At 58.0% G+C, this 57,671-nt stretch carries 52 protein-coding genes and 1 pseudogene (2 of these 53 running past the window's edge); 18 read left to right on the forward strand and 35 right to left on the reverse strand.

The features are described 5' to 3' along the window. The 5 genes from fabA to AB5Z02_RS18940 all read right to left on the reverse strand — a co-directional run. Window positions 1-246: the 5' end (the start) of a 3-hydroxyacyl-[acyl-carrier-protein] dehydratase FabA gene (gene fabA / locus AB5Z02_RS18920; RefSeq protein WP_196783564.1), read on the reverse strand. The gene continues 294 nt to the left of window position 1, outside the view; only the first 246 of its 540 coding nucleotides appear in the window; its start codon is at window positions 244-246; its stop codon lies off the left edge, out of view. A gap of 98 nt (window positions 247-344) precedes the next feature. Beyond that, a complete protein-coding gene (locus AB5Z02_RS18925; RefSeq protein WP_005336580.1) occupies window positions 345-2,321 on the reverse strand; it encodes a Lon protease family protein in 1,977 nt (658 codons plus the stop codon). Window positions 2,322-2,480: 159 nt separating this feature from the next. After that, complete coding sequence (locus AB5Z02_RS18930; RefSeq protein ID WP_368216669.1) at window positions 2,481-2,834, reverse strand: hypothetical protein; 354 nt, start codon at window positions 2,832-2,834, stop codon at window positions 2,481-2,483. Window positions 2,835-3,505: 671 nt separating this feature from the next. Beyond that, window positions 3,506-4,786, reverse strand: a complete 1,281-nt coding sequence (locus AB5Z02_RS18935; RefSeq protein ID WP_368216670.1) for a tyrosine-type recombinase/integrase — start codon at window positions 4,784-4,786, stop codon at window positions 3,506-3,508. Between the two features lie 254 nt (window positions 4,787-5,040). Further along, complete coding sequence (locus AB5Z02_RS18940) at window positions 5,041-5,343, reverse strand: YebG family protein (protein ID WP_208736380.1); 303 nt, start codon at window positions 5,341-5,343, stop codon at window positions 5,041-5,043. A gap of 169 nt (window positions 5,344-5,512) precedes the next feature. Between AB5Z02_RS18940 and AB5Z02_RS18945 the strand changes: the two genes are divergently transcribed. After that, window positions 5,513-6,388, forward strand: coding sequence for an esterase/lipase family protein (locus tag AB5Z02_RS18945; RefSeq protein ID WP_368216671.1), 876 nt, complete (start codon window positions 5,513-5,515; stop codon window positions 6,386-6,388). A 90-nt stretch (window positions 6,389-6,478) separates the two neighbouring features. On the opposite strand, the gene AB5Z02_RS18950 is transcribed toward AB5Z02_RS18945, so the two are convergent. Further along, on the reverse strand, window positions 6,479-8,452 hold the full coding sequence (locus AB5Z02_RS18950) for an SDR family oxidoreductase (protein ID WP_110303672.1): 1,974 nt from the start codon (window positions 8,450-8,452) through the stop codon (window positions 6,479-6,481). Window positions 8,453-8,700: 248 nt separating this feature from the next. Between AB5Z02_RS18950 and AB5Z02_RS18955 the strand changes: the two genes are divergently transcribed. From AB5Z02_RS18955 to AB5Z02_RS18970, 4 genes are all read left to right on the forward strand, one after another. Beyond that, window positions 8,701-9,273, forward strand: coding sequence for a phasin family protein (locus AB5Z02_RS18955; RefSeq protein WP_005333118.1), 573 nt, complete (start codon window positions 8,701-8,703; stop codon window positions 9,271-9,273). A gap of 81 nt (window positions 9,274-9,354) precedes the next feature. Beyond that, complete coding sequence (locus AB5Z02_RS18960; protein WP_368216672.1) at window positions 9,355-10,542, forward strand: patatin-like phospholipase family protein; 1,188 nt, start codon at window positions 9,355-9,357, stop codon at window positions 10,540-10,542. A gap of 1 nt (window position 10,543) precedes the next feature. Further along, complete coding sequence (locus AB5Z02_RS18965; RefSeq protein WP_005345492.1) at window positions 10,544-11,185, forward strand: TetR/AcrR family transcriptional regulator; 642 nt, start codon at window positions 10,544-10,546, stop codon at window positions 11,183-11,185. Window positions 11,186-11,210: 25 nt separating this feature from the next. Beyond that, on the forward strand, window positions 11,211-11,999 hold the full coding sequence (locus AB5Z02_RS18970; protein WP_120414266.1) for a hypothetical protein: 789 nt from the start codon (window positions 11,211-11,213) through the stop codon (window positions 11,997-11,999). Window positions 12,000-12,114: 115 nt separating this feature from the next. Here the strand turns inward: AB5Z02_RS18970 and AB5Z02_RS18975 are convergent, their stop codons facing one another. Then, window positions 12,115-13,545, reverse strand: coding sequence for a wax ester/triacylglycerol synthase family O-acyltransferase (locus tag AB5Z02_RS18975; protein WP_368216673.1), 1,431 nt, complete (start codon window positions 13,543-13,545; stop codon window positions 12,115-12,117). 255 nt (window positions 13,546-13,800) lie between these two features. Continuing rightward, the gene (locus AB5Z02_RS18980) at window positions 13,801-14,133 is read right to left on the reverse strand and encodes a polyhydroxyalkanoic acid system family protein (protein ID WP_120414265.1); all 333 of its coding nucleotides are present in this window, start codon (window positions 14,131-14,133) and stop codon (window positions 13,801-13,803) included. Window positions 14,134-14,392: 259 nt separating this feature from the next. On the opposite strand from AB5Z02_RS18980, the gene AB5Z02_RS18985 reads away from it, so the two are divergent. Further along, window positions 14,393-15,121 (forward strand): hypothetical protein, encoded by a 729-nt coding sequence (locus AB5Z02_RS18985; protein ID WP_120414264.1) that lies wholly within the window; start codon window positions 14,393-14,395, stop codon window positions 15,119-15,121. 99 nt (window positions 15,122-15,220) lie between these two features. Here the strand turns inward: AB5Z02_RS18985 and AB5Z02_RS18990 are convergent, their stop codons facing one another. From AB5Z02_RS18990 to prpB, 3 genes are read right to left on the reverse strand one after another with little or no spacing between them, the layout of a single operon-like run. Then, window positions 15,221-16,666 carry a bifunctional 2-methylcitrate dehydratase/aconitate hydratase gene (locus AB5Z02_RS18990; protein WP_368216674.1) on the reverse strand — a complete coding sequence of 482 codons (1,446 nt, stop codon included), beginning with the start codon at window positions 16,664-16,666 and terminating at the stop codon, window positions 15,221-15,223. A 10-nt stretch (window positions 16,667-16,676) separates the two neighbouring features. After that, on the reverse strand, window positions 16,677-17,804 hold the full coding sequence (prpC, locus tag AB5Z02_RS18995; protein WP_368216675.1) for a 2-methylcitrate synthase: 1,128 nt from the start codon (window positions 17,802-17,804) through the stop codon (window positions 16,677-16,679). Between the two features lie 10 nt (window positions 17,805-17,814). Next, window positions 17,815-18,702, reverse strand: coding sequence for a methylisocitrate lyase (gene prpB, locus AB5Z02_RS19000; RefSeq protein ID WP_368216901.1), 888 nt, complete (start codon window positions 18,700-18,702; stop codon window positions 17,815-17,817). Between the two features lie 147 nt (window positions 18,703-18,849). Here prpB and AB5Z02_RS19005 point away from each other — a divergent pair, with 147 nt between their 5' ends. The 4 genes from AB5Z02_RS19005 to rsmF all read left to right on the forward strand — a co-directional run bounded on the left by AB5Z02_RS19005 (window position 18,850) and on the right by rsmF (window position 24,245). After that, window positions 18,850-19,476: a paraquat-inducible protein A gene (locus AB5Z02_RS19005; protein WP_139459396.1), complete on the forward strand. Its 627-nt coding sequence runs from the start codon at window positions 18,850-18,852 to the stop codon at window positions 19,474-19,476. Next, window positions 19,460-20,062, forward strand: coding sequence for a paraquat-inducible protein A (locus AB5Z02_RS19010; protein WP_005333132.1), 603 nt, complete (start codon window positions 19,460-19,462; stop codon window positions 20,060-20,062). Before AB5Z02_RS19005 ends, AB5Z02_RS19010 begins: the two co-directional genes overlap by 17 nt. 55 nt (window positions 20,063-20,117) lie before the next feature. Beyond that, a complete protein-coding gene (locus AB5Z02_RS19015) occupies window positions 20,118-22,670 on the forward strand; it encodes an MlaD family protein (protein ID WP_368216676.1) in 2,553 nt (850 codons plus the stop codon). A gap of 144 nt (window positions 22,671-22,814) precedes the next feature. Then, window positions 22,815-24,245, forward strand: coding sequence for a 16S rRNA (cytosine(1407)-C(5))-methyltransferase RsmF (gene rsmF / locus AB5Z02_RS19020; RefSeq protein ID WP_368216677.1), 1,431 nt, complete (start codon window positions 22,815-22,817; stop codon window positions 24,243-24,245). Between the two features lie 226 nt (window positions 24,246-24,471). Here the strand turns inward: rsmF and AB5Z02_RS19025 are convergent, their stop codons facing one another. The 15 genes from AB5Z02_RS19025 to yceD form a co-directional block, all read right to left on the reverse strand. Further along, entirely contained in the window at window positions 24,472-24,756 is a 285-nt protein-coding gene (locus AB5Z02_RS19025) for a RepB family protein (RefSeq protein ID WP_100653771.1), read from the reverse strand. Between the two features lie 160 nt (window positions 24,757-24,916). Then, entirely contained in the window at window positions 24,917-25,858 is a 942-nt protein-coding gene (locus tag AB5Z02_RS19030; RefSeq protein ID WP_368216678.1) for a site-specific integrase, read from the reverse strand. 374 nt (window positions 25,859-26,232) lie between these two features. After that, window positions 26,233-27,012, reverse strand: a complete 780-nt coding sequence (locus tag AB5Z02_RS19035; RefSeq protein ID WP_139429137.1) for a TatD family hydrolase — start codon at window positions 27,010-27,012, stop codon at window positions 26,233-26,235. Between the two features lie 25 nt (window positions 27,013-27,037). Then, complete coding sequence (gene holB / locus AB5Z02_RS19040) at window positions 27,038-27,985, reverse strand: DNA polymerase III subunit delta' (protein WP_042011462.1); 948 nt, start codon at window positions 27,983-27,985, stop codon at window positions 27,038-27,040. Beyond that, window positions 27,970-28,611, reverse strand: a complete 642-nt coding sequence (tmk, locus tag AB5Z02_RS19045; RefSeq protein WP_231721548.1) for a dTMP kinase — start codon at window positions 28,609-28,611, stop codon at window positions 27,970-27,972. The genes holB and tmk overlap by 16 nt, the downstream gene beginning before the upstream one ends. After that, window positions 28,611-29,612, reverse strand: coding sequence for an endolytic transglycosylase MltG (gene mltG / locus AB5Z02_RS19050; protein WP_368216679.1), 1,002 nt, complete (start codon window positions 29,610-29,612; stop codon window positions 28,611-28,613). Before mltG ends, tmk begins: the two co-directional genes overlap by 1 nt. After that, entirely contained in the window at window positions 29,602-30,408 is an 807-nt protein-coding gene (gene pabC, locus AB5Z02_RS19055) for an aminodeoxychorismate lyase (RefSeq protein WP_158111387.1), read from the reverse strand. The genes mltG and pabC overlap by 11 nt, the downstream gene beginning before the upstream one ends. A gap of 68 nt (window positions 30,409-30,476) precedes the next feature. Further along, on the reverse strand, window positions 30,477-31,718 hold the full coding sequence (gene fabF, locus AB5Z02_RS19060; protein WP_005333158.1) for a beta-ketoacyl-ACP synthase II: 1,242 nt from the start codon (window positions 31,716-31,718) through the stop codon (window positions 30,477-30,479). An 82-nt stretch (window positions 31,719-31,800) separates the two neighbouring features. Then, window positions 31,801-32,037: an acyl carrier protein gene (acpP, locus tag AB5Z02_RS19065; RefSeq protein ID WP_005300909.1), complete on the reverse strand. Its 237-nt coding sequence runs from the start codon at window positions 32,035-32,037 to the stop codon at window positions 31,801-31,803. A gap of 158 nt (window positions 32,038-32,195) precedes the next feature. Further along, entirely contained in the window at window positions 32,196-32,930 is a 735-nt protein-coding gene (gene fabG / locus AB5Z02_RS19070) for a 3-oxoacyl-ACP reductase FabG (protein ID WP_201984048.1), read from the reverse strand. Window positions 32,931-32,943: 13 nt separating this feature from the next. After that, window positions 32,944-33,879, reverse strand: coding sequence for an ACP S-malonyltransferase (gene fabD, locus AB5Z02_RS19075; protein ID WP_005333161.1), 936 nt, complete (start codon window positions 33,877-33,879; stop codon window positions 32,944-32,946). Between the two features lie 70 nt (window positions 33,880-33,949). Further along, window positions 33,950-34,909: a beta-ketoacyl-ACP synthase III gene (locus AB5Z02_RS19080; protein ID WP_201984049.1), complete on the reverse strand. Its 960-nt coding sequence runs from the start codon at window positions 34,907-34,909 to the stop codon at window positions 33,950-33,952. 7 nt (window positions 34,910-34,916) lie between these two features. Further along, window positions 34,917-35,936 carry a phosphate acyltransferase PlsX gene (gene plsX, locus AB5Z02_RS19085; protein ID WP_368216680.1) on the reverse strand — a complete coding sequence of 340 codons (1,020 nt, stop codon included), beginning with the start codon at window positions 35,934-35,936 and terminating at the stop codon, window positions 34,917-34,919. Window positions 35,937-35,945: 9 nt separating this feature from the next. After that, window positions 35,946-36,113, reverse strand: a complete 168-nt coding sequence (rpmF, locus tag AB5Z02_RS19090; RefSeq protein WP_005300935.1) for a 50S ribosomal protein L32 — start codon at window positions 36,111-36,113, stop codon at window positions 35,946-35,948. A gap of 19 nt (window positions 36,114-36,132) precedes the next feature. Then, window positions 36,133-36,654, reverse strand: a complete 522-nt coding sequence (gene yceD / locus AB5Z02_RS19095; protein ID WP_139733195.1) for a 23S rRNA accumulation protein YceD — start codon at window positions 36,652-36,654, stop codon at window positions 36,133-36,135. Window positions 36,655-36,773: 119 nt separating this feature from the next. On the opposite strand from yceD, the gene AB5Z02_RS19100 reads away from it, so the two are divergent. Beyond that, window positions 36,774-37,355: a nucleoside triphosphate pyrophosphatase gene (locus AB5Z02_RS19100; protein WP_231721552.1), complete on the forward strand. Its 582-nt coding sequence runs from the start codon at window positions 36,774-36,776 to the stop codon at window positions 37,353-37,355. A gap of 86 nt (window positions 37,356-37,441) precedes the next feature. On the opposite strand, the gene AB5Z02_RS19105 is transcribed toward AB5Z02_RS19100, so the two are convergent. Both AB5Z02_RS19105 and rluC read right to left on the reverse strand, forming a co-directional pair. Further along, window positions 37,442-38,104 carry an HAD-IA family hydrolase gene (locus AB5Z02_RS19105; protein ID WP_368216681.1) on the reverse strand — a complete coding sequence of 221 codons (663 nt, stop codon included), beginning with the start codon at window positions 38,102-38,104 and terminating at the stop codon, window positions 37,442-37,444. Next, entirely contained in the window at window positions 38,104-39,048 is a 945-nt protein-coding gene (rluC, locus tag AB5Z02_RS19110) for a 23S rRNA pseudouridine(955/2504/2580) synthase RluC (protein WP_231721554.1), read from the reverse strand. The genes AB5Z02_RS19105 and rluC overlap by 1 nt, the downstream gene beginning before the upstream one ends. A 412-nt stretch (window positions 39,049-39,460) precedes the next feature. On the opposite strand from rluC, the gene rne reads away from it, so the two are divergent. Further along, a complete protein-coding gene (gene rne, locus AB5Z02_RS19115; RefSeq protein WP_231721555.1) occupies window positions 39,461-42,544 on the forward strand; it encodes a ribonuclease E in 3,084 nt (1,027 codons plus the stop codon). Between the two features lie 736 nt (window positions 42,545-43,280). On the opposite strand, the gene fruA is transcribed toward rne, so the two are convergent. Genes fruA through fruB form a run of 3 tightly spaced genes read right to left on the reverse strand, consistent with a single transcriptional unit; the run spans window position 43,281 to window position 47,103 of the window. Next, entirely contained in the window at window positions 43,281-45,017 is a 1,737-nt protein-coding gene (fruA, locus tag AB5Z02_RS19120; RefSeq protein WP_368216682.1) for a PTS fructose transporter subunit IIBC, read from the reverse strand. Continuing rightward, on the reverse strand, window positions 45,014-46,003 hold the full coding sequence (gene pfkB / locus AB5Z02_RS19125; protein WP_368216683.1) for a 1-phosphofructokinase: 990 nt from the start codon (window positions 46,001-46,003) through the stop codon (window positions 45,014-45,016). Before pfkB ends, fruA begins: the two co-directional genes overlap by 4 nt. Further along, window positions 46,003-47,103 (reverse strand): fused PTS fructose transporter subunit IIA/HPr protein, encoded by a 1,101-nt coding sequence (gene fruB / locus AB5Z02_RS19130; protein ID WP_368216684.1) that lies wholly within the window; start codon window positions 47,101-47,103, stop codon window positions 46,003-46,005. Before fruB ends, pfkB begins: the two co-directional genes overlap by 1 nt. A 296-nt stretch (window positions 47,104-47,399) precedes the next feature. Between fruB and cra the strand changes: the two genes are divergently transcribed. From cra to AB5Z02_RS19155, 5 genes are all read left to right on the forward strand, one after another. Further along, window positions 47,400-48,386 (forward strand): catabolite repressor/activator, encoded by a 987-nt coding sequence (gene cra, locus AB5Z02_RS19135; RefSeq protein ID WP_368216685.1) that lies wholly within the window; start codon window positions 47,400-47,402, stop codon window positions 48,384-48,386. Window positions 48,387-48,944: 558 nt separating this feature from the next. Beyond that, the gene (locus AB5Z02_RS19140; RefSeq protein ID WP_047435317.1) at window positions 48,945-50,138 is read left to right on the forward strand and encodes an aromatic amino acid transport family protein; all 1,194 of its coding nucleotides are present in this window, start codon (window positions 48,945-48,947) and stop codon (window positions 50,136-50,138) included. Window positions 50,139-50,391: 253 nt separating this feature from the next. After that, window positions 50,392-50,949, forward strand: a complete 558-nt coding sequence (locus AB5Z02_RS19145) for a hypothetical protein (RefSeq protein WP_150998585.1) — start codon at window positions 50,392-50,394, stop codon at window positions 50,947-50,949. Between the two features lie 224 nt (window positions 50,950-51,173). Next, entirely contained in the window at window positions 51,174-51,560 is a 387-nt protein-coding gene (locus AB5Z02_RS19150; RefSeq protein ID WP_368216686.1) for an MAPEG family protein, read from the forward strand. Between the two features lie 116 nt (window positions 51,561-51,676). After that, window positions 51,677-52,327 carry a hypothetical protein gene (locus AB5Z02_RS19155; RefSeq protein WP_368216687.1) on the forward strand — a complete coding sequence of 217 codons (651 nt, stop codon included), beginning with the start codon at window positions 51,677-51,679 and terminating at the stop codon, window positions 52,325-52,327. 90 nt (window positions 52,328-52,417) lie between these two features. On the opposite strand, the pseudogene AB5Z02_RS19160 reads toward AB5Z02_RS19155, so the two are convergent. Beyond that, window positions 52,418-53,596: pseudogene (locus AB5Z02_RS19160) on the reverse strand (IS3 family transposase). A 133-nt stretch (window positions 53,597-53,729) separates the two neighbouring features. Beyond that, window positions 53,730-55,130, reverse strand: a complete 1,401-nt coding sequence (locus tag AB5Z02_RS19165; RefSeq protein WP_368216688.1) for a DEAD/DEAH box helicase — start codon at window positions 55,128-55,130, stop codon at window positions 53,730-53,732. A 348-nt stretch (window positions 55,131-55,478) separates the two neighbouring features. Between AB5Z02_RS19165 and AB5Z02_RS19170 the strand changes: the two genes are divergently transcribed. After that, on the forward strand, window positions 55,479-56,309 hold the full coding sequence (locus AB5Z02_RS19170; protein ID WP_058057659.1) for an ABC transporter substrate-binding protein: 831 nt from the start codon (window positions 55,479-55,481) through the stop codon (window positions 56,307-56,309). Window positions 56,310-56,420: 111 nt separating this feature from the next. On the opposite strand, the gene aroC is transcribed toward AB5Z02_RS19170, so the two are convergent. Continuing rightward, complete coding sequence (aroC, locus tag AB5Z02_RS19175; RefSeq protein WP_021230156.1) at window positions 56,421-57,509, reverse strand: chorismate synthase; 1,089 nt, start codon at window positions 57,507-57,509, stop codon at window positions 56,421-56,423. 12 nt (window positions 57,510-57,521) lie between these two features. Further along, on the reverse strand, window positions 57,522-57,671 hold the 3' portion of the coding sequence (gene prmB / locus AB5Z02_RS19180; RefSeq protein ID WP_058051987.1) for a 50S ribosomal protein L3 N(5)-glutamine methyltransferase. Its footprint extends 786 nt past the window's final position; the window shows 150 of its 936 coding nt (coding positions 787-936); the start codon falls outside the window, past its right edge — the gene reads right to left on this strand; its stop codon occupies window positions 57,522-57,524.

Genomic DNA, 57,671 nt, shown 5'->3' on the forward strand with positions numbered 1-57,671 from the left:
ATCACCCGGGAAGTGGCAATCGAAGAACCAGAGATCCGGAGTAATGTCGAGCTCAGCCAGGATCTCGCCCTTGCCGTGTTCGCCGCCGTTGTCATTGATCTTGACGATGCGATCCATCATCAACATGTTGGGGGCAGGCAGCTGACTGTTACCCTCACCAAACAGTTCGCCACGGCTGCAAGCCAGCAGCTCTTCACGGGTAAAAGAGTTCTTGCCCTGTTCGCACAGGGAAAGGCGGGCTTCCATGGTGGTATTGTCTACGGTCACGCGGTATTTCCTTCAAATGGGTCAAAGCCGGGCCAATTTAGCTTACAGTTGTTCGCTAAACAACTCCGATCACTTCATCAACGGCCAAACAGGCGCCCCAGCAGGGATTGCAGCAGTCCGACTTTGGCAGTGGAGCCGTTCAACTCGTCCAACCGCTCCTGAATACGGCCAAACAGGGTATCGGGCATATCAGGCTCACCGGCGACACAGCCAGTGAGCAACTCGATGGCCTCTTCCACATGATCCACCGGGTGGATGTGGAACTGGCCCGCTTCAACCGCTGCAATCACCTCGTCAGAGAGGTTCAATTGCTGAATGTTGGTGCCCGGCAAAATGATCCCTTGCTTGCCGGTGATGCCGTGGATTTTGCACACCCGGAAGAAGCCTTCAATCTTCTCGTTGACGCCACCAACGGCCTGCACATTGCCAAACTGATCGACCGCACCGGTCACGGCGAAGTGCTGATAGATAGGCTGGCGGGCGAGGGCAGAGAGCAGGGCACACAAGCCGGTCAGGGAGGCACTGTCACCATCAATTTCGTGGTAAGACTGCTCGAACACCAGATTCGCCGACAGGGGGGAGGGGTTCTCTGCACCAAATTTGTTGGAGAGATAGCCGTGGATAATCATCATCGCTTTGGCGTGGATATGACCAGCCAGCTCCGCTTTGCGCTCGATATCCGCCACATCGCCATCACCAAGGTGTACGGTCGCGGTGAGGCGCACCGGCTCACCAAAGTCATAGGGGTGACCGGATACCTGAATGACAGACAGGCCGTTGATCTGGCCAATCTCTTCGCCATCGGTTTGCAGCAGGATCTGGCCGTCGATAACACCCTGATCGGACTGCTCAACCAGATAGTTGAGGCGGTAATCCTGCTCCTCCAGTGCGCCGCGGATATGCTCGTCAGTGACCACATCAGATTCCAGCTCCCGGGCCAGACTGTCAGCCATCCGCATGATGGCGGAGAGTTGCACTTCGGAGAGCGACAGCCACTCCTGATGGTCACAGAGGCGGCTGGCATGACGACAAAGGGCGGCGAGGGCGGCTGGCGTGAAGTCCAGCAGGCTCCAACGCTGGCGCAGCCAAGCCAGGTACTGCAGAAATTCCTGCAGATCCTCTTCAATATTGACCTCGGAAACCAGGTCTGCGCGCAGGAAGATACGTTCGGACATATCCCGATCCAGCATCTGGAACTCGGCCACGTCCAGTCGGTCACCGACCAGGATCAGCTTGAGCTTGATAGGGGTTGCTTCAGGCGCGAAGAAGGGGGTCAGAGTTTTCCCTTCCTGATAGGCGTTCCAGTCCAGCTCGCCTTTTTGCATGGCATTTTTCAGTTTGAACCAGAGGTGTGGCTGATCCAGCAGCTCATCCAGTTGCAAAATGAGGTAACCGCCGTTGGCTTCGCGCAGCAAGCCAGGCTCCAACAGGTGCTGGTTGGCATAGACAGAGCCTTGCTCGGTCTGGTAGTTGATGGAGCCAAACAGGGTATCCCAGTTGAGGTCACGGCCATAAATTACCGGCGCTTCCTGCGCTTCGTGGTGGATCAGCAGGTTGATCAGAATGGGGTGCTGGAACTCCAGACCCAATGCCACGTGAGCCGCCAGATCGGAGAGGAAATCATCGATTTTCGGATCATTGTTCTGCTTGCGCATGATGCGGGTCACGATGCGTTCGGCATCGAGATGGTGGCTCAACAGCTTGAGCAGCTCGCCAACCATTTCGCAAAACTCGACGCCGGTGCCCGGTTGCAGGCGCAGCCAGATAGGCTTGTAGGGGTTGTTCAGATTCTCGGTGTAGCAGAGATCAAACAGGTCACCATCCTTGCCATTGGAGTCGGCAATCAGTGTCTGGCAAACGCCTTCGTAATCTGCGCCGGGAAACCCGTTGAGCAGCATGACCGGACAGTCACCATCAAAACTGGCAAGACGTTTGATGCCGGAAATGGCTCTGGGTTGCAGCGCAGCAAAGGGGATAGGTTCAAGCTCGCTGAGCTTGGGGAACTGTTCAATCGCAAAAGCGGGTTTTAATTGTTCTGATGTTAATTCAGCCACTTAAGACATCCGGTCGAAGATAGGATCAATTGTTGCCATTATACACAGTTCAATAAGTGGTGACAGGAAACAAGATACCTGATTTAACATAATATACATTATGCGCAGTCATGCTTGTAGGCAGAACAAAGGGGCCGGAGGCCCCTAGATGCTTGCGCGTCATGCTTTCACAACGCTCAGTCGGTAGTTATTGGGTTTGTCAGTCGCTAATTCACTCACAACAACATTCAAATCATGAATAGCTGAACCATTATGGGTCAAGCTCAACTGCACAAGAGCCTTGTCACTGATGGCTTTGTGCAAAGCCTGATTGAGATCAGCCGCTGATGGCTCATCTTGTAATGTCAAAACGAAGAATTTGTCAGAGAGTCTTATCCCCTTAGTCACTGAATCTCGACGATAACCAGATGTTGTAACTCGGTTGTACTCGGAAAGGCTAAACGGGCTCGCTTCAATCTTCTCTGGAAACAAAAATGTCAGCTTAAAGTCTTGATGGGTATAGTCGGTAGTCATGGACGCATCCTTGGGATTGTAGGCATTAGGTAGTGGACAGGTTTGCCGCACCAGAAGATCAGAGTAGAGAACGCGATACGTTTCTCTACTCATTACATCCGACACTAACAAGGGGCCACATAGGCCCCTTGATCATTGATGCCGATAACTAGATTTATCGGCATCACAATAGACACCTCAATACTGAATGCTTAAGGCATGACATCCATTATCTATAGAAATGCAACTTCAGTAAGGTATTGTTTGTAAAAGAGTTTTACGCATCCGTCAGTTTATGGAGCAATCAGGTGACAACATCCCTCCCCTGTGGTTTGCGTGGGCATGGTGTCTGGGGATTACTGCTCGGGTGAGATTAGAGATAACAAGGTGATGAAATGGCCATCTAATTTGTGCTGAAGCGCCAAGCCATTTCTCTCGGTTACCACGAAATAGCAATCACCCAACCCCCTCCCCTCAGTCGATATTCTGAAACCACAAATGCCGTATTTTGAGACAAGTATTCACTATCAAAACGCTTGAGCAATATGTGTATTGGGCTCCCCTTTTCGCTGTGGGCTGCCATAGCGCTCGCGCCGATTGACAGGAATATGCCGTAAAAATTACGGCAACATTGGTATTGGTAGTCCTATATCCGATTTTTACTTCTTGTTATCTCTCACCTATCCGGGTCTTTATCGCAACCTGTCGAGCGGCTTTTGCTGGGCGCTCTCATGACGTTCGCTCTGGCTGGTGTGCAGGTATTTGGAGGTGGTGTCGATGCTGTCGTGGCCCGCATCGGCTTGTACGTGGGAAAGTGGTCGACCGTTGAGGTTGATGTCGTGGGTGATCCCGGTATGGCGAATGGCATGAGGTGTCAGTTGCCGCATTTCGGCACCATCCTGATAAAAGCCATCCAGCTCGGCCAGTTCGGCCCCTTTGGTTATCACTGCCTGCACCAGTTCACGCAGCTGACGGATCCCCAGATTGGCATTCAATTCTCCCTGCTCCCGGCCGTGGGCGGCCGCTTTATGACGGATAAAGAGCGGGGTCTGCTCGTTGGGTGCCGGCAAGGGCGAGAGCCCCAGAAACGCACGGTAGCGTTCGAGGGCGTAGAGCAGCGCCTGTGAGACGGCGACGGTGCGGCGTTTTCCCCCCTTGCTGCTCGGTATGTAGTAACCCCAGACGCCGGTTTTGCTGTCGCGACGAAACTGCCCCATCACGGGGGTAAAGCCGGGCCTGGCCGCCACTTCCGAGATCCGCAGATAACAGGCATACATCAGGATGACGAGAAACCGGCTGCGTTCATGTTGCTCAGGGTTGTCTTGAGCGAGTGTTTCAGCAGCCTGCAGCACGTAGGACCATTGCAATTCGCTGAAGGCTTGCACCTGATCGTCAGCCTCCTGTGCAAGGGGCTTTTTCACCCGTTGCAGTAACAGTGCCGGGTTTCTATCCATGTACTCCTCCTGAATGAGGAACTGGAAGAAGGCTGACAGGATAGCGAGCTTGGTCTTCATCGCCTGCTCGCTCAAGCGGTATGGCAGTGGCTGGCCCAGCTCCTTTTTACCGAGAAATGGACGCCATTGGGGATTGGGTAACCGCTCTCCCCACTCTTTGTCCTGTACGAACTGGGCGACGTTGCGATAGGCGATGAGCGGTTCCGGTGGTGACTGGCAGTAGTCGAGGTAGCGCATCATGATGCGCCGGGTCAGCATCTTTGGGCTGATGGCGACTTCGCAAAAGCACCAGTGCAAAAAGGTGGTCAGCTCGCTGCGGTAGGTCTTGTAGTTGTTCTCGCTATGGCGCTGTTCAAGCAGCCAGTCGACAGCCAGCTCATAGACCAGACCTGCATCAGGCACTGTATTGAGGCTGAGATTGGCGAGGTAGTGGTTAACCTGAGCGTTGCCCTCTTCCAGATAGGTGAGATTGTCAAAAAGCGGCATGGCCGGCGGCAAGGGAATGGGTTGATGAGTCATGGTCTTGCTTGGTTAAAAAAGAAGATAAATGGCCGGTGATATCGACCGAAAGACAGGGCTTGGCCCGGTTTGTCAAAGGTGTGATTGGCTGGTTACCAGCCAGAAACAGGATCCTGGTTTTGAATTACCCTATGCAATCAATATGCACCTTTGTTAAAAAATTCTCGGGGTAAATAGCCTGAAAAAATGGTGATAAATGCAATTTTAGTGAATGACACTCAAGCCGTTACCCCGATAGGCCACCAAGAAACTGTTTATGCCACCTGTTTGAGCGCCTTCTCCTTGCGCTTGGCTGCGGACTCTTCCTCCTTGTTGCCAGTTGCCGCGACCTTGCCACCACGCAGCAGGTTTTGCAGCTGATCACGCTGCTCGGCGAGGTAAAATGCTAGGCTCTCCTGCTGCTCCGGGGTCATCTCGACAGGGGCGCCGGCAAGCAGCGCCATCAGCTCATCGGCGGTATCCAGCAGTTTGTCATAGGCATCCGCCTCTTTCTTGCTGGCAAAAGTCATTTTTTCCACTCCTCCACGAACCACAACATATTTTATTTCAACAGCCATGATGGCCTCCTCCTGGTGATGATGAAACAAGTATATGTATGGATATACAGTATTGCAAATATCCTGACACGGTAATCAGGAAGGGCTATGTCGGGGCAAGCGTGACGGGGCCTGCAGGGTAGAAAAGCGTCATTTGACTTCTATGGCTATGTCGCCGGATCATGGGGGCATGACGATCGTACGACACCTGTTTATTCTGCTGATGGTTGAGGTGCTGCTCATTGGGAGCATCGCCCATCTTGTACTGGATTTTTCATGGCTGGTCACTCTGCTGTTCGTGATCCTGGCCCTGCTCACCCTGCGTTGCCTGGTGGTACTCGGTAGCTGGCTATTTACCCGCTTTTACCCCTCCCCGGCCATCGGCATGCCGGCGAGAGTGAAGATGATGGCGCGCGAGATGCTCGCCTATCTCTACACCTTTACCTGGTTGCTCCCCTTCGAGCCGCTGCTGATGGCGCCAGACAGGCTGCCTCCCGGCAGACGGCCGGTACTGCTGGTGCATGGCTATGGTTGCAGCCGCGGCATCTGGCGTACCCAGCGCGCTCGGCTGGAAGCTGCGGGTTATGTGGTCGCGACCATTACCCTAACGCCGCCATTTGGTCATATCGACGAGATGGTGCCGCTGCTGGCCAAGCGAATTGACGATGTGCTCGCAGCAACCGGTGCCAGCCAGCTGGTGCTGATCGGTCACAGCATGGGGGGGCTGGTCTGCCGCGACTATCTGGCTATCCATGGTGGTGACAAGGTAGATCACCTGATCACCCTGGCCACCCCCCATCAGGGCAGTCAGCTAGCCGCCCTTGGGCTTGGGGCCAATGCCCGCGAGATGGAGCCCGGTTCCGGCTGGTTGCAGCGTTTCGCCTCGGTTCCTCTCTGCGTACCCGGCATCTCTGTGCGCACCAGTCACGACAATGTGGTGATGCCACAGGAGCGGCAACGATTGGCGGGAATGGAAGATATCGAGTTGCCTGCCATTGGCCATCTCTCTCTGCTTTACTCCCGTCGCACGACAGATCTGCTGCTTGATCTGCTGTCCAGAGTCTGACCTTCCTTAACCGTTCTTCAACTGCTATTGCAAATAAAACAGGGGCCTGATTGCTCAGGCCCCTGTTGATCTCTTTATCCCATCATCCGGTTAGAAGTGGATCCCCTTGATCAGGGTCGAGACGGCAACCTGATCGGCGGTCGCCTTGGACTTGTCGCCATCCTTGGGATCGGCAAAGGTGCGGAAGCTGGTGTTCATGATCACCTGGGCAACCCGCGGTGCCAGAGCGTGAACCACCTGGCCAAATACCCCGAGGCGTGTGGCCAGTCGCACATGCTTGTTGATGATGGTATCGCACACCAGATCGGCCGCCTCTTCTGGCGTCATCATCGGCACCTGCTCATAGACCTTGGTCGGCGCGACCATCGGCGTTTTCACCAGCGGCATATTGATGATGGAGAAGCTCACCCCTTTATCGGCAAACTCGGAGGCGGCGGTACGCACCCAGGCATCGAGGGCCGACTTGGAGGCAACATAGGCGGAGAAGCGCGGCGCATTGGTCAACACCCCGATGGAGGAGATGTTGATGATGTGCCCTTTTTTCTTCTCGATCATGGTGGGCAGTACCCCCATGATCACCTTGAGCGCCCCGAAGTAGTTGAGCTGCATGGTGCGCTCCAGATCGTGGAAGCGATCGAAGGAGTCCTCGATGGAGCGGCGGATGGAGCGGCCAGCATTATTGACCAGAATGTCGACGCCGCCGTGATCGGCTACGATGCGAGCGGTGATCTCCTCAGCCTGCGCCAGATTGGAGAGATCCCCCTGATAGATCTCGATGGTCAGCCCCAGCTCGGCAAACTCGGCTTTAGTCTCGGCAATCTTCTGCTCGTCGCGGGCGATGGTAACGACGTTGGCCCCCGCCCCCGCCAGCTTGCGCGCGGTTGCACGGCCAATGCCTGAGGTGGCCCCGGTCACCAGCACCACCTTGCCCTCTACCCGACCACGCAGGGAGCGATCGATGAAGAGTTCCGGGTCGAGGTGACGCTCCCAGTAATCCCACAACCGCCAGGCGTAGCTGTGCAGCGGTGGCACTTCGATGCCTGTCCCTTTCAGTACCCGCTGGGTTTCGCGACTGTCGAAACGGGTGGGATAGCTGATAAGGCGGAACACATCCTTGGGCAGACCCAGATCGGCGATGGCGGCATCGCGAATTCGGCGCACTGGCGCCATGGTCATCAGCATGGCGGTCAGGTGGCGGGGAATGAAGTTAAAGAGAGAGGCGTTGATGCGGATCGCAGGCTCCGGCGCATGGGCGGCGCGGGAGAAGGTGCTCAGCATGTCGCCAACCCGCATCGGGTTGGGGTCGGTCAGGTGGAAGGTTTTGTTCTCCTCGCCCTCCTGATGGGCGATATGCTCCATGGCATCGACCACAAAGTTGACCGGCACTATGTTGATGCGTCCGCCCTCAACCCCGATGGCCGGCATCCAGGGCGGCAGCAGACGGCGCAGCTTCTGGATGGTCTTGAAGAAGTAGTAAGGGCCGTCGATCTTGTCCATCTCGCCGGTATTGGAGTCACCGACAACGATGCCCGGGCGGTAGACCCGCCACGGAACTGTGCACTCATTGCGCACAATCCCTTCCGCTTCGTGCTTGGTCTGGAAGTAAGGCATGTCGAGGTGCTCTGCCTCATCGAACATGTCCTCGCGAAACAGACCGTCGAACAGGCCCGCTGCAGCGATGGAGCTGCAGTGGTGGAACTGTCCAGCCCCCAGCCGCTCGGCAAGTTGAACAGCCTGACGGGTCCCTTCGGTGTTGACCTGCTGCTGGATCCCAGCCTTGGCGTTCAGATCATAGATGGCAGCCAGATGGAAGAAGTGGTCTATCTTGCCGATCAACTGCTCCTGCATCTCGACCGATACCCCCAGCAGCGGTTGCGTCATGTCGCCAAAAACCGGGACTGCACGCGATTCATCCACATTCCAGAATGCAAATAACTCCGGCAATTTATCCTGATGAGAGGCGCGCATCAGAAAATAGACGATACAGTCGGGATGCTGTTGGAATAACTTTTTGATCAATCGACGCCCGATAAAACCACTACCGCCAGTAATGAAATAGTTCATAAAGAGAATCCTGCTACTGATTAGGGTGTTACTAGGTTGTTAGATATATCACGATTCATATGGGAATCCGCAATTTGATTGTCGGTTCGTGAGCAAACCCTAATTTCGGTGGTGTGCCTGTTCCGTTATTAGGTAGAACCCTCTATTTTTTCTCCCTAGACTGAAGTTGAAAAATCAGTAATGCCACAACCCGATTGCAGTTTCGTTGTCGCCATTACATTTAACTGTCGTTATTCAAGGAGAAGATCATGGCTAAGAAATTGAAAGCGCTGGCAGGGTCAGTGACCGACAACCAACTCACCTCCACCATCAAGGAGTCCACCCAGCAGATCTGGTTGGCGGGTCTGGGTGCCTATGCCAAGGCGCAGGAAGAGGGTGGCAAGATCTTTGAAGCCCTGGTGCAGGAAGGGGAAGCATTGCAGGCCAAAACCCGTCAGAGCGCAGATGAGAAGATTGCCGCTGTGACCGACAAGACCGCCAATACTTGGGGCCGTCTGGAGCAGGTGTTTGAAGATCGCGTGGCCCGCGCTGTGGCCAGCCTCGGCATTCCGACCCGCAAGGATATCGACAAGCTCTCCAAGCGCATGGCCGAGCTGACCGACGTGGTCCAGCAACTGCTGGATGCACAGGAAGAGGAAGCCCCGGCCGCAGAAGCCAAACCGGCTGCCGCCAAAAAGCCCGCTGCCCGCAAGCCTCCGGTAAAGAAGGCACCGGTAGCCAAGGCTAAAGAGGCCGTGGTCGAGCAGGCCGCCGATCTCCTCTCCGCCGCTGAAGATGCGGTGAAAGAGGTGAAGGCCAAGGCCGAGAGCGTTCTGCCGTAATCCGTCTCGATGGCAAAGAGTGAGCATCACCGGCCCATGCCCAGCGCTGGGCCGGTTTTCTATGGATAGGGAGGAGGCTCTATGAGTACGGTAGCAATCGCCCTTGCCGGTGGCGGGCCGCTCGGTGGCATCTACGAGATCGGTGCCTGCGCCGCCCTCTCCGATAGCATCAGCGGCCTGCGCCTTGACCATGCCGATATCTATGTCGGCGTCAGTTCGGGGGCCGTGGTGGCGTCGGCGCTGGCCAACGGCATCTCGCCGGCGAAGCTGGTGCGGATCCTGCTCAGCGATGATTCGGGGGAGATGTTTGACCCGGCCACCTTGCTGCGCCCCGCCTTTCGTGAATACGCCGACCGTCTGACCTCGATCCCGCCACTGGCGTGGCAGAGCCTGACCTACTATCTGGCGGCGCCCTGGAAGCGCAGCCTGTTTGAATCGCTGCAGGGACTCTCCAAGGCCATTCCGACCGGACTGTTCGACAACCGCGGGGTGGATCGCACCCTGACCCAGTTTTTTTCTCGTCCCGGCCGCAGCAACGATTTCCGCCAGCTGCGCAGCCGACTGTTTGTGGTCGCTACCGAACTCGACACCGGCCATCCGGTCGCCTTCGGTAGTCCGGGGCTCGATGACGTGCCCATCTCGGCGGCGGTACAGGCGTCAGCCGCCCTGCCCGGCCTCTTTCCCCCTTCATTGATTAACGGGCGTTACTATGTGGACGGGGCGCTGATCAAGACTCTGCACGCTTCGGTAGCGCTGGAAGAGGGGGCGGATCTGGTGTTCTGCATCAATCCGCTGGTGCCCTATGATGCGGACATGGCCGCCGGCACCCCGACCAATCTGGTGGACAGCGGTCTGCCGGTGGTGCTGGCCCAGACTTTTCGCGCCATCATCCACTCCCGCATGCATGTGGGGATGGATCGCTACAAACACCAATATCCCGACGCCGACGCCTTGCTGTTTGAGCCCTCTTCTGCCGATGGCGAGATGTTCTTCACCAATGTGTTCAGTTATCGGGATCGCCGCCGCCTCTGCGAGCACGCTTACCAGCATACCCGCCGCGATCTCTGGCAGCGCCGTGACGAGTTGGCGCCGGTGCTGGCCAAGCATGGCCTCGAGCTCAATCTGGCCGCGCTGGCCGATGAAGATCGCACCCTGCTGGCCCCCGGCATTGGCTCGGTCGCCGCCCTCGACAAGTCGCTGGAGCAGTTGCAGCACTGGCTTGCCAAACGCTATCGCCACGGCGTGCGCCGTTCATCACCAAAGGAGTAGCATGGATCGCAAACCCAAACGTCGTACCCGGGAGCGGATCCTGACCACTGCCCTCGCCTGCTTCAATCGACAAGGGGAACCCAGCGTCACCACCTCGGCCATTGCGGCCGAGATGGAGATCAGCCAGGGCAATCTCTACTACCACTTCCACAACAAGGAGGAGATCGTCAACGCCCTGTTCTGCGAATTTGAACAGCAGATGGATCGCCTGCTGGAGGCGGTCAGCACCCCGTCCGATGAGCCAGAAGATATCTGGCTCTTTCTCCACCTGATGTTTGAAGCCATCTGGCAGTACCGTTTCCTCTACTATGATATCGCGACCCTGATGAGTGGTTATCATCAGGTGGAACAGCGCTTTTCCGCCCTGCTGCGCCGCAAGGAGCAGACCGCCATCGCCATTTGCAACCATCTGCAAACGGTCGGGCTGATGGAGGGCACGGCGCAACAGATGCGCACGCTGGCGGCCAATGTGGCGCTTGTTGGCACATTCTGGATCTCTTATCAGCGGGCACTGCACCCCAAGGCGGACGCCGATATTGCCCTCGGCGTCTTTCAGGTGATGCAGCTGGTCGCACCCTATTTGCGGGCCGATGCCCGCGCTCATCTGGGCGCCCTCGCCCACCACTACACCGACAAGGTTTGATTCACATGCTACAGGGAGAACAAGCATGACCACTTCACAACTCGAATTTGTCCCCTTCCCCTACGCGGATGCGGCCTATGACTATGCTGGCCAGAAGCTGGCGGACAACTGGGATCGTCTCCATCAGGGGGATGCCGAACCCTGGCCTGAAGATGAACAGGTACAGGATGCCTGGCGGGCCTATCATGCCGGGGATTTTGCCCGGGCAGTCGCCCTTGGCGAAGCGGCCGGTGAGGAGGGCCTCAATGTGGCGAACAAAGCGCTGGTGATCCATGCCAGCTATCTGCTGGAAGACAAGTATGCCAAGCGCGCCGCCTTCGAGCGGGCGGCCAGCCATGCCGAGAAGCTGCAAAAGCGTCAGCCCAAGAACGCTAATGCCTGGTATTTCCACGCGCTGGCACTCGGGCGCTACAGCCAGGTCATTTCCATCTCCAAGGCCCTCTCGCAAGGAATTGGCGACAAGATCAAGGCAAGCCTTGAGAAGGCGCTGGAGCTGGCGCCAGATCACGCCGAGGCCCATATTGCCTTTGGCGCCTGGCACGCGGAGATCGTCGACAAGCTGGGGGCCATGATCGGCGGCCTCACCTATGGCGCCAAGAAGGAGGAGTCCGAGCGTCACTTCAAGGAAGCGCTGGCGCTGATCCCCGACTCCGCTATCGCCCGCATGGAGTACGCCAACGCTCAGGTAATGCTGCACGGCAAGAGCCGACTGAAAGCGGCCGAAGCCCTCTATGCCGAAGCGGCCGAGTGCGAACCGATGGATGCGATGGAGCGCCTCGATGTGGAGGCGGCGCGGGAAGAGTTGGAGGATTAACCGCCACTCTTGTCACGGATAGACAACAAAACAAGAGGCCAACCCGCGGGTTGGCCTCTTTTATGATGGGTGCTGATCGGTTGGCTACGCCGCCATCGGTCTTTCAAATGCTCGCTCAACCGAGCAGCGCATCCAGTCCGTTGGGGTCAAACAACAGCTCCGGCTCCATCAGCACCAGCAACAGCAGCTGCTCGAACTCCACCGCAAACCGCTCGACCACCTGATCCGGGTCCGGTACCAGCTTCTTGTCGGTGATTAGGCCCAGTTGCACCTTGTGATCGTAAGAGAGGATGGAGACGCCGACGCCGATATCCCCCGATTGCGGCACCCAGAACAGCGGCTGACGCAATTTTGCTCCAGCCAGATAGAGGGTCTGCTGCGGACCGGGCACATTGGTGATCACCGCGCTGGCCTTTGCCGTGAGCAGCTCGACGGCCTGCTGTTGCACCGCATTGGGGGCCATGCCAAGGGCATGTAACAGGTTGAGCACCACCACGGGTTGCAGCGAAGTGCGCAGCGCCTGCATCCGGTCACGCACGGTATAGAGCCGCTGCAACGGGTGTTCAACATCCAGTGGCAAGTCCAGGGCCACCAGCCCGAAGCGGTTGCCAAGTGCCCCCTCATCATCCGGTGCTCGCATATTGACCGGCACCAGGGCGCGGATCTTGACCTTGTTGGCATCATCCCCCTTCTCCTGCAGGTAGTGGCGAAACGCCCCTGCGGTGGCGGCGATCAGCAGATCGTTGACCGAGCAGCCCAGTACCTTGCCCACTGCCTTGATATCCGGCAGATCAATTTGCTCCGACCAGGCCACCCTCTTGGTGCTGGTGGTCTTGCCACGCAGGCGGCAGGGGGAGTCATCACCGAGGGTGGCGATATTGCACAGCTCGCTCGCCAGATCGCGCACGGTCTTGAGGTAATCCACCGCCTTGGTGGGATGGGTGACCACTTCGACATATTTTGACCAGAGGCTACCGGTCAGCTTGAGACCGGCCCGAACCAGACGGCTGCCCTGGTGGCAATCCTCCTCATCCTCGTCATCGCTGTCATCCAGTGGCTCCAGTGTCGGTAGTCGCGGCGCCCCTTCCGGGGTGTTATCCATCATGGTCAGCATGGCCCGCACCAGCGAGAAGCCGTCGCCCATGGCGTGGTGAATGCGTACCACCAGCGCTTGTCCACCCAGCGAAGTGTCGGTCAGGTGCATATCCCACAGGGGGCGCTGGTGGTTGAGCGGCGTCGAGGCGAGATCGGCCACCAGCTTCTCCAGCTCCAGCTTGCCTGCTTCACCCGGCAGGATCACTCGCTTGAGGTGCTGATCGAGATCGAAATCGGGATCATGACGCCAGTAGTAGGAGCCCCCCTCCAGCACGGCCCGCTGGTGAAAGCGGGGTTGCACCGAAATGGTGTGGCGCAATCCGGCCCGCAGACGCGTTTCATCAAGCTCCCCTTCAAACATCAGGACACCGATGATCTGCATCAGGTTGTTGGGTCTGTCCATGCGTAACCAGGCGGTATCGACGCAGGAGATAAATTCACTCAGTGGCATGGTTGTTTCCCTACAAAATGAATTTACCGAGGCGGCAAATTGCTCCTGTCCTCATATCCGGATGAAGACTTGATGCAATCAGAATGACATTAATGAGTGCCGACTCGAAATATGAAATAAAGATGAAAGATTACTTAAAAAATAGAATCGAGACCTCGCCGAATAATAAATCTGACAAACTATATGGCTTGCCAACTTATTTCAAACAGCCATCGTTTACAGCTGGTTTATTTAAAGCCAGTGCAACGAAGAGTTTCAAACACGTTTGGGGCAAGGTAAGCGATTGTCGACATAATCGAGGATCTCTTGCTCCAGTACGCTGCGTACCGGCAACAGCATCAAACCAAGATGCACTTCCAGTTCCAGGTTCTCATCGTCCAGGGTGAGAGTGCCATGTACCCCTGAGCCGCGAAAGTGTAGCTCGGTCTCTTCTTCATCTGCCCATTCGCAATCGAGTTGATAGCTCTCGCTCATGTCCGCAGCGATGGCTTCGGCCGCGAGCCGGGCGGCGGCCAGTCCCAGCGGATGCTGACGGCTGATCTGGATGGTAGAGAGTGCGCTGCTGCCAGCGAGCGAGTTGAAGAACATGGTCGTTACTCTGGGTCATAAGTTAGTTATTGATATTAAACACATGTTCACAACAAATGAAAGGATGGTTCACATAAATGGGACTCACTTAACAGAGTCGAGAGGGATGAAGGCTATCAGCGGGGCATGGCATTTATTCCCTCCCCCGTGCGCGCTACACTTGTCACGGAACGGTCAGCAAAAGCTGCTTGTTTTTCATTCACTTGTATCTTCGTATCACCGAATCCCCATCAATGGGCCCAAGGCCAGAGAGCTGTAGATGACGCATCAAGAACATGCCCACGACGACGATAGCACCCTGGGTCGGCTATACCGCCAGCTCAAGCGGGTTGCAGCCTTGCGCGAGCAGATGCGTGCCCACCCGGAAGATCAGCAGGATCGGGATCGGCTACGCCAGTGGCAGGCCGACCGGTTGGGGCGAACCCATCGAGATCTGCTGGAGAGTGACCGCTACGGCCCCGCCGCCGAGTTTTTCCTGACCGATCTCTATGGCCCGGGGGATTGCGCCCGTCGCGATGCGGACGTGATGCGGGTGATGCCGACCGCCGAGCGGCTGTTGCCGGAGTCCGGCCTCAAGGTGCTGGCGCAGGCGATCGAGCTTGATGCCCTCTCCGAGGAGCTGGACTATCTGATGGTGGTGGCGCTGCGGCGCATTGATGGCATTGATCCCATCACGTCGGACCATTACACCATCGCCTATCGTGCCGTAGGTGAACAGGCGCGCCGGGAACATCAGATTGCGCTGGTGAGCGAGCTTGGCATGACGCTGGACAGGCTGGCGAGAAAACCGCTGGTGGGGGCGACCCTCAAGCTGGTGTCAGGGCCCGCCCATTTGGCGGGGCTTGGCGAGCTTTTCTCCTTTGTCGAGCGTGGTTATCAGGTGTGTCATCAGATGGGGCGTGCCAACGAGTTCCTCGAGACCATCGCCAGTCGCGAGATGGCCATTATGACGGCGCTCTTTAACGGCGACAGCAGTGCGCTGGGGTAAGGCTTATCGAGGGATAAGCCGCCAGAATAACAAAGCGGGCCGATGGGCCCGCTTTTCGTTTATCGCTGTTTGCCGATATGTTGGCCAATGCAAGAGCGATCAGATCACCAGCAGATCCATAAAGGCGTGCACCGGGGTGGCGGCAAGGCGCGGCCCATCCTGACAGAGGGCCAGAATGTCGTTGACCCGTTTGGCTGGGAAGCGGGTGGCCAGATTGTGCTGGAATTTATCCACCAGCAGCGGGATCCCCTCCTCCCGACGGCGACGATGGCCGACCGGGTACTCCACCTCCACCTTGGCAGTGTGAGTGCCGTCCTTGAAGAAGATCTGGATGGCGTTGGCAATGGAGCGCTTGTCCGCCTCCAGATATTCGCGGCTGTAGCGTTTGTCCTCCTGCACCACCATCTTGCCGCGCAGCGCGTCGATGCGGGGATCGGCGGCAACATCGTCCTCGTAATCCTCGGCAATCAGGCGACCGAAGATGAGCGGCACCGCCACCATGTACTGCAGGCAGTGATCCCGATCGGCCGGGTTGTTGAGGGCGCCGACCTTGCTGATGATGCGAATGGCCGACTCGTGGGTGGTGAGCTCGATACGGTCTATCTCATCGAGCCGCCCCTTCACCTGCCCATGCAGCTTCATGGCGCACTCTACTGCGGTCTGGGCATGGAACTCGGCGGGATAGGAGATCTTGAACAGCACGTTCTCCATCACATAGCTGCCGTACCCCTGATGCAGGGCGAACTGATTGCCCTTGAACAGCACATCGTAGAAGCCCCATTTTGGCGCGCTCAGTACGCCGGGGTAGCCCATCTCGCCGCTCATGGTGATAAGGGCGAGGCGCACTGCGCGGGAGGTGGCATCCCCCGCCGCCCAGCTCTTGCGGGAACCCGCATTGGGGGCATGACGGTAGGTCCGCAGGCTCTGGCCATCGACCCAGGCCTGGGATACCGCATCGATCACCTGATCGCGGGTTCCCCCCAGCATATGAGTCACCACGGCGGTACTGGCGACCTTGACCAGTACCACGTGATCGAGACCGACCCGGTTGAAAGAGTTCTCCAGCGCCAGCACCCCCTGAATTTCGTGGGCTTTGACCATGGCCACCAGCACATCGCTCATGGTGAGCGGTGATTTCCCCTCTGCCACGCGAGTACGGGAGAGCCAGTCGGCAGTGGCGAGAATACCGCCCAGATTGTCGGATGGGTGACCCCACTCGGCGGCTAGCCAGGTGTCGTTGTAATCGAGCCAGCGGATGATGGCACCGATGTCCCAGGCTGCCTTGACCGGATCGAGGCAGAGTTGGGTTCCGGGCACCCGGGCACCGTGGGGCACGACAGTACCGGGTACGATGGGGCCAAGGTGCTTGGTGCACTCGGGGAAGCGCAGGGCAAGCAGGCCACAGCCGAGCGTATCCATCAGGCAGTAGCGGGCGGTGTCGAGGGCCGCCTGGCTGGTAATGGGGTGGTTGCAGACATAATCGGCAATATCGACCAGCACCTGATCGGGCTCGGGTCTGTGGTTGACGTCGACGTTGGCGGACATCGTGATTTCCTTATCGTTGTTGTAGAGAGACAAAGTGACGAGGGGCCGGGCCGACATAATCGGCGCTCGGGCGGATGATCCGGTTGTGCTCGCGCTGCTCCATCACGTGGGCGCACCAGCCGGTGACCCGCGAGCAGACGAAGATAGGCGTGAACAGCTTGGTCGGGATCCCCATGTAGTGATAGGCGCTGGCGTGGAAGAAGTCGGCGTTGGGAAAGAGCTCTTTCTCTTCCCACATCACCTTCTCCGCCTCGCAGGAGACGCGATAGAGGCGATCATCACCCACCGCCTCGGCAAGCTTGGCCGACCACTCCTTGATGATGACGTTGCGCGGATCAGAAGTGCGGTAGATGGCGTGGCCAAAGCCCATGATCTTCTCCTTGGCCGCCAGCTTGGCCAGCAGTTCGCGCCTTGCCTGCGCCTCGTCTTGCCAATCTTCAATCATCGCCATGGCCGCCTCGTTGGCACCGCCGTGGAGCGGGCCACGCAAGGTGCCGATGGCGGCGGTGATACAGGAGAACATGTCAGAGAGCGTCGAGGCGCAAACCCGCGCCGCAAAGGTAGAGGCGTTGAACTCATGCTCGGCGTAGAGGATGAGGGAGACATGCATCACCCGCCGCTCCAGCTCGCTCGGCGCTTTCTGGTGCAGCAGCGCGAGGAAATGGCCACCGATACACTCTTCATCGGTATCGAGGGCGATGCGAACTCCCTCGTGACTGAACTTGTACCAGTAGATCAGAATGCCCGGAAAGGCGGCCAGCAGCCGATCCGCCACTTCATGCTCATGCTCGAAACCATCTTCCGGCTCCAGATCGCCGAGCATGGAGCAGCCGGTGCGCAGCACATCCATCGGATGAGCATCGGCGGGAATGCGCTCCAGTACCTCCAACAGCGGCTGGGGCAAGGTGCGCAGGCGACGCAGCTCGCGCTTGTAGGCGTCAAGCTGCTGCTCACCGGGCAACTCCCCCTTGAGCAGCAGATAGGCGACCTCTTCGAACTGGGCGCTGTCGGCCAGCTCCTTGATGTCATAGCCGCGATAAGTAAGACCGGTGCCACTCTTGCCCACGGTGCAGATACTGGTCTCCCCTGCGCTTTGACCGCGCAGACCGGCCCCGCCCAACGGTTTTTGCTGTCCCATAAGCTGCCTCCTATTCCTTGGCTGTAAACAGACGATCCAGTGTCTGCTCGTAGTGGTGATATCCGAGGAAGTCGTAGAGTGACTCCCGGGTCTGCATGGTCTCCACGACAGCGCGCTGATGGCCATCCTGGCGAATATGTTGATAGACGTTGAGGGCGGCCTGATTGGCGGCCCGGTTGGCACTCAAGGGGTAGAGCACCATTTCGACCCCGTGGGCGGCCAGTTGCTCTTTGTCAAACAGTTCGGTTTTGCCGAACTCGGTCATGTTGGCGAGGATCGGCACTTTGGCCGCCTGCTTGAACTGGTCGTACTGGGCAAGCTCGGTCACCGCCTCGGCGAAGATCATGTCGGCCCCAGCGGCCACATAGGCGGCGGTGCGCTCAAGAGCAGATTCCATCCCCTCTACCGCCAGCGCATCGGTGCGTGCCATGATGACGAACTCGCCATTCTCGCGAGCATCCACTGCTGCTTTTATCCGATCACACATCTCCTCCAGCGACACCACCGCCTTGTTGGGGCGATGACCGCAGCGCTTCTGGGCAACCTGATCTTCCATATGGACAGCGGCAACCCCGGCTCGCTCGAATGCGCGAATGGTGCGGGCGATATTGAACGCCCCGCCCCAGCCGGTGTCGATATCGACCAGTAGCGGCACTCGGGTCGCTGCAGTGATCCGTTCGGCATCGATCAGCACGTCGTTGAGGGAGGTCATGCCGAGATCCGGCAAGCCATAGGAGGCATTGGCCACTCCGGCGCCGGAGAGATAAAGAGCTTGAAAGCCGCTGCGTTCGGCCATCAGCGCCATATAGGCATTGATGGTACCGACGATCTGCAGGGGATGTTCATTGGCAAGGGCGGTGCGAAAGCGCAAGCCTGCCGAGGGGGACAAACTGGACATCATGACTCCTTTCACCTGTCTAGTCTGGCTATCTAATATCACGTTTACGTTAACGTCAATTATACTTTCGTAACATTCCGGCCGCAGGCAAGACAGGAAACCGGTTTTAGGGTAAATTTCACCAATTCCTTCAACAGGTTGAATTGTATGATGGAGCCCGGTTCCGTAATTGTCTGTCCGGCGTGCGACTTGCTGATCCAGCGCAAAGCACTGCCGCTGCGTCGCCATGCCCACTGCCCGCGTTGTCACCAACATCTCTATGGCCGTTATGCCTTTCGTCCCTCCCAGTTGATGGCCCTGACCATCACCGGATTTCTGCTGCTGCCCTCCGCCTTTTTTGAGCCGCTGATCTATCTGCGGCTGGCGGGGGTCAACTCCGATGCCGACCTGCTGCGCGGTATCCTGGTGCTGTTTGGCGAGGGCGAATGGTGGGTAGCCAGCCTGGTGCTCTGGTGCGCCGTGTTGGCGCCGGTGGGATTATTGGCGGGGATCTTTGTGCTGGCTTCGGGTCTGGCCAAACGTTGGCACATTCTTCCCGTCACCTTGAAGCTGGTCGAGGTGTTTCGCCACTGGGCCATGCTGGAGGTCTATATCGTCAGCCTGCTGGTTGCCCTGTTCAAACTGATCGACATCGCCGATGTGCGCCTCGGTGGCGGCTTGCTCAGCCTCGGTATTCTGATGCTGCTCAACATGACCCTGCTGATCCTGTTTGACCCCGCCCCCTACTGGGCGCGGATCCCGTTAAAGGAGCCGGAACATGACCAGCGCCCGTGAGATGGGGCTCTGCCGCTGCCATACCTGCGGTCTGCTGGTACGTTATCAAGCCGGGGCAGTCTGCCCCCGTTGCAGCAGCAAATTGCAGGTGCGCATCCCCCGCTCGCTTGCCTGGTCGTGGGGCTTGCTGGCGCTCGCCACCTTCATGTTGTTGCCTGCCAATCTGTTGCCCATAACCCATTTCTACAACAAGGGGTTACTGCAGTCAGATACCATCTTCAGCGGTATCATGATGCTCTATCGCAGCAAAATGAGCGGGATTGCCACCATAGTCCTCACCGCCAGCATACTGGTGCCGGTGGGCAAAATATTGGGTCTGGGCTGGATCTGCTGGCAGTTGCAGCGGGCCAAGCCGGTGCGGCGCAAGCGCCAGCTGGTGATGTATCGGGTGATCGATTTTATTGGTCGCTGGTCAATGCTGGACTTGTTCGTGATTTCGCTGATGGTGGCACTGGTCGATCGGGGTGTGCTGCTGAGTGTCCGCGCAGGCCCGGGGGCCACCGCCTTTGCCGGTGTGGTAGTGCTGACCATGATGTCGGCCCGCATGCTTGATACCCGTTTACTGTGGGACAAGGCGGCCCGTTGATGATTTCTCTGTTTTTGTCTGATGTGCTGTTTAATCCAGCCAATAAGGAGTCACTATGATCGGGGCTGAACCCGTCATCGAAAAGCGCCGCTGGTTATCGCCGGTCTGGCTGTTACCCCTGATAGCCCTGCTGCTGGCAGGTGGTTTTCTCTATCAGCAGGTATTGAGCCGTGGCCAGCTTATCCAGATCAACTTCGCCCAGGGCAACGGCATCTTGCCGGGTAAAACCCAGGTTCGTTATCAGGGGGTGGCTATCGGTGTGGTGCAAGAGCTGGAGCTGGCTGAAGATGGCCGCAAGATTGCGGTGATGGCCAAGATTGACAGCCGTGCCAGACCGCTGATCCGCAAGGGATCCGACTTCTGGCTGGTGAGCCCCAAGGCGTCGCTCACCGAGATCTCCGGCCTCGATACCCTGGTCTCCGGCAACTACATCAACCTGCAACCGGGGCGTGAAAGCAATCCGCTGGAGGAGACCTTTGATGCACTGGAGGGCCCTCCCCCCGGCTATCAGGCTCAGGGGCGGATGCTGCACCTGACCGCCGATTCGCTGGGTTCGGTGGGGATTGGCGCCAAGCTCTATTTCCGCGGTATCGAGGTTGGCAGCGTCATCAATACCCGCCTGGGTCAGGACAACCAGAACGTCATTCTGGATCTGGTGATCGAGCCGCGTTTCGAACATCTGGTCAAAGCCGATACCCGCTTCTGGAATATCAGCGGTATCAAGGGTTCCTTCAGTCTGGCCGGGGTGAGCGTGGAGGCTGGCAGCCTCACCTCCATCCTGAGCGGCGGCATTGCCTTTGACTCGCCCAAAGATTCACCAGAGCCTGAGAAGGGACAGACCTTCGTCCTCTATAAAGGGCTGGCGGAAGCGGCGCGCGGTGCGCGTATCGACATTGCGGCTGGCGATCTCCCGGTCAAGGAGGGGATGCCCATCCTCTATGAGGGGATCGAGATTGGTCGTATCGATCCCATTCGCCTTACCGATAAAGGCCGAGTGGTCACAGCGCTGATCAACCCGGAGCAGGCTTATCGCATTACCGACAAGAGTCAACTGGTGTGGGAGAGTGTCTCCCTCTCTGCGACCGGTGTGCAGCATGCAGATCGCCTGCTCTCCGGCCCGGCCATTCGCCTCGACTATGTGGCGGGCAAACCGGTAGAGAAGATGACACTTACCGATCGCGCCCCCCAGAGCGGCACCAAGGTGACGCTGCAGGCTGACGATCTGGCGGGGCTCAATCAGGATGCCCCTGTCTGGTACAAGGGGTTGCAGGTGGGCCGCATCAGCCAGCTCACCCTGGATGCGCGCGGCAATGCCAGCGTCGAGCTGGTGATGGCGCCGAACTATGGCCATCTGCTCAACCGTGCCCGCTTCTATCGCGCCGCCCCGTTGCAGATCGATGCCGATCTGAGCGGCATCAAAGTAGAAACCAGTCCGGCCAGTGCCTGGTTGGGGGGCGGGATCAAGCTGATACAAGCCAGTAGTGGCGAGCGGATTAACCGTCTCTACCCGAGTCTGGAGCTGGCACTGCTGGGGACCCGTGATGCCAAGCCGCAGCGCTGGTTGCTCAAGGCAGATCAGGCCGATGGCATTGGCATTGGCTCGCCTGTGCTCTATCTGGGGTTGGAAGCGGGCAAAGTCAAACAGCTGCGCGCCGCTAAAGAGGGGGTCGAGATCGAACTCGAGATTGATGGGGTCTATGCTCCCCTCCTCGTCCAGCAACCCCAGTTCTGGAAAAAACCGGCCATCGACACCAAGGTGCGGGTCGATGGGGTGCAGGTCAAGGTGGGCAACCTCGGTACCCTGCTGCGCGGCGCCATCGAGTTCGATCGGCTGGCCAATGGTCGCAGCAGTCATCAACTGTTCGATTCCAGGGAGCAAGCCAAGGCCAAGGTGCGCCAGCTGTCACTGGTAGCAGAGAGTAATCCGGGGCTCGGGATTGGCAGCCCGATCCGCTATCGTGGGGTCGATATCGGCAAAATTGAAGAGATCGAGCTGGAGCCGTCTCTGGGTCAGGTGATCTTCAAGGCCGAACTCGATGGCCACTATGCCGAGCGTTTCCTGCAGTCCGGCGCCCGCTTTACTCTGGTGCAGGCCAAGCTGGGGCTGGGCGGTGTCGCTCACCTCGATACCCTGATCAAGGGGGCGTTTGTAGAAGCACAACCCGGTAAAGGCGCTGGCAAAGATCGCTTCCCCTTGAGTCAGGTCGGCCCGGTGGGTCTGGCCCTGACCCTCAAGAGCCCCTCCGTCAATGGCCTGAGCGTCGGCAGCCCGCTGCTGTTTCGCAAAATGGTGGTGGGCAGTGTCACCAAGGTGGCGCTGGCTCGGGATGGTAGCGAGGTGGTGATCGATGTCAACGTGGATCAGGAGTATGCCCATTTGGTGCGGGCCAACTCCCGTTTCTGGAATGTCTCCGGGGTCAAGGCGGATATCGGCCTGACTGGCGGCACCATCGAAGTGGAGACGGTGCAGAGCCTGCTGGCCGGCGGCATTGCTTTTAATACGCCGGAGAAAGAGATGGGGCCAACCGTCAAAGCGGGCCATAGCTATGCGCTCTACGGCAAGGCCGAGAAAGAGTGGCTGGAGTGGAGTCCGCGTATCCAGCCCTGATCTCTTCCCTTTGTATCTCATCCAAGCCCGGCACAGTGCCGGGCTTTTTTATATTCCGGTGCCTGTTGATAGGGTTCAGATTCAGAATATTCTTAGCCTTGTGATAGGATATCGCCCCTCTTTTTCGGTCAACGAGACGGCACAGTGCACGACAACACCTTCCTTCCCGATTACTTTTTACGCCACATTGCGGCCATCATGCCGGCTCATCTCTCGATGGATGAGTTTGTGGCCAGTTGTCGACGTCCGCTGCGCCGCAGCATTCGGGTCAATACCTTGAAGATCGCCGTCTCGGATTTCGTCGCCCTGATGGAGCCACTGGGTTGGCAGCTTGACCCTGTCCCTTGGTGTGATACCGGCTTCTGGCTGACCCGCAGCGATGAAACCGTCCCCCTTGGCAACACCGCCGAGCACTTGAGCGGGCTCTTCTACATTCAGGAAGCGAGCTCCATGCTGCCGGTGACGGCGCTCTTTGCCAGCGACAGGATCAAAGCGGATGGTATGTTGCTGGATGCAGCGGCGGCCCCCGGCTCCAAGACCACCCAGATAGCGGCCCTGATGAACAATCAGGGAATGTTGGTGGCCAACGAGTTTTCCAGCAGCCGGTTGAAAGTGCTTAGCGCCAATATCCAGCGCTGTGGCGTGACCAATGTGGGCATGACCCATTTTGATGCCAAGGTATTTGGCCAGTGGCTGCCGGATACCTTCGATGCCATCCTGCTCGATGCCCCCTGCTCCGGTGAAGGTACGGTGCGTAAGGATGAAGATGCATTGCGCAACTGGAGCATCGAGAGCATCGACGAGATTGCGACGGTGCAACAAGGGTTGCTGGAGAGCGCCTTCCATGCCCTGAAACCGGGTGGTGTGCTGGTCTACTCCACCTGTACCTTGAGTGAGCAGGAGAATCAGGCGGTCTGCCAATCCCTGCTGGACAAGTTTGGCGATGCCTTGAGTTTTGATTCGTTGGCAGACCTGTTCCCCCATGCAGAGCAGGCCTGTACATCCGAAGGATACCTGCACGTTTGGCCCCAGATCTTCGATAGTGAAGGATTTTTCGTCGCCAGATTACGCAAGCATCACTCGGTGCCCAACACCATGTTCAAGCCGGGCAAGCTGGGCAAATTCCCCTTCCTGCCACTGGCAGCGAAAGAGTCAGAGCCCATGCTGCGCGAGATTGAAGCCAACTTCGGGGTGGCACCGCAGGGTCAGCTGTTTGGCCGCAATGACGAGATCTGGCTCTTCCCTCAGCGGTTTGATCAGGTGCAGGGCAAGTTGCGTTTCGATCGCATCGGCATCAAATTGGCCGAAACCTTCAAGAAAGGTTATCGCCTCACTCATGAGTGGGCATTGGCCTATGGCGATAAAGCGAGCAAGGGCGTGGTCGAGCTGGATAGCGCCAATGCGCGGGAATTCATGATGGGGCGGGATGTCTGGCCAGAACAGGTTGATGGTACTGGCGAGGTGATCGTCCGCTATCAGGGGCATACCCTGGGGATGGGGAAATGGGTGGGGAGTCGGGTCAAGAATGCCCTCCCCCGCGAGCTGGTGCGTGACAACAATCTGTTCAATGTGTAGTGGGCCGTTCGGTGCATAAGCACTTGAACGAGTCTGAAATACCCACACTCTGGTTGAACTTTTCTTCGGATCTTGAAAAGCCTTGAGCCTTGTCTAAGCTTAAGGCAATCCGAACACCAGTTAGCGCACGGCTCTGCAAGGAGCCAATTCCCCTATGCCAGGTACAAGGAATTCGTACCTGGCTTTTTTTATCTCTTCACGTATCGCTGTTACTTCACTCTTGTGTCTATTCAACGGTCTCTTCGACCTGTGTGGCGACTCTGTTCTCAAACGGAGGTTCTCTACCCAGCTCATGTTGGTAGAGCAGATCGATCGCCTGCTCGATGAGTGATGCCTGACTGTCTTCGAGATGAAGACCCAGTGCGGCCAATCGTTCGGCGTGGCGATTGCTGATCCAGCATTGCAGCCGGGTATGGGTCTCCTGCTTGCGTTTTACATGTTGGCGCTGCCGCTCGGCATTGTTTTGGGGCACCGCCTCTTGCTCTTCACGCACTGTCATTTCTTGGCTCATATGTCCTTGCGATATTACGTTTCCGAGTTTGTTATCTCTCATCACATGCCATTATCCATTGGAAGATGCCCTTCCCCTTTGGGCTGCTGGCTGAGCGACAAATATATCATTAGATCAACAGGATATCATTTAACATAAAAAACAAAGTGACGCAGTAGTGTCAAAGCAAACCATCAAGGGCATGATCGGAGAATTTATGGGCATCATCGAAGTACTCCTGCAGGGTTCGCATATCCTTGTGGCGAGTAACTTCAATGATCTTGTTCATCGGCTTGCCGGCAGTCACCGCCGAGGTGATAAATCCACGCCGCAAGCTATGGCCACTGACGTAGAGATCATCGATGGTTTGGCCAGTTCGCCGCTTGATCATCAGATTGATGCCCTGGGGGCCGAGTGGTTCGGCCATCAGTTGCCCCCAACGATTCATGCGTCGAAACAGTGGCCCCTCGCTGAGCCGGCTTTTGTGTAGCCAGTTTTGCAGAGCCGACACAGGACAATAGTGCTTGCCCGGGATCAGGGCGATCTCGGTTTCATGCAGCTGATGTTTGCTCGGTTTGAGGCGAAGGCGGATCCCCTGCCCCACAAAATCGAGATCGCTCACCTCAATTCGGGCCGCTTCCGAACGGCGCAAGGCGCCACTGAACATCAAGAGCAGCAGGGTGTGATCACGCAAGCCAGCCAGATCACTGGTGTCGATGCCATCCAGCACCTGGGTCAATGGTTGCAGCGTCAGGGCGCCGGTTTTGCGTTTACGGTTATCCCCCAACCTGACAATACCGCGCATCATCTCCTTGATTTCGGGATGTTCGGTGGGCATGGGATGAATGCCTTTCTGCTTGAAGGCATAACGGATCCCGGCAAGCCGTCTCACCAGGGTTGCCGGTTTACGAGGTTCACCATTGCGCAGCTCCCCTTTTCCCTCCTCTTTATCCAGCCATACCCAGTCGGCTAATACGCCGTCGGCCTGATCAGCGAGAAAATTCATGATGTCGTGATGGGTCGTTTGCAGCGGATCAAGCCCGTGTAACTGGCACCAGAAGACAAAAATACGGGTATCCGCCTGATAGGCATTGAGGGTGGAATCCGCTTTTGCACTTCGCAAAAAGCGGCGTGCCCGACTATTTAGCTGCGCATCGAAAACAGTCTGCAGTGACTGATGAGCCGGATTGGATAAGGATGGATATGCCACGGAACACTATGATTCATATGAAGTTTGAGAGGATCTTACAGGATCCTTTCCATACATCAAGTATCGATAATGAATATTATCGATACTTAGGACATCTTATTTCAATACCCTTTGACCACGCTGAACAAAAGAAACATCGGAATATCATTCAACCCGGTTTAGCAGAAACGAAAAAGTAAAATTGGTAGGAAAACGTGAGAGATAACACAGCTCGGTGTTTATATTCAGGTGGGTAATCAGCTTGGTATTTGAAAAATATAAAAGCCCCGAGCAACGGGGCTTTGGGATTATTTTTTCGCCAGTTTGAATAGTGCAAAGAAATTCCGGCTGGTGGCTTCTGCCAATTCATTAAGCGGAATCTGACGCAGATCGGCAATAAACTGCGCAACGTCTCGCACAAAGGCGGGTTCGTTCTCCCTCCCCCGATGCGGCACGGGGGCAAGATAGGGCGAGTCGGTTTCGACCAGCAATCTGTCGAGGGGAAGTGCCTTGACCACCTCTTGCAGTGCAGACGCATTTTTGAAGGTGGCGATCCCGGAGATGGAGATATAGAACCCCATTGCCATCGCCGCTTGCGCCATCTCGAGAGACTCGGTGAAGCAGTGCAGCACACCGCCGACCTGATCTGCTCCCTCTTCACGCATGATCTGCAAGGTATCCTGTTGGGCATCGCGGGTATGGATGATCAGCGGCTTGTTCAGCGCGCGGGCAACCCGGATATGTTCACGGAAAGAGGCTTGCTGCACTTCCTTGTTCTCGGGGGAGTAAAAGTAATCGAGACCGGTCTCACCGATGGCCACCACACGTGGATCGGCAGCTTGCTTGAGCAGCAACTCGGCATCGACACCGGGTTCCTGATTGAGCGGATGTACCCCGCAAGAGGCAAATACCTGGGGATAGGGAGCGATCGCCTCGAGCATGGTCGGGAACTGTGCCTGAGTCACACTGACACAGAGAAAATATCCCACGTCCAGTTTCGCGGCCTTGGCAAGTACATCGGCCATGCTGGTCTGCTTGCTGCCATAGCTGAGGCGATCGAGATGACAGTGGGAATCAACGAGTAACATATACAACCTTTCTGCTTGTCGGTACTTATAACCAGCGACTTAGCCAGTTCATCAGATGGATGGTGGGATTGGAGAGCTGACCCGGCTGACATGCCGCTTTCAGGGCAACCAGATCTTGTTCTGCCTCCAGCAGTTTTTCGCTGGAGTGCTGCTCCGCCAACCGTTGACTCAAGATGGCCAGATCAGGCATTGCCAGCTGATGGTGACCACATCCGGCCTGGGTTTTCAGGGCATCGCACAAGAAGAGCTGCAACCAGTGCAACCTGACCTGCGTCTCCTGACCAAGCTGGCTGCACAAAGCCGTCGCCTTGACCGGACTTTGACTCAGGGCGACAAACTGTTCCAGCAGTTCGCGGCGAGTACCGTCCTGTTGCTGCTCGATATAGTCGAGTACCCGCAGCGGGGCCCCCTGACAGATCCGCACCTGAGCCAGAGTGGCCTGATGACCCTGCTCGGCCAACCAGCGTACTGTCTCCCCTTCTGCCGGCAACTGACAGACATGTTTGTGACAGCGACTGAGAATGGTGGGAAGCAACCGGGAAACCTGGGAGGCAATCAGCAACAGCAAGCTGTCGCCGGCCGGCTCTTCAAGGGTTTTCAGCAGGGCATTTGCCGCCGATTCGGTCATCCGCTCCGCATCAGGAATGATCACCACCTTGCCACGGCCGAGCTGGGCAGAGCCCTGCAGCCGGGTGCAGATCTCGCGAATGGCCTCGACCCCGATGGTCTTGCTGTCGCGAGTTATGGTGCCGAGATCCGGGTGGTTTCCCTTGTCAAATAGCTGGCAGGAGTGGCAGTGGCCGCACGGTTCTCCACGATCCGGTTGCTGGCAAAGGTGTAAACGCGCCAGTCGCTCGGCCAGTTGCTCCTTGCCAAGCCCGGGATCGCCGAGCAACAACCAGGCGTGGCCGAGACGACCGGACTGGGCTGTCTGGCTCAGGGCATGCCAGTCGGGGATCAGCCAGGGATACATAGCGGCTCGTTCGACAGATAGTGATCCAATGCACGCTCGATGGCAGCTTTGACCTGTTCCGGCGTTTGCGCCGCATCGATCACCACAATGGAATCATCCGTGGCGGCCAGTTCGAGATAACGAGTTCGGGTACGCTCGAAGAAGCTCAGTTGCTCCAGTTCGATGCGATCCAGCTCGCCGCGATGGCGAGCACGCTGCAAGCCAAGGGCAGGATCGATATCGAGATAGAGGGTGAGATCCGGCTTGAAATTGCCAAGCACCGCCTGCTTGATGGCACCGATAAGCTGGGCATCGATACCACGGCCGCCACCCTGATAGGCCTGGGAGGAGAGATCGTGGCGATCCCCCACCACCCAGACACCGTCGGCCAGTGCGGGTTTGATGCGGGTCTCCACCAGTTGTACCCGGGAGGCATACATCAGCAGCAATTCCGCCTCGATGGTGAGGCGCTCGTCGTGCACCTCTTTGACGATGGCACGCATCCGCTCGGCCAGCGGCGTACCACCCGGCTCGCGGGTGCACTCGATCCGGTCGATGCTGTGGCGCTGCAGATAGTCGGTCACATAACGCACGGCCGAGCTCTTCCCTGCCCCTTCCAATCCTTCGATCACAATAAATTTAGACATTAGGGTTTCTTCAATATGTATTCGCGAACCGCCCGATTGTGTTCATCGAGGGTCTTGGAGAAATAGTGGGCACCGCCCCCCTTGGCGACAAAGTAGAGATAATCGGTCGACTTGGGGTTAAGCGCAGCTTCGATGGAGGCCTTGCCCGGCATGGCGATAGGCGTGGGCGGCAGACCGTCGATCACATAGGTGTTGTAGGGATTCTTGTCGGTCAGATCGCTGCGGCGAATATTGCCATCGTAGCGATCTTTCACCCCGTAAATGACGGTGGGATCGGTTTGCAACTTCATGCCCAGACGCAGACGATTGACAAACACCGAGGCGATCTGCGCCCGCTCGTCCGGCTGGCCGGTCTCTTTCTCGATAATAGAGGCCATGATCAACGCCTCATAGGGCGTTTTGTAAGGTAGGTTGGCCTGACGTTTATCCCAGCTCTGCTGCAGGAAGGTCTCCATATCTTGATGGGCGCGGCGCAAGATCGAGAGATCGCTGGCATGGGTGGTATAGGCGTAAGTTTCCGGCAGGAACCACCCCTCCAGCTTGCCATTCTCGATGCCGAGCTCCTGTGCCAAGTCGGCTTCGGATTGCTCGACGGTCAACCGCTCAAGATATGGGGCGCTGGAGAGTTGCTTCTGCCAATCCTCGAAACGGGAACCTTCGACGAAGGTTAGGCTGAAGTGAAACTCCTTGCCCGATGCGAACAGGGAAAGGGTCTCCTTGAGAGGGGCCCCTTCCTTGATTTCGTAGGTGCCCGATTTGATGGCCACCAGTTCGGGATGGCTGCGCAGCCAGAGCCGCACCGCCCAGGGGCTGGCTTCCCCCTCCCCCAGTTCGGCGATGAGGCGCGCCGCATGGGCGCCCTTCTCCACCGTAAAGAGCCGGGTCGGCCCCTTGTTGGTGAGCGTTTCTATCTGTTGCCATTTGTAATGTACATAGCCCCCGGCAGCGGCTACCGTCAGTGCCGCCCCCGCGAGCAGGGTGTAAAGCCGATTAAACTTCAATGACCAAACGCTCCTGTAAACGGCGACTCAATACCGCTGGGGGATAATGGATATCCTCGATGCCATTGACCGGCACGATCCCCATCAGGGTATTGGTGAGCCACACCTCTTCCGCCTGCCATAGTGACTCCAGCGGAGCCTCTACCACACGCAACTCAATACTCATCTGTTTCAACATCGCCATCACCTGGCGACGCATGATGCCATCGACACCACCGCGGGCGAGATCGGGCGTAAACACCGTCTTGCCCCGACGCCAAAACAGATTGGCACTGACCCCTTCAATCAGAAAACCACGACTGTTCAGCACTATCCCTTCGACTGCATTCCGGCTGACAAGTTCGCTTTTCAGCAATACCTGCTCCAGACGATTCAAGGTTTTAAGCCCGGCCAGCATAGGCGCATCACCGATCCGCTGGTGGCACACCACCATCTCGATCCCCTCCTGTTGCCACTGGCCATAGTGAGTGGGAAATGGCGCCAGACTAACTATCCGGGTCGTGTGCTGACATCCGCTGCCGTCATAGCCCCGCCCCCCCTCGCCGCGGGTCAGGATCACCTTGGCCACGCATTGTGGCTGGTCGGCCACCATCTCTTCAACCTCCCGAGTCAGGAGATCCCAGTCCGGTTCAACCAATCCCAGCCGGTTGTTGGCCAGCTGCAACCGTGCCAGATGGGCAGGCCACTGCAACACGCGACCCTCCCTGACCGCCATGGTGGTGAAATGACCGTCACCATAAGCCAGCCCCCGATCATGGGCCGAGATGGTATCAAGCTTCATGCCATTGATAAGCAAAGGGATCCCTCCGATAAAAAAGGCCCGATACCGGCAGTATCGGGCCTGTGTCTTTGCCCTGCGGCAAATTATACGCGTTTGAAGATCAGTGAGCCATTGGTGCCGCCAAAACCAAATGAGTTGGAAAGGGCGTACTCAAAGCTACCTGGCTTGGCCACATGAGGCACCAGATCCAGGTCGCACTCTTCATCCGGGTTGTCCAGGTTGATGGTGGGCGGAGCCACCTGATCACGCAGGGCCAACACAGTGATGATCGCCTCGATGGCACCGGCGGCACCCAGCAGGTGACCGGTCATGGACTTGGTGGAGCTCACCATCAGGGATTTGGCGTGCTCACCAAAAACCGACTTCATGCCACGCAGCTCGGCTACATCACCCAGCGGGGTGGAGGTTCCGTGTGCGTTGATGTAACCAATCTGCTCGGGGGCAATGCCGGCATCCTTGATAGCATTTTTCATGGCGCGAGCACCACCGTTGCCATCTGCAGGAGGCGCGGTCATGTGGTACGCGTCACCACTCATGCCAAAACCGACCAGCTCGGCGTAAATCTTGGCACCACGGGCCTTGGCGTGTTCGTACTCTTCCAGTACAAGTACACCGGCACCGTCACCCAGCACAAAACCGTCGCGATCTTTATCCCACGGACGGCTCGCTTTTTGCGGCTCGTCGTTGCGGTTGGAGAGTGCCTTGGCTGCTGCGAAGCCACCCATCCCCATCGCGGTGGAGGCTTTCTCGGCACCGCCAGCGACCATCACGTCGGCATCGCCGTAAGCGATCATCCGGCCAGCCATGCCGATGGCATGGGTACCCGTGGTACAGGCAGTCGTCACGGCGATGTTCGGCCCTTGCAGACCTTTCATGATGGAGAGATGACCGGACACCATATTGATGATGGTGGACGGAACGAAGAAGGGACTGATCTTGCGCGGGCCGCCGTTGACCAAGCTTTCGTGGTTCTGTTCAATCAGACCCAGACCGCCGATACCGGAGCCAATCGCCACGCCGACACGCTCGGCATTCTCTTCATTAATGGTCAGGCCGGAATCATCGAGCGCCTGCATACCGGCCGCGATGCCGTATTGAATGAAGAGATCCATCTTGCGAGCGTCTTTACGATTGATACCGTACTGCTCGGGATCGAAATCCTTGACCAGACCTGCGAAGCGGGTTGCAAACTCGCTGGCATCAAAGTGTTCGATAAGAGAAATGCCGCTCTGCCCGTTGAGCAGTGCTTGCCAGCTGGATTCGGCAGTGTTACCCACCGGGGAAAGCATCCCCAAGCCGGTCACCACGACTCTGCGTTTTGACACTGAGGTAGTCTCCGAGAGGTGTTTTGAAAAGGAACAAATACAAAAGAAGCGGCCCTTGGGCCGCTTCTTTCAGAACAGGAACTTATTCCTGATTAGCGGTGATGTAGTCGATAGCCGCTTGAACAGTGGTGATCTTCTCGGCTTCTTCATCAGGAATTTCGGTATCGAATTCTTCTTCCAGCGCCATTACCAGTTCAACGGTATCCAAAGAGTCAGCGCCCAGGTCGTCGACGAAGGAGGCAGCGTTCTTAACGTCTTCCTCTTTAACACCCAGTTGTTCGATGATGATTTTCTTTACGCGTTCTTCGATGTTGCTCATGACCTGAATTTTCCTTTAAAAATACGCTATTTGCGTCTGGTTGGGGTAGTTTATTCAATTGACGTGAGTTTGCAAGTAGCTTGCCGCTGGTCAAACCACGAAATGTGCCAAACTTCGGCGTACTATCGCAAATTTGAACAGATCTTACGACAAATTGATTACACCATGTACATCCCGCCATTAACATGCAGGGTTTCGCCGGTGATATAGGCTGCTTCATCAGAAGCCAAGAATACCACAGCTGCGGCAATTTCTTTTGGATCACCCAAACGGGCGGCAGGCACCTGACTCATGATGCCGGCACGTTGATCGTCATTCAGGGCACGGGTCATGTCGGTTTCGATGAAACCGGGGGCAACCGCGTTCACTGTGATACCACGGGATGCCACTTCCCGCGCCAACGATTTGGTAAAACCAACCAGACCGGCCTTGGCGGCAGCATAGTTGACCTGACCGGCATTGCCCATGGTTCCCACCACGGAGCCAATGCTGATGATGCGACCGTGACGTTTCTTCATCATGGCACGCAACACCGGTTTGCTCAGACGGTAAAGCGAGGTCAGATTGGTATCGATGATCTCGTTCCACTCGTCATCTTTCATCCGCATCAACAGGTTGTCACGGGTGATCCCCGCGTTGTTGATCAGGATGTCGATGTCGCCAAAGCGCGCCTTGATGGCGGCGAAGACGGCTTCGATGGATTCCTGGCTGGTCACGTTCAGTGCCATGCCGCAACCATTGTCGCCCAGATAGGCGCTGATCGCCTCGGCACCACTCTCGCTGGTCGCCGTACCGACCACTTTTGCACCACGGGCCACGAATGCTTCGGCAATCGCACGACCGATACCACGACTGGCACCGGTCACCAACACAACCTTATCGGTAAAGCTCATCACTTGCTCCTGTTTACTTGATCTGGGCCAGCGCCTGCTCGAAAGAGGCGGCATCGTTGGCGTGAATACCTTCCACGCGCTTGTCGATGCGCTTGGCGAGCCCGGTCAGCACTTTGCCCGGTCCCATCTCGATCTCGAGGGTAACCCCCTCATTGGCCATCCGCTCGACAGTCTCGGTCCAACGAACCGGGCTGAACAGCTGACGTACCAGCGCTTGCTTGATGGCGGCCGGATCCTGTTCACAGGATACGTCGACATTATTGATGACCGCGATGGTTGGAACCTTGATCTCGATCCCGTCCAGCGCAGCTGCCAGTTTTTCTGCGGCAGGTTTCATTAACGCGCAGTGAGACGGTACGGAGACTGGCAGCGGCAGCGCACGTTTGGCGCCCGACTCTTTCATCAGCACGTTGGCGCGCTCAACAGCCTCTTTGTGACCGGCGATAACCACCTGGCCCGGGGAGTTGAAGTTGACCGGAGAGACCACCTGCCCTTGTGCCGCTTTTTCGCAGTTGGCGGCGATGGATTCGTTATCCAGGCCGATGATGGCCGCCATGGCGCCGGTGCCTTCCGGTACCGCTTCCTGCATGGCCAGACCACGCAACTCGACCAGTTTGACCGCATCGGCAAAATCGAGTGCGCCGCTGCAAACCAGCGCGGAGTACTCACCCAGGCTGTGACCCGCCATCATGGCAGGAGTTGCCCCACCCTGCTGTTGCCACAGGCGCCACAGGGCGACAGAGGCAGTTAGCAGCGCAGGCTGGGTACGCCAGGTTTTGTTCAGATCTTCAACCGGACCATCCATCACCAGGGCAAACAGGTCATAACCCAGCACCTGACTCGCCTCGGCGAAGGTCTCCTTGATCACGGCATGTTGTTCGGCCAGCTCGGCCAGCATGCCAACGGACTGGGAACCTTGTCCCGGGAAGGCAATGGCAAATTGGGTCATCATTGATTCCTTTTAGATAAGACAAAATGAAATCGGTGACGGGATGATGGGCGCACCATCCCGCCGAAGATCAGAGGCGAACCAGCGCCGAGCCCCAGGCAAAACCGCCGCCAAAGGCTTCCAGCAGAACCAGCTGACCCGGTTTGATCCGGCCATCCCGCACCCCTTCGTCGAAAGCGACCGGAACGGAAGCGGCAGAGGTATTGCCGTGTTTGTCGAGGGTCAGCACCACCTTATCGAGGCTCATACCCAGCTTCTTGGCGGTGGCACTGATAATGCGGAAGTTGGCTTGATGGGGCACCAGCCAATCCAGCTCGCTCGGCTCGATGCCAGCAGCGGCCAACGTCTCGGTCACGATCTCGCTCAGACGGGTGACCGCCACCTTGAAGACATCGTTGCCCTTCATATACATATAGGCTTCAAGCTCGGCACCCGGCATTCCGCGACGGGGCTGCGGCAGCTTGAGCAGCTCGCCATAACGGCCATCGGCATGAAGATGGGTAGATAGGATGCCCGGCGTCTCACTGGCACCGATAATCACAGCCCCTGCCCCATCACCAAAAATGATGATGGTACCGCGATCTTGCGGATCGCACATGCGGGAGAGCACATCGGCCCCGACGACCAGCACATGGCGGGCGGCGCCGGATTTGACGAACTGATCGGCAATGGAGAGTGCATAGGTGAAGCCTGCGCAGGCCGCTGCCACGTCAAAGGCAGGAATGCCCGGTACGCCGAGCAGACCCTGCAGCTCGCAGGCTGCAGCCGGGAAGGCATTTTCAGCACTGGTGGTGGCCAGCACTATCATATCGAGATCGGCAGCGGTCAGACCGGCTGCCTCCAGGGCGCGCAGGGCGGCCTGGTAAGAGAGGGTGGCAACGGTTTCGTCAGCCCCGGCAATACGGCGCTCACGGATACCGGTGCGTTCCACGATCCACTCATCACTGGTCTCAACCATCTGCTCGAGATCGGCGTTGGTACGCACTGAACTCGGCAGGTAGCTGCCAGTACCCAGAATTTTGCTATGCATAGAGTTCTTATAGATCCCTGTCAGAGAAGACAGCTTCAAGGCGATCTGCTATTTGCAGTGGAAGTTGATGTTTGGCCTCTTGTGCGGCCAGCAGGATCGCATTACACAGAGCGCGCCGTTCGGCCCGCCCATGACTTTTTACCACAATGCCGCGCAATCCTAACAGACTTGCCCCGTTATACTGGTCGGGGTTCAGGTAAGAAAAACGCCGTTTGAACATAAATCCGGCGATCCGGCCAAGAAAAGTGCGTTTCTTGTGGGGATATCCGGCCAGCTGGGCCATCATCCGCACCACCCCCTCGGCCGTCTTGAGGGCGACATTGCCGATAAAACCGTCGCAGACGATCACATCGCTGTCGCCGCTGAAGATGCGATCCCCTTCGACGAACCCGACATAATTGAGTGCAGGACATTGACGCAACAATTCGGCGCTGTGGCGTACCAGATCGTTACCCTTGATCTCCTCCTCGCCGATGTTGAGCAAGGCAACACGAGGTGACGCAATGCCTTCGACCTTTTCGGCCACGACAGAGCCCATCACCGCAAACTGCAGCAAGGTGTCCGCATCGCAACTGACGTTGGCGCCGAGATCCAGCATCACGGTGCGTTTGCCACTCAATGTTGGCAACGCCTTTATGAGGGCGGGTCTGTCTACCCCGGGTAGGGATTTGAGCACGCACTTGGCCATCGCCATCAACGCACCTGTATTGCCGGCACTGACGCAGGCATCGGCCTCACCGGCTTTCACCAGATTGAGTACCACCCGCATGGAGGAGTCTTTCAGAGTACGCAGCGCCACGATCGGTTTATCGCCCATGCCAACCACTTGGGATGCATGTACGAAACGAACTCGGGGATGATTCAGCAAACCATGTTGCTGCAGCAGAGAGGAGGTCTGGTGCTGGTCGCCGACCAGGACCAGTTTTAACTGGGGTAAAAGAGACAGTGCCTGCACGGCGGCAGGCACTGTTTCCGAGGGGCCAATATCTCCCCCCATGATGTCTAGCGCGACAGTTTGCGTAGACAAAGGCAATCCTTAAGCGATTACCTTTTTACCGCGGTAGAAACCATCGGCAGTCACGTGGTGACGACGATGAATTTCGCCACTGGTCTGATCAACAGTCAGGGCAGCAGTGGTCAGCGCATCGTGGGAACGACGCATGCCACGCTTGGCACGGGTTTTACGGTTCTGTTGTACGGCCATTGTAGGCTAACTCCTAAATTCACTTACGTTTAAGCTCTTCAAGAACTGCAAAGGGATTCGGCCGCTCATCAGCAGGTTCGATTTCACCCCAAGTCATCTCCATGTTTCCTCTCGGGCATGCATCCAGAGAATGCATTGCGACTTGAGGCAACGAGAGGATGAGTTCATCCTCCAGGATTTGATGAAGATCTATCTCGCCGTTTTCGTCCAACTCAATGGGCTCATAAGCTTCCGGCAGTTCTTCCTCGTTTGTTCTTTCGAACAGCGGAGTGTAGATAAATTCAGCTTCACAGAGGTGTTCGAATGTCTCTCCGCAACGTTGGCAAACCAGGTCAACCTTGGCATGGGCAGTGCCTTTCATAACGGTCAACTTCTGGACATCTTTGCCAAAGTGCAGTGATACCTCGATATGACTCTGCAAGCCAGCGGTTGATTCCTCCAGCCTGGGCATCTGCGACTTTTCCACTATCCCGATGTAATCGAGCAGCTTCAAGGCACTACGGACTGGATCAACCTTAACGGGCAACTTCACCTTTTGCATAGGGCGCGAATAATATAGGTCCAACAACTGATAGTCAAAGGAAAAAGTCCTTACCGCCGATGATTTTAACGTCACAAGTCCCTAGAATGCCGGTACCTGCTTTCATCGGTAACTCGATTATGCCACAGAATCTGATCCTCGCCTCAACTTCTCGCTATCGCAAAGCCCTGCTGGAGAAGCTCGGTCTCCCCTTTGAATGTGCAGCCCCCGATGTGGATGAGCAACCACTGGCTGGCGAATCCGCCGAGGCGCTGGTGGCCAGACTGGCTCGTGCCAAGGCTGATGCCATCGCCGGGCAACGTGATCACGGCTTGATCATCGGATCTGATCAGGTGTGTGTCTGCGATAATCACATCCTCGGCAAACCGGGCACCATCGACAATGCCATCGCCCAGTTGATGGCGGCTCAAGGTCGCAGCGTCGCCTTCTACACCGGCCTGTGCGTGGTAAATGCCGCAACCGGTGAGGCTCATCAACTGGTGGAACCTTTCACCGTTCATTTTCGCAACCTCGATGAAGCCGCCATTCGCCGCTATGTAGAGGCTGAACTGCCCCTCGATTGTGCTGGCAGTTTCAAATGCGAAGGGATGGGGATCGTGCTGTTCAAGGGGCTGGAAGGGCGCGATCCTAACGCATTGATCGGTCTGCCGCTGATCGGCCTGATCGAACTGCTGGAGCGCCACGGCATCGCCCTGCCCTGATTGTGGGCAAATGGATGAGCTAGAAGATATATAAAAGGCCCGGTCAATTGACCGGCCTTTTATCTGTCACTCAAGGCGAGAGACGTTTACAACAACGTGCGAAGAGCCGTCATAGAGTCAACCACTGCTACTGGCTCGTAACGACTGAGGGCATCGCAGCTATCCACCCCCCAGGTGACGCCAATGCGCGGCATGGCGATTGCCTCGGCCATCGCCATATCGTGAACAGAGTCGCCGACCATCACCGCCTGCCGGGGTGACAGCCCCAGCTCGGCTAGGATCTGCTCAAGCATCAGCGGATCAGGCTTGGAGCGGGCCTCATCGGCGCCACGACTGGTAACAAACAACGCACGCAGCCCGGTCTCATCCAATACCCGATCCAGCCCACGGCGTGATTTGCCGGTCGCGACGGCCAGTTGCAACCCCTGTGACCGCCAGTCATGCAGCAGCTCCTCTGCCCCGGCAAACAGCGGACTGGGGGTAGCATCGTGCAGATAGTGATGGCGATAACGATCGATGAGCATGCCAATCTGGCGCTCATCAATGGCGGTGCCACTGTCGCTACACAAAGGGAACAGGCGGGACATGGCAACATCAAGGCTCAATCCGATGATCTGCCGGATCTGGGCTGGTGCAGGTACCGCCAGCTCACAATCTCTGGCGGCCCCCTGCACACAGGCAGCAATCCGGCCCACCGAATCCATCAGGGTACCGTCCCAATCGAAAATGGCGAGCCGGATATCCTGCATCAGCGTGGCAAGCCGTTGAGGAAGTTGTCGAGTTCAGGTGCCAGCGGCGCTTCTACCTGCATCTCGCGACCATCGGCCGGATGGGTGAAGCTGAGCTTCCAGGCATGCAAAAAGAGCCGTTTCAGCCCTTGGCTGCGCATTTTCTCGTCAAACGCCGCTTCACCGTACTTATCGTCACAGGCGATCGGGTGACCGGCATGCAGGGTGTGCACCCGGATCTGGTGAGTACGACCGGTGATAGGGCAGCACTCGACCAGGGTCGCTTCGGCAAATTGACGCACGATACGGAATCGGGTTTCCGATGGCTTGCCATCGGCGCTGACTCGCACTACCCGTTCGCCAGACTGCAGGTCGTTTTTGCGCAGCGGGGCATTGACCACCTTGACGTGAGCCTGCCACTTGCCACGAACCAGCGCGAGATACTGCTTGCGCATGGTTTTGACGCGCAACTGCTCATGCAGGCTGCGCAGGGCGCTGCGTTTTTTAGCAACCAGCAGTACGCCAGAGGTATCGCGATCCAGTCGATGAACCAGCTCGAGGAAACGGGCTTCCGGCCGCAGGGCTCGCAGCCCTTCTATCACGCCAAAGCTCAGGCCGCTGCCGCCATGTACGGCCATGCCGGAGGGCTTGTTCAGCACGATCATGGCATCGTCTTCAAACAGGATCTGGCTCTCCAGACGCTGGATAACACTCAGGTTGGCGGATGGCAGCTCATTTTTTTCAGCGACGCGAACGGGAGGAACCCGCACCTCATCGCCTGCGCAGAGTTTGTACTCCGGTTTGATGCGCTTTTTGTTTACTCGCACTTCACCTTTGCGAAGGATGCGATAGATCAGGCTCTTGGGGACGCCCTTTAGCTGAGTCTTGAGAAAATTGTCGATGCGCTGCCCGTCATGCTCAGCTTCGATGGTGAGCAGCTGCACTTGTTGATGTATCTGTGTCATGGCGCGGATTTTACCACTGCCAGCGCCCCTTGGCTGCTGGTTTGTTGAAAAATGGCGCCTTGCTATAAAAGAGGTTTAAATGGGATAATAAACAAGGTTTTGTCATTGTGTTCAAGCCTTGTACTAAGTGGCCAAAAAGTATGCCACCCAATCCCGATACACCGTGTCTAGAAGAACATGACGGTTCCCGGGTGCGAGGTACAACGCATGGAGAACACAAACATCACCGTTTATTTGTCTCCATTTCGGCATCCTTATTCATCTCTTCTCGAGAAAAGATGACCAGAACGCCCTTAGTTTGCGCCTCATGCATACCCCAACCGGGAGGTTGCCCCAGTATGCTGAAGACCCGAGGCCGGCGCTGGCAGGACCCAGATGGAGGAAATCAAAATGACACAATAATGAGAACTCAATGAAAAGAATGCTTATCAACGCAACTCAAGAAGAGGAGTTGCGCGTAGCGCTGGTTGACGGACAACAGCTCTACGATTTGGATATTGAAAGTCCGGGACACGAGCAGAAGAAAGCGAACATTTACAAGGGTAAGATCACCCGCGTAGAACCCAGCCTTGAAGCTGCTTTTGTTGATTACGGCGCCGAGCGCCACGGTTTCCTGCCGTTGAAGGAGATCGCCCGCAATTACTTCCCCTCCGGTTACTCCTATCAGGGTCGTCCCAACATCAAAGAAGTGGTCCGCGAAGGTCAGGAAGTTATCGTCCAGATCGACAAGGAAGAGCGTGGCACCAAGGGTGCAGCCCTCACCACCTTTATCAGCCTGGCAGGTAGCTACCTGGTACTGATGCCCAACAACCCCCGTGCCGGTGGTATCTCCCGCCGCATCGAGGGTGATGAGCGGACTGAACTGAAAGAAGCCCTGAGCGGACTGACCGTGCCGGAAGGCATGGGCCTGATCGTGCGCACTGCCGGTGTAGGCAAGTCGCCAGAAGAGCTGGAGTGGGATTTGAACGTCCTGCTCAACCACTGGGACTCCATCCACAAGGCCTCCCAGGAGCGCGCTGCGCCGGTACTGATCCACCAGGAAAGTAACGTCATCGTGCGTGCCATCCGTGACTATCTGCGTCGCGATGTGGGCGAGATCCTGATCGACAATCCGGTGATTTTCGAACGCGCCAAGGCCCATATCGAGCTGGTGCGTCCGGATTTCCTCAACCGTGTGAAGCTGTACAAGGGTGAAGTTGCCCTGTTCAACCACTTCCAGATTGAGAGCCAGATCGAATCTGCCTTCCAGCGTGAAGTGCGCCTCCCCTCCGGCGGCAGCATCGTTATCGATCCGACCGAAGCACTGACCTCCATCGATATCAACTCCTCCCGCGCCACCAAGGGCGGCGATATCGAAGAGACTGCGTTGCAAACCAACCTGGAAGCCGCCGACGAAATTGCCCGTCAATTGCGTCTGCGCGACCTGGGTGGCCTGATCGTTATCGACTTCATCGACATGACGCCAGTTCGTCATCAGCGCGAAGTGGAAAACCGTCTGCGTGAAGCGGTGCATCAGGATCGCGCCCGCATCCAGCTGGGCCGGATCTCCCGTTTCGGTCTGCTGGAGATGTCTCGCCAGCGTCTGCGCCCCTCCCTCAACGAGTCCAGCAGCCATATCTGCCCCCGTTGCCAGGGTCAAGGCGTGATCCGTGACAACGAATCCCTCGCCCTGTCCATCCTGCGTCTCATCGAAGAAGAGGCCATGAAGGACAACACCGAGCAGGTTCACGGCCAAGTGCCGGTGGATGTTGCCGCCTATCTGCTTAACGAGAAGCGTGCCGCCATCGCCAGTCTGGAACAGCGCAATGATGTGCGTGTTTACATCATTCCGAACCAGCATCTGGAAACCCCGCACTACGAAGTAACCCGCATTCGTCAGAACGAGATCCCGGAAGCGGCCAGCTACGAGCTGAAAACCGAGATTGCCAAGCCGGTCTACCAACCGAAGCAAGCTCAGGTGATCGAGCGTGAGCAACCGCTGCTGCAAGGCTTTGCCCAACCGGCACAACCGGCCCCTGTTGCACCGCAACAGCCGGCGGCTCCCGTCGCTGCGGCCCCTGCCGAAGCTGGCTTCTTCAGCAAGCTGATCAAAGGCATTACCGGCCTGTTCAGCAGCGATGCAGCCCCTGCCGACGTAAAAGCGCCCGCCGAGAAACCTGCAGCTCGTGAAGCACGCAAGGATGAAGGTCAACGTCACCAGCGCGAAGAAGGCCGTGGCCGTGGTCAGCGTCCTCGTCGTGACGACAATCGTGGCAACCGCAACAATGCGGAAGCAGGCGAGAAGCGTGAAGGTGGCAACCGCGAAGCCGGTGAAAACCGCAATCGCCGTCCACGTAAAGAGCGCGAGCCTCGTCAGGAGCGTGAAGCTCGTGGCGAAGTGCGCAGCGAACAGCGCATGGAACGTGAACCCCGTCAGGAGCGCGAACCGCGCCAGGAACGTGCACCACGTCCGGCCCGTGAACCTCGTGCGCCCCGTGAGCCGCGCGCCGAAGTCGTTGTTGAAGCGGTAGATACCGTCGATACAACTGCCGCCCAGCCACGTCAGGAAAAAGAGCAGAAAGTGGCCGAGCGCCGCGAACGTCGCCAACTGCGCAAGCAGATCCGCGTCGATGTCGCCGCTGCTGACACCCCTGCCCTGCCGGTTGACGAAGTACCAACGCAAGCTGAAGTGATCGATGCTACCGTGGGTAACGAGCAGGAAGAGCAGAGTGAAGGCCAGCGCCGTTCACGCCGTACTCCGCGCAGCCAGCGCATCGAAGGCCAACGTCGCAAGCGTATTAATGAAGAAGCACGTAGCCAGCGTGATGAAGAGCAACAAGCCGAGCCTACTCTGACTACCGCCGCCCAAGCAGATATTGCCAAAGCGCAGGTTGAAGAGCCGGTAGTGCCTGTTGTTACCATCCCGAGCGCTGAAGCCGTCGCTGCTGCCCTGCAAGCCTCTGCGGCACTGACCGAGCATGTGGTTGTCGAAGCCGTTGCTGAAGAAGCTGCCGAACAGGCTGCTGCCCAGGTCGAAGCAACTCAAGCCGATGTGATCGCTAGCCCGGTTGTTGCAGCTGTCGCAGACGTCGTGGTTGCAGCAGAGCCAGAAGTTGCCGTTGTCGCCGCTCCTGCTGTCGACGTGGCTGCCGCTACCGTGGTTGAAACCGCTCCGGTTGTTGAAGAAGCCCCGGCTGTCAGCACTCCTGTCGTGGAAGCTGCACCGGCTGCAGTCGAAATGCCAGTTGCTGTTGTCGAAGCCCCGGCTCCTGTCGCTGCGGTTGCGGTGGAAGAGACGCAGGTCGTGACCAAACAGGTAGCTCACGGTGCCGGCCTGCTGGCTCGTGCCCGCAAAGCATCCGCGCCGATGGCAACCCCTGCCGAAGCCCCTGCCCTGCCTGCTCGTGAGCCGGTTAACTACCCTCCGCTGGTACGCAACGAAGTGAGCACATCAGGTCGTCATGGTGGCAGCACTGCCGCCGTCAACGTGGCCACCTGCCCGGCCGGTCGCCCCTAAGCAACCCGGGTTGACCCCCTAAACAAAAGCCACACCAACCGGTGTGGCTTTTTTTATTTCTCTTTTCCCCTGTGCACTCACAGACACATTAATACCCATGTTCTGCAAAGCCGCTTTGTCTGTTATCTCTCTATCATTGAACACTGCGCTAACTCGTGTTTACTTTTTGACGTAACAGAGAAAGTCCATTTTCTACTTCTATGTTCAGCATGATGCGAATTGAGTTTGTCTGTGTAAAATCTTGTTTGTTGGCATACAAAAAGTTGTATTTATGACGATCTACAATGGTCTGGTGTGGGGTTCAAGATCTATTTGATATGGAACCCTCTGGTTCAATGCATACTTGCCAACCAGGGCATTCGGTTGTACCGAGACCTGAATCCTCCTTTCGCAGAAATGAGGAGGTTCGACATAAAGCAAACCTGCCTCAGGTCTTGTTTAACTGATGATCAACTCAGGTTGCATCTACACAGATGCACATAAAGGTAACATATAGATTTGCTTCCCGGGAACAAGCCAGCTCCCCTATCCTAGCGGCAACACAATCAATGCACGAGATATTGGTTACGGCCCTTCCCCACACAATTAAGTGTTGAAACTGAGCAAGACGCTGGCCCCAATACGCGAAACCTCAGTAACCGCTGCTCAACGATTCTGTTTAAAAGGCATATAAAAATGCCGCCCGGCTTTGCAACCGGGCGGCATTGAACTGCTCGCTTTGAAAGTGGAATGACTATCAGGCTGTTGCCAGCTTGGCCTGCTCTTCACCGCGCTTGAGCATGGCGTAGGAGACACCGGTCAGCAGCGAGCCTGCCGCAATCGCCACGATATACATCATGACGTTGCTGATAGCGTGCGGGATAAAGAGCACGAACAGGCCGCCGTGGGGTGCCATCAGCTCGCAGCCGAACAGCATGGAGAGCGCACCGGTCAGGGCGCCGCCAACCATACAGGCCGGGATGACCCGCATCGGATCCTTGGCGGCAAACGGGATGGCCCCCTCGGAGATAAAGCACAGACCCAGCACGAAGGAGGCCTTGCCCGCTTCCTGCTCCGCCTTGATGAACTTGGTGCGGGCCAGGAAGGTGGCGATCCCCATCCCCAATGCCGGCACCATGCCGGCGGCCATTACCGCTGCCATCGGGGCGTAGGTTTTGGAGGCCAGCAGGCCGACCCCGAAGGCGTAGGCCGCCTTGTTGACAGGGCCGCCCATGTCGAAGCACATCATGGCGCCGATGATGACACCCAGCAGCACGGCGTTGGCAGAACCCATGTTGTTGAGGAACTCGGTCATGGCATTCATGATGCCAGCCACCGGACCACCCACTACGTAGATCATCACCAGACCGGTAAAGAGGCTGGCCACCAACGGAATGATCAGGATGGGCTTGAGCGCTTCCAGGGTGGTCGGCAAGCGCACCTTGTCGCTCAGGTACTTGGCGCTGTAACCGGCCAGGAAACCGGCCACGATGCCACCGAGGAAACCGGCACCCAGCGAGCTTGCCAGCATACCGCCGATCATGCCGGGAGCGAGACCCGGGCGGTCAGCGATGGAGTAGGCAATGTAACCGGCCAGCACCGGGATCATCAGGGCAAAGGCGGAGCCACCACCGATCTTCATCAGAGCGGCGGCCAGAGTGCCTTCCACCTTGAACGCTTCGATACCGAACACAAACGAGAGCGCGATGATAAGGCCGCCCGCCACCACCATGGGCAGCATGAAGGAGACGCCGGTCAACAGGTGCTTGTAGGGGCCGGCTTTTTCCTCTTTCTTGGGTTGGCTGGCACCGCTGTGGCGATAGAGTGTCGCCTCGTTCCACGCCTTGTCGAGCTCGGCGCGGGTTTTCTTCAGCGCAGCGCCCGTGCTGGTGCGATAAACCGGCTTACCATCGAAACGGGCCATGTCCACCTCGATATCGGTGGCGAGGAACACCAGATCGGCAGATGCAATCTCCTCGGCAGTCAGGGCGTTCTGGGCACCGACCGAGCCTTGGGTCTCGACACGGATCTGATAACCCAGCTGTTTGGCCATGGTCTCCAGCGCTTCTGCCGACATAAAGGTGTGGGCAACGCCAGTCGGGCACGCTGTCACTGCCACGATGCGCTTGCCAGCGGCGGCCGGTTTGGCGGCAGCATTGGCAACGGCGGAGACGGCTTGATGACGATAGACACTGGCGCCGCTGGCGGCTGCCTCCAGCAAGGCGGCCGGATCCTGCAGGGCGAGATCCATGCTGCCCTGATAGACCTGCTTGCCATCATAGGCAGCGAGATCCACCGGAGCACTGGCGACAACCAGCACCAGGTCGGCCGCGGCAATCTGCTCTTTTGAGGGGATCTGGCGCGGTTGCACACTGGAGCCGACGTCGAGGGTGAGTTCCCAGCCAGCCAGTTTGGCCTGCTGTTCTATCCGTTTTGCAGCGAGAAAGCTGGTGGCAATGCCCGCCGGGCAAGCCGTAACCAAGATTGCTTTCATTGGGCATCTCCTGAGTTTTCCATTGAGGGGGTATGGCATTGAACCGGTGCCAGCGCATCCAGACGCTCTACGCGCACCTGTTCAAGTAAAGGGTTGAGCACATTGATATCGTCAAAGCCGACTGCGACCTGACTGACCGCCAAGGCCGAGACGGCGGTGGCCAGCCGCAGGGTCTGCTCCGGCGCCCAGCCAAGGCTGAGACCATGGGCGAGACCTGCCACCAGAGAATCGCCAGCACCAACCGTGCTGACCACCTGCATCCGCGGCGGAATGGCTTGCCAAACGGCATCCGGGGCAAACCAGATGAGGCCATCGGCGCCGTTGGAGATCACCACGTTGGGGATCCCGCTTGCCTGCAGCGCGCGGGCACACTCGGCCTGCTCGCTCAGGGTCTTGATGGGGCGACCCGCCCACTGGCCGAGCTCCTCCAGATTGGGCTTGACCAGGGTCGGCGCCGCCTTGATCCCTTCGCTTAAGGCCGCACCGCTGCAATCGAAGATCACCTGCTTGCCCTTGGCCTTGAGCAAGCGGATCAGATGGGCGCAGTAATCGGGAGCCACCCCTTTGGGCAGGCTGCCCGCCAGCACGAACCACTCAGCATGTGCAGCCAATTGGTCGATGGCCTGCTCCAGCGCGCTCACCTCCCCTTGCTGGATGGTGAGCCCCGGCAGGTTGAGATCGGTGACCCGACCAGACTGCTCGGAGATCTTGACGTTGATGCGGGTGCTGCCCGCTACGCGCACAAAGTGATCATCCAACGCCCGCTCTGCAAACAGGGAGGCAAAACTCTGTTCATTGTCAGCGCCCAGCCAGCCGGTGACGCCTACGTCGCGGCCCAGATCCTTGAGCACCATGGCGACGTTGATCCCCTTGCCTGCGGCACGCAGGTTGGCCTCGTTCACCAGATTGACCTCGCCAAGGCTCATTGCCTCAAGGCGAGTAGTGAGATCAAGGGCGGGGTTGAGGGTAATGGTGACAATCTTCATCAATGCGCCCCCTCGCCCAGACCAGCGGCGATCGCCTCACCGATCCCCTTGAGGGCCGCTTCGGCATCTGCCCCTTCGGCGCGAAATGCCAAACGATGCCCACACTTGACCCCAAGGCCGATCACCTTCATCAGGCTCTTGGCGGAGACCGCTTCGCCGCTACCATCCAGATTGGCAACCCGGATATCTGATTCAAACTCTTTGGCCACCTTGACCAGCATGGCGCCCGGGCGGGCGTGCAGACCGTGGGGGTTGATGATGGTGAAGGTTTCGGAAAGACCGCTCGCGGGGCCCGCTTGCAGCATGGCCAGTCCCTCGCCGCCCGCCAGCGTAGCGAGTTGGCCGACAGCCGCCAGTTTGGCCAGATTCTCCAGTTGCGGCAGATGGCTGCTATCTGCGGCGCACAGCAGCAGCATGGCGCTGACCGGCTGCTCCCCTGCCGTGAGGGCGCTACTCGGGGTGGCCAGCACCCAACCGGTCTGGGCCGCTTGTGCTCGAGCGAGCCAGACGCCCTCGCCCAGATAGGCAGGTTCGCTTGCCAGCAGGGCGCTCACCATGGCGGCATCGCCCCAGCCCGCCGATTTGGCGCGGGCGGCCGCCCCCAGCAGCAGCTGGTCGCGATCATCGGCCGGGAAGTCGGCCAGGGTCAGGTATTGCACCTCTTTGGCGGCAGTGGCGCCGGTCAGGATATTGATGATGGTGTCGGCATCGGTGGCCTCTTTGAGCTGGGCTGCCGCCTGCTCGTCACCCAGCACATGAGTGAGCTGGCGCAAGATGCCCAGATGCTCGTCGGACTTGGCGGCGATGCCGATGGCGACGTAGGCGATCTGCCCCTCGTCCCACTCGATGCCATGAGGGAATTGGGCCACCATGACGCCGGTGCTCTTCACCAGATGACGGGTATCGGTGGTGCCGTGGGGAATGGCGATGCCGCTGCCAAGATAGGTGGCATGCTGCGCTTCACGGGCCAGCATCCCATCCACATAGCCCGCTTCCACCAGACCGGCTTCGGTCAGTTTGCCTGCCAGCAGGGCAATGGCGTCCGACTTGGTCGCCACCGACTGCCCCAGCAAGATCTGCTCTCGCGCCAACTTCAACATAGAGACTCTCCATCAGGTTCCGGCCACGCCGGTACGTCACAATTGAACATTCGGGTAACTCGCCAACTGACAATAGACCCGAACACGGTTCACTGTGATCGGGGCCCGATTTTCAGGCCACTGGGTCTCTTCGCTGCTGACAGGCTGAATCGTTTCACTTACACTCAGACTGAATCGTTTCAGCGAATTGATCAAGTACCCACAAAGAGTGCTTTTCAATGATATGATCCCGCGCACACTTTTCGGTGCCCTCACCCGGCAGTGACCGTGGGCCTTGCAACTCAAACAGAGCCAATATGATGAAACTGGATGAAATCGCCGCCCTCGCCGGTGTCTCGCGCACCACGGCAAGCTATGTGATCAATGGCAAGGCCGACCAATACCGCATCAGCCAGGCCACCCGCGACAAGGTGATGGCCGTGGTCACCGCCCATAACTACCAGCCGGACAGCCGCGCCGCCTCCCTGCGCGGCGGCCAGACCAAGACTCTGGGCTTTATCCTGCCCGACCTTGAGAACGCCAGTTACGCCAAGCTGGCCAAACGGCTGGAACAGGGGGCCCGGGCGCAGGGCTATCAGCTGCTCATCGTCTGCTCGGAGGATGATCCTGCCACCGAAAAAGAGCTGGCCCAGATGCTGGTGAGCCGCCATGTGGACGCCCTGCTGGTGGCCAGTTGCCTGCCGCCAGACGACCCCTTCTACGGCAAATTGCAGGCGCAAGGCAGCCAAATCCTCGCCATCGACCGGGCGATGGCAGCCGACAAGTTCGTCACCGTCGCCAGTGAAAACGAGAAAGCGAGCTTTGATCTCACCAGCTCCCTGCTCACCCCGACTATGCGCCATATCGCCTTGATCACCGCGCTGCCGGCACTCACGATCAGTCAGGAGCGCAAAGCCGGTTTCGAGCAGGCGGTCGCCAGTCACAGCGAGGCTCGCCACCTGTGCGAGGGGGATCACTTCTCTCGCCTTGAGGGGTATCGCCTGATCAAAGATCTGCACCAGCAGCTGGGTCAACTGCCCGAAGCGCTAATCACTACCTCCTATATCCTGATGGAGGGGGTACTCGACTACCTGTTGGAGCAAGAGATCGATATGAGCCAGCTCGCCATGGCCACCTTCGGGGACGATCGGCTGCTTGACTTTCTCCCCTTTGGCATCAACTCTCTGCCCCAGCAGCACGATGCCCTGGCGAGCCAGGCGCTGGAGCTAGCGCTCAAGGCGGTGAACGGCGACTACCAGAGCGGGCTGCACTATGTGAGCCGCACCCTCAAGCGCCGTCGCTAACCTGACCGCAGCAGACCCGATTTGCTGTCAATGGGTGGGTAAAGCGAACAGATGACAATAAGGCTGCCAGCATCGGCAGCCTTATTGTTTTCCCCCACTACCCTACCCGCCCGCTTTACTTTCTCTACCGTCTGGCCGACTAAACAACCGGCCTCCACACTCCTTTCACCCAGCAACTAAACGCCAATGCCACGACAAGGCACTCCCCCATCCGTGCAGCAACCACTTGGCTGACCTGTATCAATGAGCCCCTGCCAGTCATGTTTTCGGTGCTTTTTTCTGCAATTAGCTATCACTGTCATCATTTATTTCCACTTGTTGCCACAAGCCAGCACAAGATTCGTATAAAAGGGGTTGTTTCCGCTATTTTGATCCGCTAACGTGGCAACCATCTTTTACAACTGACAGGTTTTAGGTACAGATGTTCCCGTTCCGATATTGCTAGCCTCCGGCCCTATCACCGGAGGCTCCTTCTGATAACGCCAATCGGCCCCTCTTGTTGACGTCACTGCTGACATCGCCTGTTTGCACTGACACCGCTACGTTCGGATGGATAACATGAATACCAAAACCCTGGGTTGTACCCTGTTGATTGCCGGCACCACCATAGGCGCCGGCATGCTGGCCCTGCCGCTGGCCTCCTCCTCCCTCGGCGGCCCCGCCACCCTGATGTTGATGGTCGGCCTCTGGGCCCTGATGGCCTTCACCGCCATGCTGCAAGTAGAGGCAAGCCTCAACACCGGCAAATGGTACCTGCACCAGCTGGCGGACCATCTGCTCGGCCCCTGGGGCAAGCGCATCGCCTCCTTCTGTATCCTGATGCTGTTCTACTCGCTCGCCTCCGCCTACATCAGCGGTGGCAGCAGCCTGCTGGCACAGGCGCTGGCCGATGCGGGCATGACCCTGAGCCAGGAGCAGGCCGCCTGGGCCTTTACCCTGCTGTTTGGCGGCATGGTCTGTGTTGGCACCCGCTCGGTGGATTACCTCAACCGGCTGATGTTCACTGTCAAACTGGTGATCATGGTGGTGGTGCTGGCGTTGCTGCTGCCCCGCACTGAAGGGCAGCATCTGCTCTCGATGCCGCTGGGTCAGGGCCTGTTGCTGGCGGGCCTGCCGGTGATCTTCACCTCGTTCGGCTTTCACGGCTCCATTCCGAGCGTGATGCTCTACCTCGGTGACTGCCCCAAGCAGTTGCGCCGAGTCTTTGTCTGGGGCTCAGCCCTGCCGCTGATCCTCTATGTGCTGTGGCAGGTAGCAATCCTAGGTCTGCTCGGCCAGCAAGCCCTGCTGCAAACCGGCGGCGCGCTGGACAGCCTGCTGGCCAACGTCGGCAAGCTGGTGAGCTGGCCTGCGTTTAATCAGGCGATGCACCTGTTTGCCGATCTGGCGCTCGCCACCTCCTTCCTCGGGGTGACGCTGGGGCTGTTCGACTTTATGGCCAAGGTGACCCGCCGCAAGGACAACTGGCAGGGCCGCACCCAGACCGGCCTCATCACCTTTGTGCCGCCATTGCTGTTTGCCCTCTACTTCCCGCAGGGCTTTATCATGGCGCTCGGCTACGCCGCGATTGCGCTGGCGATCCTCGCGGTACTGCTGCCGGTGGCGCTGGTGTGGCAGAGCCGCAAGCAAGCCCCCGCCCACCACTACCGCGCCCCGGGTGGCGTGGTGGCGCTGGGAGTGGCCGCCGCCATGGGCGTGCTGATTGTTGGCGTACAGATCAGCGTCAGCCTTGGAATGCTGCCAGCGCTGTAATCCCCGATACTGATGCCCCCAAATAGCAAAGCCCCGCCAATCTGATTGGCGGGGCTTTTTGTTGGACAAGAAATCAAGTTGGATACAGGCATCCGCCATTAATTAAGACTGCGACCCTTACCAAACAAACACCCAAACCTTCAGCTATATACCGACCTTTTTACTACCCAACCCTGAATAATCAGTTCAAAAACCGTTCATGCTCCTTCGCTACACTGCCCGCTCGTTTATCGCTATCAGGAGTTTGAAAACAATGATGTTGCACCTCAAGAAGAGCACCCTTGCCCTCGTCCTGCTTGCCGCCAGCGGCGCACTCAGCGCAGCCGAAATCGCCAACAACAATATTACCGAGGCGGAGATCAAGGCCGCGCAGGATGGTTGGGGCGCGGCGCTCATCAAGATCAGCGATGACTATCGCGCCGGTGGGATTGAGCGCGCCAAGGCGACTGCCGAGTCGGTGCTCGACAGCGCTTATGGCTACCAGCAGGGGCCGGTGCTGTTCAAACCCACCCTTGCCGGTGGCGAGCAGACCTTTCGCACCAACCGCGAGGGGGCGCTGGCCTACTTTGTCGGCAACAACAGCGCCTACCCCGCCGACAAAGGGTTCGCCCTGAAAAACTGGCAGAGCTATCGCTATGACAACGCCGCCGTCTATATCAACGGCGACATGGCGCTGACCATGGGCAAGGTGCATCTGGTGGATCGCGACAACAAGGAAACTACAGTCGACAAGACCTGGGGTTTCAAGAAAGGAGATGATGGCAAGGTGCGCATCGTGCTGCACCACTCCTCCCTCCCTTATGAGGGGTAATGACAGGGCCCTGCTCTGCCCACCATCAATATGATCAAAAAACAGCCCTGCCACCTCGGCAGGGCTGTTTTTTTGCGCCTGCGCTTGGCAGATGGCAAGTGAATAGATGACGGTCGTGCTAACGCAGTTTGCTGCTACCCTCAAGGCAAATCATTGAGATGCCGAGCAATGTCGAGTCTCTCAACTCCAGCCCCTCGTTATCATCACACAAGGAGCCAGATACCATGACCATACTGCCTGTTTACGCGGCCCTGCTCGCGCTGCTGTTTGTGTTGCTGAGCATTCGAACCATTCGCACCCGCCATAGCCGCAAGGTGGCGCTGGGGCATGGGGATGACCCCGCCATGTTGCGTGCCATGCGGGTGCATGCCAACTTTGCCGAGTATGTCCCCCTCGCCCTGCTGCTCATCTATTTCGTTGAAACCGGCAGCCATGCCCCCTGGCTTATCCATCTGCTGGGGAGCACCTTGCTCCTTGGCCGTCTCTGCCACGCCTTTGGCATGAGCCGCACGCCGGAGAACTTCCGTTATCGGGTGGCGGGAATGGGGCTGACCTTCACGGTGATCCTGGTGAGCGCTGCCCATATCCTGATCACGGCGCAGCTCCCCTGACCCGGCCGTCACGAATAGCTGGCGAAGCGGTCTGCCAGCCATCCCCATCGGCTATTCTTTACTGCACAGATAGTCGCAACAGTTCTGCTTGAACAAGCCCGATTCAGGAGTGCGATATGAAGTGGATTGGCTGGTTACTGCTTGTCGGGCTGACTCACGTTGCCCACGCAACCCCGCTAAAGCTGGCGGCAGCGGTCGAGCACACTGCGATATTGCGCCCTTTTATTCATGACTGGTTTGGCCGGGCCGGCATCGACTTTCAGTTGATCCCCTGCACCTATGCCCGCTGCGAAAAGTTGATTGAAGCAAACCATGCCGTCGATGGCGATATGGCCCGGATCAAGGGCTTTGATCAGACCTATCCCCACTTGCTGCAGATCGGTGCTCCCATCTCGGAGGCGGCGATTTATGGTCAGCCAAGGGATAACCCGAACTGGCCCCCTGCCAAGGGAACCGTGATTGGCTGCCTGCGTGGCATCCAGTGGTGCGAGCGCTTCCTCGGCAACTATCAGGTCATCTGGTTGAACGATGAGAAGCAGGGGCTTGCCCAACTGCATCGAGGCAAAGTGGATTGGCTCATCAAGATGCGCCCCGCCTCTCAACCCGCACTGGCGTCCCCCTGGCAGAAGCTCACCAAAGAACAGGTCTTTCTCTACCTCGATAAAAAGCACCGCGCGGAAATTGCGGCCCTGCTCAAGGTACAGCTGGCGTTTATCAATAACGGCCGCTGGCTGGCGATGCAAAAGCAATACCTCTCCGCCATCTAGCGCGGTTCTCGCAGCACCACACAGTGCCGATTACATGGCTGTGTCTAGTCCTGAAATAGGTTTACACATTTTCAACTAGCATTTCTCTACTCAGAACCCCCTATGTACCGCATCGGGGGTTCTGTATTTCAACGCATGATGCGGCCGCTCCGCGTTGTAAATATCCACTGCTTCACGCACCATTTCCCGCGCTTGCGTCAAATCCTGCGGGCTTTGCAACAATAACTCTCCTTTCAAAATCCCGTTCACCCGCTCCGCGAACGCATTCTGGTAACAGTCATACCCATCCGTCATCGAGCATTTCACCTCGTACCGTTCATGTAATGACTGATACAGCACCGAGCAATACTGCACGCCGCGGTCCGAGTGATGGATGAGTTCACCGCCGCCACGCCGTTGCTTCAGTGCTTTCTTGAACGCCATCGCCACCGACTCCGCGTGCATTCCTTCGTGTACGTGGTGGCCCACTATCTTGCGTGAGTACGCATCCGTCACCAGGCTCAGGTATAGCGGCCTGCTCCGGGGCCACCGGTGTGACCTGCTCTGGCCCCGCCTTGAGCAAGTTGGGATGACGGTAGAAACGGTGAAAACTGTGGGTGGTCTTGTGATACGCCCGTCTGGGCTGCACCAGCAGGCGGTGCTCGGCCAATATCTGAAACAGCCTGTCCCGCCCGACTATGAGCCCGTCATCATCCTGACCCTGCAGCAGATAATGCAGCTTGCGGATGCCGACCCGCGGTTGTCGCAGTCGAACCTGACGCACAAAACGCACCACCTGCAATCCCAGTGCATGGCGCTCGTCGGCGACCCGATTGCGCTTGTAGTAAGCCTGCCGGCTTATCCCCAGAAACAGGCAAGCCCTGACGATGGTCAGCCTCTCGACTTGCCGCTGCGAGAGGACTTGCCGGGTCGCTTTTTTACGATGGAGACGCCGTAGTCATTCTTCAGTACATCGACGACGGCCTCAAAGAACTGGGCCTTCTGGCTCATCAGCGCCAGCTGCTGCTCGAGTTCCTTGATGCGCTGTTCGGGCGTCTGGTTGTCGGGGTCAGGCATGGTGATGCTCCTGCCGGCGCGCACAGAAGCCCCCTGGCTCCAATCTTGCCGACCATGTTTACGCAACCATACCAGAACAGTGGAGCGGCCCTGAATGCCATAACGCACCTGAGCCTGTTTGTAGGTGAGCTCGCCTTTTTCAATCTGCTCGACCAGTGCCAGTTTAAAAGTCAGCGAGTAATCGCGCTGTGTCCGTTTCACACCTTGTCCCATCGGGTTCTCCATTTATTGGGGGGAAAGGTGTAAACCATATTCAGGACGGGACACTGAAAAAACAAAAAGCCCTGCCAGATTGGCAGGGCTTTTCAGTCAACCGCATAGCTGGGGAGTCAAGCTCCCGAGCCGCTTACTGGTTGTGGGTAGAGCGACGTGGACGACGGGCCTGAGCCGGTTTGCCAGCGCCATCAGCCGGACGCTGACCACCTTGCGGCTTGGGCTTGCCACCGTTACCGGTACGGGCACCACCCGCATTGCCATTGGCGGCCGAACGACCGGCCCCCTGACGCTGGCCTTGCCCTTGCGGACGCGGCGCACGGCGCTGCTCGCTCGGATCACGGGGCTCTTTGCGCAGCGGCGCGCCAATACCACGGGCGATGTTGTCCAAGGTCTCGCGGGAGGCTTCAAAACCAGCCACCTGCTCGCACGGGATGTTCTGCTTGGTCAGTCGCTCGATGGCCTTGATGAGCTTGCCTTCATCGGCAGCAACCAGGGAGATGGCATGACCGGCGGCGCCAGCACGGCCGGTACGACCGATGCGGTGAACGTAATCTTCCGCCACGTTCGGCAACTCGAAGTTGACCACTTGCGGCAGCTTGTCGATGTCCAGACCACGGGCGGCGATGTCGGTCGCCACCAGCACCTTGACGCTACCATCCTTGAAGCCGGCCAGCGCACGAGTACGGGCACCCTGGCTCTTGTTGCCGTGGATGGCGGCGGCGCTGACGCCGTTCTTGTCGAGAGTCTCGGCAACACGGTTGGCCATGTGCTTAGTACGGGTGAACACCAGTACCTGCTGCCAGTTGTTGCTGGTGACCAGATGACTCAGCAGCGCGATCTTGTTGGCCTTGTCGCACGGATGCACCAGCTGCTCGATACGCTCGGCAGTACTGTTACGCGGGGCCACTTCGATCACCGCCGGGTTATCCAGCAGACCGGTGGCCAGTTCGCGGATCTCGTCGGCAAAGGTGGCGGAGAAGAGCAGGTTCTGACGCTTCTTCGGCATCAGAGCCAGGATACGGCGGATGTCGCGGATAAAGCCCATGTCGAGCATGCGATCCGCTTCGTCCAGTACCAGGATCTCCACTTCGTCGAACTTGACGGCGTTCTGGTTGTAAAGATCCATCAGACGGCCGGGACAGGCCACCAGCACGTCCAGACCACGGCGAGTCGCCATCATCTGCGGATTGATGCTGACGCCGCCGAACACGACGTGGCTGCGCATCGGCAGGTGTTTGCCGTAGTTACGCACGCTCTCGCCCACCTGGGCGGCCAGCTCGCGAGTCGGGGTCAGCACCAGCGCACGAATGCGGTTCGGAGAAACCTTGCGCTTGCTCTCCATCAGACGTTGCAGCATCGGCAGGGTAAAGCCTGCGGTCTTGCCGGTCCCTGTTTGGGCCGCCGCCATCAGATCGCGGCCAGCCAGAACGGCGGGGATCGCTTGCTGCTGAATGGGAGACGGGGTGTCGTAGCCTTGTTCGGCAACGGCACGCAACAAGGGTTCGGCCAGACCGAGGGAAGTAAAACTCATAATTACCTGCTAGAGATAGGGGCGCCGGGGATTTGTGGTGGGGCTCCTCTGCTGAGCCGATGCCATCTCACAAGATCTGGGCCTATTGAGAAAACAACGATTTCCCCGGGGAGCAGAGCAAAGGGGAAAGAATAGAGGCGCAGTCTAACGGAGTTGTCCGGGATAAACGAGAAAAATGTGATGCTCCTCCCAGCACGAACAGAAAATCCCCTTCCTGCCCCCCGAATAATCCCGTTGATTGATGTCGCACGCACCACACTATTAACTGGCAACACAATATCTGCTCTCGCAGGCATGACTCGCGGGGCAAAAGCACGGGATAGAAGAACACAATAACGAGGTTTAGCTATGACCACGCCATATCGTCCCCGCGGCAGCTGGCAGGCAAGGATTGGCCTGCTGCTTCTGCTGCTAAGCCCTGCACTGCAGGCCAGTCAGACCCTGACCGTGGCCTGGAGTCACTGGCCCCCCTTTAGCCAAATCAACAACCGGGGTGAGCTGGATGGGCTGGATGTCAGCCTGACCCGCCAGATCCTCACCCAGGCTGGCTTTGCCCCCAAGTTTCGCGAACTTCCCTGGGCGCGGGCACTGCATCTGGTAGAACACGATCAGCTGGATGTGGCGATGGCCGCACTCCCCCTGCCGGAGCGCCAGAGCTATGCCCGCTTCTCGACCCCCTACCGTCAGAGTGCCTATGTGCTGCTGAGCAATGACCCTATCCCGGGCCATCAGGATCGTTGGGCGCAGCTCGATAATCTGTCCGCGTTGTGCAACGAGAAAGGGCTCAAGATAGGCAAGTTGCGCGGCACCCGCCCCATGCATCAGATGGATAGCTGCCCGGCACTTAAAATGGCGACTGAATACAACGCCGATGAGCGGATGATCGATCTGCTGCTGGCTCGCCGCCTCGATGGCATCATCATGGAGTGGCAATATGCTCGCTACCGGCTGGCCCAGCTGGGGGCCGAAGAGTTTATCAGCTGCCAACTGTTGCTACACCACCAGCCGGTCAGCTTGATGTTTGCCAAAAACAGCGTGAGCGAAGAACAGATCCTCAAAGTCAACGAGGCCATTCATGCCTTGCCCAAACCCCACAACAAGTTCTCGCCCCCCAGGTGTCGCCTCAATGCCGATCCGGGCGCCGCGGATCTGCTGACCCGCACCCTCCGCAAGCATTGACGGGATAAGCCGCCACCTGAAATAGCAAAGGCGACCCGAAGGTCGCCTTTTTGGTATTGTCGAACTTGTTCCCCGAACAGGGTGCGATCAGTCGATGTGCAGCAACAGCGATCAGCGCAGCTGCGGGGTATGGGTCAACACCCCCTGGTTCTGGGCGCGATGGCGCAGCAGGTGATCCATCAACACCAGCGCCAGCATGGCTTCGGCGATGGGCACAGCGCGAATGCCGACACAAGGATCGTGACGACCCTTGGTGATCATCTCGATAGCCTCGCCTTCGGTATTGATGGTCTTGCCTGGCACAGTGATGCTGGAGGTGGGCTTGAGCGCCATGCTCACCACGATATCCTGACCCGACGAGATCCCACCCAGAATGCCGCCCGCATGGTTGCTGGCAAAGCCCGCCGGGGTCATCTCGTCGCGATGCTCGGAGCCTTTTTGCTCCACTACCGCAAAGCCGTCACCGATCTCCACCCCTTTCACCGCATTGATGCCCATCATGGCATGGGCAATGTCGGCGTCGAGACGATCAAACACCGGCTCACCCAGGCCCACCGGCACATTGCGCGCAATGACCTGCACCTTGGCACCAATACTGTTGCCCTCTTTTTTCAGGTCACGCATGTATTGATCGAGCTCTTCCAGCTTGCCCGCATCGGGGAAGAAGAAGGGATTCTGCTCAATCTGCGCCGCGTCGAATGCCTCGGCCTTGATGGGGCCGAGTTGGGAGAGAAAACCGGTGATCTCGATGCCATGCACCTGTTTCAGGTACTTCTTGGCGATCGCCCCCGCCGCTACCCGCATCGCAGTCTCACGGGCAGAGGAGCGACCACCACCGCGATAGTCCCGCTGACCATACTTCTGGTGGTAGGTGTAGTCAGCGTGACCCGGCCGGAACAGATCCTTGATGTCGGAGTAATCCTTGGAGCGCTGATCGGTGTTCTCGATGAGCAGCCCGATGGAAGTGCCGGTGGTCTTGCCTTCAAACACCCCGGAGAGGATCTTCACCTCGTCCGGCTCACGGCGCGGCGTGGTGTAGCGGGAAGTGCCCGGCTTGCGCCGATCCAGATCCCCCTGCAGATCCGCCTCGCTGATCTCCAGCCCAGGCGGGCAACCATCGACCACGGCGCCCAGCGCCAGGCCGTGGCTCTCGCCAAAGGTGGTGACCCGAAAGAGTTGACCAAAACTGTTCCCTGCCATGCGCGCTCCTGCTTAGTTCTTGTAGATGGCGAAATGATCCTGATACTGCACCAGCTCGTCACGGGTCATCACAAAGACGCCGTGGCCGCCGTTTTCGAATTCAACCCAGGTAAAGGGGATCTCGGGGAACTGGGCTTCCAGATGGATCATGCTGTTGCCCAC

Origin of the sequence: Aeromonas sp. R2-3, from assembly GCF_040908375.1 — a bacterium.
In the GTDB taxonomy this organism is placed as follows: Bacteria; Pseudomonadota; Gammaproteobacteria; order Enterobacterales; family Aeromonadaceae; genus Aeromonas; species Aeromonas veronii.

Coding starts and splice junctions, on each gene's coding strand:
- AB5Z02_RS18930 (WP_368216669.1), bottom strand. CDS start 2,834: ATGACTACCGACTATACCCATCAAGACTTTAAGCTGACATTTTTGTTT.
- AB5Z02_RS18935 (WP_368216670.1), bottom strand. CDS start 4,786: ATGACTCATCAACCCATTCCCTTGCCGCCGGCCATGCCGCTTTTTGAC.
- AB5Z02_RS18940 (WP_208736380.1), bottom strand. CDS start 5,343: ATGGCTGTTGAAATAAAATATGTTGTGGTTCGTGGAGGAGTGGAAAAA.
- AB5Z02_RS18945 (WP_368216671.1), top strand. CDS start 5,513: ATGACGATCGTACGACACCTGTTTATTCTGCTGATGGTTGAGGTGCTG.
- AB5Z02_RS18950 (WP_110303672.1), bottom strand. CDS start 8,452: ATGAACTATTTCATTACTGGCGGTAGTGGTTTTATCGGGCGTCGATTG.
- AB5Z02_RS18955 (WP_005333118.1), top strand. CDS start 8,701: ATGGCTAAGAAATTGAAAGCGCTGGCAGGGTCAGTGACCGACAACCAA.
- AB5Z02_RS18960 (WP_368216672.1), top strand. CDS start 9,355: ATGAGTACGGTAGCAATCGCCCTTGCCGGTGGCGGGCCGCTCGGTGGC.
- AB5Z02_RS18965 (WP_005345492.1), top strand. CDS start 10,544: ATGGATCGCAAACCCAAACGTCGTACCCGGGAGCGGATCCTGACCACT.
- AB5Z02_RS18970 (WP_120414266.1), top strand. CDS start 11,211: ATGACCACTTCACAACTCGAATTTGTCCCCTTCCCCTACGCGGATGCG.
- AB5Z02_RS18975 (WP_368216673.1), bottom strand. CDS start 13,545: ATGCCACTGAGTGAATTTATCTCCTGCGTCGATACCGCCTGGTTACGC.
- AB5Z02_RS18980 (WP_120414265.1), bottom strand. CDS start 14,133: ATGTTCTTCAACTCGCTCGCTGGCAGCAGCGCACTCTCTACCATCCAG.
- AB5Z02_RS18985 (WP_120414264.1), top strand. CDS start 14,393: ATGACGCATCAAGAACATGCCCACGACGACGATAGCACCCTGGGTCGG.
- AB5Z02_RS18990 (WP_368216674.1), bottom strand. CDS start 16,666: ATGTCCGCCAACGTCGACGTCAACCACAGACCCGAGCCCGATCAGGTG.
- prpC (WP_368216675.1), bottom strand. CDS start 17,804: ATGGGACAGCAAAAACCGTTGGGCGGGGCCGGTCTGCGCGGTCAAAGC.
- prpB (WP_368216901.1), bottom strand. CDS start 18,702: ATGTCCAGTTTGTCCCCCTCGGCAGGCTTGCGCTTTCGCACCGCCCTT.
- AB5Z02_RS19005 (WP_139459396.1), top strand. CDS start 18,850: ATGATGGAGCCCGGTTCCGTAATTGTCTGTCCGGCGTGCGACTTGCTG.
- AB5Z02_RS19010 (WP_005333132.1), top strand. CDS start 19,460: ATGACCAGCGCCCGTGAGATGGGGCTCTGCCGCTGCCATACCTGCGGT.
- AB5Z02_RS19015 (WP_368216676.1), top strand. CDS start 20,118: ATGATCGGGGCTGAACCCGTCATCGAAAAGCGCCGCTGGTTATCGCCG.
- AB5Z02_RS19025 (WP_100653771.1), bottom strand. CDS start 24,756: ATGAGCCAAGAAATGACAGTGCGTGAAGAGCAAGAGGCGGTGCCCCAA.
- AB5Z02_RS19035 (WP_139429137.1), bottom strand. CDS start 27,012: ATGTTACTCGTTGATTCCCACTGTCATCTCGATCGCCTCAGCTATGGC.
- holB (WP_042011462.1), bottom strand. CDS start 27,985: ATGTATCCCTGGCTGATCCCCGACTGGCATGCCCTGAGCCAGACAGCC.
- tmk (WP_231721548.1), bottom strand. CDS start 28,611: ATGTCTAAATTTATTGTGATCGAAGGATTGGAAGGGGCAGGGAAGAGC.
- acpP (WP_005300909.1), bottom strand. CDS start 32,037: ATGAGCAACATCGAAGAACGCGTAAAGAAAATCATCATCGAACAACTG.
- fabG (WP_201984048.1), bottom strand. CDS start 32,930: ATGAGCTTTACCGATAAGGTTGTGTTGGTGACCGGTGCCAGTCGTGGT.
- fabD (WP_005333161.1), bottom strand. CDS start 33,879: ATGACCCAATTTGCCATTGCCTTCCCGGGACAAGGTTCCCAGTCCGTT.
- AB5Z02_RS19080 (WP_201984049.1), bottom strand. CDS start 34,909: ATGCATAGCAAAATTCTGGGTACTGGCAGCTACCTGCCGAGTTCAGTG.
- rpmF (WP_005300935.1), bottom strand. CDS start 36,113: ATGGCCGTACAACAGAACCGTAAAACCCGTGCCAAGCGTGGCATGCGT.
- yceD (WP_139733195.1), bottom strand. CDS start 36,654: ATGCAAAAGGTGAAGTTGCCCGTTAAGGTTGATCCAGTCCGTAGTGCC.
- AB5Z02_RS19100 (WP_231721552.1), top strand. CDS start 36,774: ATGCCACAGAATCTGATCCTCGCCTCAACTTCTCGCTATCGCAAAGCC.
- AB5Z02_RS19105 (WP_368216681.1), bottom strand. CDS start 38,104: ATGCAGGATATCCGGCTCGCCATTTTCGATTGGGACGGTACCCTGATG.
- rluC (WP_231721554.1), bottom strand. CDS start 39,048: ATGACACAGATACATCAACAAGTGCAGCTGCTCACCATCGAAGCTGAG.
- rne (WP_231721555.1), top strand. CDS start 39,461: ATGAAAAGAATGCTTATCAACGCAACTCAAGAAGAGGAGTTGCGCGTA.
- fruA (WP_368216682.1), bottom strand. CDS start 45,017: ATGAAAGCAATCTTGGTTACGGCTTGCCCGGCGGGCATTGCCACCAGC.
- pfkB (WP_368216683.1), bottom strand. CDS start 46,003: ATGAAGATTGTCACCATTACCCTCAACCCCGCCCTTGATCTCACTACT.
- fruB (WP_368216684.1), bottom strand. CDS start 47,103: ATGTTGAAGTTGGCGCGAGAGCAGATCTTGCTGGGGCAGTCGGTGGCG.
- cra (WP_368216685.1), top strand. CDS start 47,400: ATGATGAAACTGGATGAAATCGCCGCCCTCGCCGGTGTCTCGCGCACC.
- AB5Z02_RS19140 (WP_047435317.1), top strand. CDS start 48,945: ATGAATACCAAAACCCTGGGTTGTACCCTGTTGATTGCCGGCACCACC.
- AB5Z02_RS19145 (WP_150998585.1), top strand. CDS start 50,392: ATGATGTTGCACCTCAAGAAGAGCACCCTTGCCCTCGTCCTGCTTGCC.
- AB5Z02_RS19150 (WP_368216686.1), top strand. CDS start 51,174: ATGACCATACTGCCTGTTTACGCGGCCCTGCTCGCGCTGCTGTTTGTG.
- AB5Z02_RS19155 (WP_368216687.1), top strand. CDS start 51,677: ATGAAGTGGATTGGCTGGTTACTGCTTGTCGGGCTGACTCACGTTGCC.
- AB5Z02_RS19165 (WP_368216688.1), bottom strand. CDS start 55,130: ATGAGTTTTACTTCCCTCGGTCTGGCCGAACCCTTGTTGCGTGCCGTT.
- AB5Z02_RS19170 (WP_058057659.1), top strand. CDS start 55,479: ATGACCACGCCATATCGTCCCCGCGGCAGCTGGCAGGCAAGGATTGGC.
- aroC (WP_021230156.1), bottom strand. CDS start 57,509: ATGGCAGGGAACAGTTTTGGTCAACTCTTTCGGGTCACCACCTTTGGC.